This window comes from Desulfobacterales bacterium (assembly GCA_034003325.1).
Taxonomy (GTDB): domain Bacteria; phylum Desulfobacterota; class Desulfobacteria; order Desulfobacterales; family JAFDDL01; genus JAVEYW01.
Genome location: JAVEYW010000014.1, coordinates 57,672 through 115,342 on the forward strand (window position 1 = coordinate 57,672; position 57,671 = coordinate 115,342).

General features: G+C 52.6%; 52 protein-coding genes and 1 tRNA gene (2 of these 53 cut by a window edge). 30 read left to right on the forward strand and 23 right to left on the reverse strand.

Translation table 11 applies throughout. From position 1 onward, the window contains the following. A protein-coding gene (locus tag RBT11_14930; GenBank protein ID MDX9788073.1) for a hypothetical protein crosses the window boundary here: on the reverse strand, positions 1-164 show its 5' portion. It extends 43 nt beyond the left edge of the window; only the first 164 of its 207 coding nucleotides appear in the window; it begins with the start codon at positions 162-164; its stop codon lies beyond the left edge, outside the window. Continuing rightward, on the reverse strand, positions 151-1,269 hold the full coding sequence (locus RBT11_14935; protein ID MDX9788074.1) for a substrate-binding domain-containing protein: 1,119 nt from the start codon (positions 1,267-1,269) through the stop codon (positions 151-153). The genes RBT11_14930 and RBT11_14935 overlap by 14 nt, the downstream gene beginning before the upstream one ends. Positions 1,270-1,551: 282 nt before the next feature. Between RBT11_14935 and modA (RBT11_14940) the strand changes: the two genes are divergently transcribed. The 6 genes from modA (RBT11_14940) to modB (RBT11_14965) are packed head-to-tail and all read left to right on the forward strand — an operon-like array spanning position 1,552 to position 5,989. Continuing rightward, the gene (modA, locus tag RBT11_14940) at positions 1,552-2,343 is read left to right on the forward strand and encodes a molybdate ABC transporter substrate-binding protein (protein MDX9788075.1); all 792 of its coding nucleotides are present in this window, start codon (positions 1,552-1,554) and stop codon (positions 2,341-2,343) included. 14 nt (positions 2,344-2,357) lie between these two features. Next, entirely contained in the window at positions 2,358-3,041 is a 684-nt protein-coding gene (gene modB / locus RBT11_14945; protein ID MDX9788076.1) for a molybdate ABC transporter permease subunit, read from the forward strand. 3 nt (positions 3,042-3,044) lie between these two features. Then, positions 3,045-3,737 carry a molybdenum ABC transporter ATP-binding protein gene (modC, locus tag RBT11_14950; GenBank protein ID MDX9788077.1) on the forward strand — a complete coding sequence of 231 codons (693 nt, stop codon included), beginning with the start codon at positions 3,045-3,047 and terminating at the stop codon, positions 3,735-3,737. Positions 3,738-3,780: 43 nt separating this feature from the next. Next, entirely contained in the window at positions 3,781-4,503 is a 723-nt protein-coding gene (locus RBT11_14955; GenBank protein MDX9788078.1) for a DUF364 domain-containing protein, read from the forward strand. A gap of 47 nt (positions 4,504-4,550) precedes the next feature. Continuing rightward, positions 4,551-5,309, forward strand: a complete 759-nt coding sequence (gene modA, locus RBT11_14960) for a molybdate ABC transporter substrate-binding protein (GenBank protein MDX9788079.1) — start codon at positions 4,551-4,553, stop codon at positions 5,307-5,309. Beyond that, complete coding sequence (gene modB, locus RBT11_14965; GenBank protein MDX9788080.1) at positions 5,306-5,989, forward strand: molybdate ABC transporter permease subunit; 684 nt, start codon at positions 5,306-5,308, stop codon at positions 5,987-5,989. The genes modA (RBT11_14960) and modB (RBT11_14965) overlap by 4 nt, the downstream gene beginning before the upstream one ends. On the opposite strand, the gene RBT11_14970 is transcribed toward modB (RBT11_14965), so the two are convergent. The 12 genes from RBT11_14970 to iorA form a co-directional block, all read right to left on the reverse strand. Beyond that, positions 5,881-6,801 carry an ATP-binding cassette domain-containing protein gene (locus tag RBT11_14970; GenBank protein ID MDX9788081.1) on the reverse strand — a complete coding sequence of 307 codons (921 nt, stop codon included), beginning with the start codon at positions 6,799-6,801 and terminating at the stop codon, positions 5,881-5,883. The genes modB (RBT11_14965) and RBT11_14970 overlap by 109 nt on opposite strands. Positions 6,802-6,824: 23 nt before the next feature. Beyond that, positions 6,825-9,077, reverse strand: coding sequence for a TonB-dependent receptor (locus RBT11_14975; GenBank protein ID MDX9788082.1), 2,253 nt, complete (start codon positions 9,075-9,077; stop codon positions 6,825-6,827). Positions 9,078-9,803: 726 nt separating this feature from the next. After that, complete coding sequence (locus tag RBT11_14980; GenBank protein MDX9788083.1) at positions 9,804-10,337, reverse strand: gamma carbonic anhydrase family protein; 534 nt, start codon at positions 10,335-10,337, stop codon at positions 9,804-9,806. Next, positions 10,321-11,499 (reverse strand): acyl-CoA dehydrogenase family protein, encoded by a 1,179-nt coding sequence (locus RBT11_14985; protein MDX9788084.1) that lies wholly within the window; start codon positions 11,497-11,499, stop codon positions 10,321-10,323. The genes RBT11_14980 and RBT11_14985 overlap by 17 nt, the downstream gene beginning before the upstream one ends. Before the next feature lie 14 nt (positions 11,500-11,513). After that, positions 11,514-12,662, reverse strand: coding sequence for an acyl-CoA dehydrogenase family protein (locus tag RBT11_14990; protein MDX9788085.1), 1,149 nt, complete (start codon positions 12,660-12,662; stop codon positions 11,514-11,516). 452 nt (positions 12,663-13,114) lie between these two features. Continuing rightward, a complete protein-coding gene (locus RBT11_14995) occupies positions 13,115-14,413 on the reverse strand; it encodes a transposase family protein (protein ID MDX9788086.1) in 1,299 nt (432 codons plus the stop codon). 355 nt (positions 14,414-14,768) lie between these two features. Beyond that, positions 14,769-15,341, reverse strand: coding sequence for a hypothetical protein (locus RBT11_15000; protein MDX9788087.1), 573 nt, complete (start codon positions 15,339-15,341; stop codon positions 14,769-14,771). Positions 15,342-15,678: 337 nt separating this feature from the next. After that, the gene (locus RBT11_15005; protein ID MDX9788088.1) at positions 15,679-16,857 is read right to left on the reverse strand and encodes a YibE/F family protein; all 1,179 of its coding nucleotides are present in this window, start codon (positions 16,855-16,857) and stop codon (positions 15,679-15,681) included. 97 nt (positions 16,858-16,954) lie between these two features. Beyond that, positions 16,955-18,505, reverse strand: a complete 1,551-nt coding sequence (locus RBT11_15010) for an alkaline phosphatase (protein MDX9788089.1) — start codon at positions 18,503-18,505, stop codon at positions 16,955-16,957. A gap of 267 nt (positions 18,506-18,772) precedes the next feature. Then, entirely contained in the window at positions 18,773-21,205 is a 2,433-nt protein-coding gene (locus RBT11_15015) for an acetate--CoA ligase family protein (protein ID MDX9788090.1), read from the reverse strand. A 26-nt stretch (positions 21,206-21,231) separates the two neighbouring features. Then, positions 21,232-21,819, reverse strand: coding sequence for an indolepyruvate oxidoreductase subunit beta (locus RBT11_15020; GenBank protein MDX9788091.1), 588 nt, complete (start codon positions 21,817-21,819; stop codon positions 21,232-21,234). 42 nt (positions 21,820-21,861) lie between these two features. After that, complete coding sequence (gene iorA / locus RBT11_15025) at positions 21,862-23,670, reverse strand: indolepyruvate ferredoxin oxidoreductase subunit alpha (protein ID MDX9788092.1); 1,809 nt, start codon at positions 23,668-23,670, stop codon at positions 21,862-21,864. A gap of 659 nt (positions 23,671-24,329) precedes the next feature. Here iorA and RBT11_15030 point away from each other — a divergent pair. The 6 genes from RBT11_15030 (at position 24,330) to RBT11_15055 (ending at position 28,015) form a co-directional block, all read left to right on the forward strand. Further along, a complete protein-coding gene (locus RBT11_15030; protein MDX9788093.1) occupies positions 24,330-24,758 on the forward strand; it encodes a cyclic nucleotide-binding domain-containing protein in 429 nt (142 codons plus the stop codon). Positions 24,759-24,828: 70 nt separating this feature from the next. Then, positions 24,829-25,221, forward strand: a complete 393-nt coding sequence (locus RBT11_15035; GenBank protein ID MDX9788094.1) for a hypothetical protein — start codon at positions 24,829-24,831, stop codon at positions 25,219-25,221. 35 nt (positions 25,222-25,256) lie between these two features. Next, positions 25,257-26,384 (forward strand): sodium ion-translocating decarboxylase subunit beta, encoded by a 1,128-nt coding sequence (locus RBT11_15040; protein ID MDX9788095.1) that lies wholly within the window; start codon positions 25,257-25,259, stop codon positions 26,382-26,384. Positions 26,385-26,431: 47 nt separating this feature from the next. Further along, positions 26,432-26,728 carry a MoaD/ThiS family protein gene (locus tag RBT11_15045; protein MDX9788096.1) on the forward strand — a complete coding sequence of 99 codons (297 nt, stop codon included), beginning with the start codon at positions 26,432-26,434 and terminating at the stop codon, positions 26,726-26,728. After that, positions 26,691-27,275 (forward strand): hypothetical protein, encoded by a 585-nt coding sequence (locus RBT11_15050; GenBank protein MDX9788097.1) that lies wholly within the window; start codon positions 26,691-26,693, stop codon positions 27,273-27,275. Before RBT11_15045 ends, RBT11_15050 begins: the two co-directional genes overlap by 38 nt. Before the next feature lie 2 nt (positions 27,276-27,277). Continuing rightward, on the forward strand, positions 27,278-28,015 hold the full coding sequence (locus RBT11_15055; protein MDX9788098.1) for a HesA/MoeB/ThiF family protein: 738 nt from the start codon (positions 27,278-27,280) through the stop codon (positions 28,013-28,015). Between the two features lie 165 nt (positions 28,016-28,180). Here RBT11_15055 and RBT11_15060 read toward each other — a convergent pair whose 3' ends face one another. Then, complete coding sequence (locus RBT11_15060; GenBank protein ID MDX9788099.1) at positions 28,181-30,721, reverse strand: heavy metal translocating P-type ATPase; 2,541 nt, start codon at positions 30,719-30,721, stop codon at positions 28,181-28,183. Between the two features lie 290 nt (positions 30,722-31,011). On the opposite strand from RBT11_15060, the gene RBT11_15065 reads away from it, so the two are divergent. Then, positions 31,012-36,330 carry a RecQ family ATP-dependent DNA helicase gene (locus tag RBT11_15065; GenBank protein MDX9788100.1) on the forward strand — a complete coding sequence of 1,773 codons (5,319 nt, stop codon included), beginning with the start codon at positions 31,012-31,014 and terminating at the stop codon, positions 36,328-36,330. Here RBT11_15065 and RBT11_15070 read toward each other — a convergent pair. The 6 genes from RBT11_15070 to RBT11_15095 all read right to left on the reverse strand — a co-directional run bounded on the left by RBT11_15070 (position 36,305) and on the right by RBT11_15095 (position 43,571). After that, positions 36,305-37,111: a methyltransferase domain-containing protein gene (locus tag RBT11_15070; GenBank protein ID MDX9788101.1), complete on the reverse strand. Its 807-nt coding sequence runs from the start codon at positions 37,109-37,111 to the stop codon at positions 36,305-36,307. The genes RBT11_15065 and RBT11_15070 overlap by 26 nt on opposite strands. 38 nt (positions 37,112-37,149) lie before the next feature. Continuing rightward, positions 37,150-37,764, reverse strand: a complete 615-nt coding sequence (locus RBT11_15075) for an O-methyltransferase (protein ID MDX9788102.1) — start codon at positions 37,762-37,764, stop codon at positions 37,150-37,152. A 59-nt stretch (positions 37,765-37,823) separates the two neighbouring features. Beyond that, entirely contained in the window at positions 37,824-40,451 is a 2,628-nt protein-coding gene (gene alaS, locus RBT11_15080) for an alanine--tRNA ligase (GenBank protein MDX9788103.1), read from the reverse strand. Between the two features lie 164 nt (positions 40,452-40,615). After that, positions 40,616-41,650: a recombinase RecA gene (recA, locus tag RBT11_15085; GenBank protein MDX9788104.1), complete on the reverse strand. Its 1,035-nt coding sequence runs from the start codon at positions 41,648-41,650 to the stop codon at positions 40,616-40,618. Between the two features lie 163 nt (positions 41,651-41,813). Continuing rightward, the gene (gene thpR, locus RBT11_15090; protein MDX9788105.1) at positions 41,814-42,389 is read right to left on the reverse strand and encodes an RNA 2',3'-cyclic phosphodiesterase; all 576 of its coding nucleotides are present in this window, start codon (positions 42,387-42,389) and stop codon (positions 41,814-41,816) included. 15 nt (positions 42,390-42,404) lie between these two features. Then, positions 42,405-43,571: a homocysteine biosynthesis protein gene (locus RBT11_15095; GenBank protein MDX9788106.1), complete on the reverse strand. Its 1,167-nt coding sequence runs from the start codon at positions 43,569-43,571 to the stop codon at positions 42,405-42,407. Positions 43,572-44,071: 500 nt separating this feature from the next. Between RBT11_15095 and kdsA the strand changes: the two genes are divergently transcribed. The 17 genes from kdsA to RBT11_15180 all read left to right on the forward strand — a co-directional run bounded on the left by kdsA (position 44,072) and on the right by RBT11_15180 (position 55,777). After that, positions 44,072-44,878, forward strand: coding sequence for a 3-deoxy-8-phosphooctulonate synthase (gene kdsA, locus RBT11_15100; protein MDX9788107.1), 807 nt, complete (start codon positions 44,072-44,074; stop codon positions 44,876-44,878). Positions 44,879-44,929: 51 nt separating this feature from the next. Then, positions 44,930-45,469: an HAD hydrolase family protein gene (locus RBT11_15105; GenBank protein MDX9788108.1), complete on the forward strand. Its 540-nt coding sequence runs from the start codon at positions 44,930-44,932 to the stop codon at positions 45,467-45,469. Beyond that, positions 45,466-46,047, forward strand: coding sequence for an LPS export ABC transporter periplasmic protein LptC (gene lptC / locus RBT11_15110; GenBank protein MDX9788109.1), 582 nt, complete (start codon positions 45,466-45,468; stop codon positions 46,045-46,047). Before RBT11_15105 ends, lptC begins: the two co-directional genes overlap by 4 nt. Then, positions 46,028-46,690: an LptA/OstA family protein gene (locus RBT11_15115; GenBank protein ID MDX9788110.1), complete on the forward strand. Its 663-nt coding sequence runs from the start codon at positions 46,028-46,030 to the stop codon at positions 46,688-46,690. The genes lptC and RBT11_15115 overlap by 20 nt, the downstream gene beginning before the upstream one ends. A 50-nt stretch (positions 46,691-46,740) precedes the next feature. Beyond that, entirely contained in the window at positions 46,741-47,463 is a 723-nt protein-coding gene (gene lptB, locus RBT11_15120; protein ID MDX9788111.1) for an LPS export ABC transporter ATP-binding protein, read from the forward strand. Position 47,464: 1 nt separating this feature from the next. Then, positions 47,465-48,895 (forward strand): RNA polymerase factor sigma-54, encoded by a 1,431-nt coding sequence (gene rpoN / locus RBT11_15125; GenBank protein MDX9788112.1) that lies wholly within the window; start codon positions 47,465-47,467, stop codon positions 48,893-48,895. Positions 48,896-48,908: 13 nt separating this feature from the next. Beyond that, positions 48,909-49,442, forward strand: coding sequence for a ribosome-associated translation inhibitor RaiA (raiA, locus tag RBT11_15130; protein ID MDX9788113.1), 534 nt, complete (start codon positions 48,909-48,911; stop codon positions 49,440-49,442). A gap of 79 nt (positions 49,443-49,521) precedes the next feature. Then, complete coding sequence (locus RBT11_15135; GenBank protein ID MDX9788114.1) at positions 49,522-49,980, forward strand: PTS sugar transporter subunit IIA; 459 nt, start codon at positions 49,522-49,524, stop codon at positions 49,978-49,980. Between the two features lie 3 nt (positions 49,981-49,983). After that, a complete protein-coding gene (gene rapZ / locus RBT11_15140) occupies positions 49,984-50,847 on the forward strand; it encodes an RNase adapter RapZ (protein MDX9788115.1) in 864 nt (287 codons plus the stop codon). 28 nt (positions 50,848-50,875) lie between these two features. Then, on the forward strand, positions 50,876-51,289 hold the full coding sequence (locus tag RBT11_15145; GenBank protein ID MDX9788116.1) for a PTS fructose transporter subunit IIA: 414 nt from the start codon (positions 50,876-50,878) through the stop codon (positions 51,287-51,289). Positions 51,290-51,293: 4 nt separating this feature from the next. After that, positions 51,294-51,764 carry a ribosomal protein S18-alanine N-acetyltransferase gene (rimI, locus tag RBT11_15150; protein ID MDX9788117.1) on the forward strand — a complete coding sequence of 157 codons (471 nt, stop codon included), beginning with the start codon at positions 51,294-51,296 and terminating at the stop codon, positions 51,762-51,764. Continuing rightward, on the forward strand, positions 51,761-52,765 hold the full coding sequence (gene gap / locus RBT11_15155; GenBank protein MDX9788118.1) for a type I glyceraldehyde-3-phosphate dehydrogenase: 1,005 nt from the start codon (positions 51,761-51,763) through the stop codon (positions 52,763-52,765). Before rimI ends, gap begins: the two co-directional genes overlap by 4 nt. A 20-nt stretch (positions 52,766-52,785) precedes the next feature. Continuing rightward, positions 52,786-53,547: a triose-phosphate isomerase gene (gene tpiA / locus RBT11_15160; protein ID MDX9788119.1), complete on the forward strand. Its 762-nt coding sequence runs from the start codon at positions 52,786-52,788 to the stop codon at positions 53,545-53,547. A 27-nt stretch (positions 53,548-53,574) separates the two neighbouring features. Beyond that, positions 53,575-53,949 (forward strand): preprotein translocase subunit SecG, encoded by a 375-nt coding sequence (gene secG / locus RBT11_15165; GenBank protein ID MDX9788120.1) that lies wholly within the window; start codon positions 53,575-53,577, stop codon positions 53,947-53,949. 12 nt (positions 53,950-53,961) lie between these two features. After that, positions 53,962-54,046: transfer RNA gene (locus RBT11_15170), tRNA-Leu, on the forward strand. A 116-nt stretch (positions 54,047-54,162) separates the two neighbouring features. Continuing rightward, on the forward strand, positions 54,163-54,567 hold the full coding sequence (locus RBT11_15175) for a response regulator (GenBank protein ID MDX9788121.1): 405 nt from the start codon (positions 54,163-54,165) through the stop codon (positions 54,565-54,567). A gap of 157 nt (positions 54,568-54,724) precedes the next feature. Then, positions 54,725-55,777, forward strand: coding sequence for a sigma-54 dependent transcriptional regulator (locus RBT11_15180; protein ID MDX9788122.1), 1,053 nt, complete (start codon positions 54,725-54,727; stop codon positions 55,775-55,777). Positions 55,778-55,779: 2 nt separating this feature from the next. Here RBT11_15180 and RBT11_15185 read toward each other — a convergent pair whose 3' ends face one another. After that, a complete protein-coding gene (locus tag RBT11_15185; GenBank protein ID MDX9788123.1) occupies positions 55,780-57,243 on the reverse strand; it encodes a sigma 54-interacting transcriptional regulator in 1,464 nt (487 codons plus the stop codon). 57 nt (positions 57,244-57,300) lie between these two features. Further along, positions 57,301-57,671 carry the 3' portion of a citrate synthase gene (locus RBT11_15190; protein MDX9788124.1) on the reverse strand. 916 nt of this gene lie beyond the right edge of the window, so only the last 371 of its 1,287 coding nucleotides appear in the window; its start codon lies off the right edge, out of view — the gene reads right to left on this strand; the stop codon is at positions 57,301-57,303.

The following is a 57,671-nucleotide window of genomic DNA, read 5'->3' on the forward strand; positions in this document are numbered from 1 at the left end:
GCTTTGCCGTCCACGGTGTTACTGATGAGCATCGATTTATCTACAAAGCTTCTGAAAATGCTATTGAAATAGCACAGCTCCGATACCACTATTAACTCTTCCCATTCAGCTGCGGTTTTAACAGGCCGTGCTTCCGGCGGAGATTCGACTTTACATCTCGGCAATCAGCGTGCCGGTTTGAGCGGCATCATAACCGGGCAGAGAGGAGAGTTCCCGGTGAAAGCTTCGGGATTGCAGAATATCGAGAAGAACGCTCACCGCTGGGTGTGAGACGACGTCACTCGGAATAACCAGATCGCACCCGACCGATTCAATCGTTACAAAATCAAGCCCGCATGCGTCTGCCACGGCCCGAAGGCCGAGCGCTGCATCCGCTTTCCGGTAGAGGACCCGATAAGCCCCCTCTGCATGGCTTTTGACCTCATCGTCGTAGCCGGTAACAGCGCTTGTAGGAATGCCCGCCCGGGAAAGGTAATCATCCAGGAGAATTCGAAGGGCGGCGCCGGGATCGCGATTCACGAGCCGGACGCCTTTTCCGGATAAGTCGCTTACACTGCGAATGCCCAAGGGGTTTCCCGGCGCGACCATCAAGCCCTCTTCGACTCTGGAAAACCCGATCATCACGCCTTTGGCGCCCTTCAGCCATTTTTTCGCAAAACTCACATTGGACTGATGGGTATCCTTATTGTGCACATGGGATCCGGCCAGATGCGCGTTGCCGGCGGCAAGCCCCTCAAGGGCGCACTGACTGGAAGCAAACCGGCATTGAACTCTCGTCCCCGGCGCCTTCCGGGCAACGTGCGCGCTTAAAATGGTGAGCGCCGGATCGCAGCCGAGGAGGAGGGCTGTTGTCTCCAGCATTTTGCTGCCGGACAGGACTTGAACCCGGCGCGTTTCCGTTTTGAAAATGCCGTCGGCGGCCTGAAACCCGTCGATCATCGCGTTTTTCCCATCCAGCGGGTACCCCACCAGGCGATCCCGGACCCGCGCCAGCGCAACCCGGGAACTCCCGCCGGTCGGCGGATCAAGCATTGTCAGCGGCTGATCCTCTCCCGCCTCGTTCACCTCAAAGATGCCCTCGACCTTGCATCCCAACAGTCTTGCCAGTTCCAGGGCAATGGCCGTATTGGGCACATATCGGCCCGATTCGATGTCATAAATCGCCTGCCGTTTGATTCCCACCCGCTCAGCCAGGTAATGCTGCGTCCAGCCCCTGGCTTGGCGCATAGTTTTCAAGTGGCAGATGAGAGGGGGTTGCTCTGATGTCATTGGCGGTTCCTTTCGGCCGGCATCGGTGCGACAGGCAGTGCCCTAAAATGCGATGCGATGACGGTTATGAAAAAAATATTGACGTGTCATACCGGGTAATGTAGCTTTTAACGTGTTTTTGACGTTTTTAGGATTGAATATTACGGGTTATTTTAAAAAAACGCAACTGCTCATAGGTTATAGCTCATAGCTCATAGCTCATAGCTCATAGGTCATAGGTCATAGCATATAGCTTATAACTTACAGCTTACCGACCGGCCCGGTAACAATGGAGGCACTGAAATGAACCGGAAAGAACTGAAGCCCGTTTTGTATCTCATCATGCTGTCTCTGATGATATTTTTTCTTTTACCGGAGGCGATGGTTCATGCCGCGGCGTCCGAGTCCGTCATGGTATTTGCGGCAGCGTCTACCACCAACGCTGTTACGGAGATTGGCGAGCGGTTTAAAAGCGCAACGAAGATAGCGGTGGTCCCATCGTTTGCATCCTCTTCGGCGCTGGCAAAGCAGATCGAAAACGGGGCGCCCGCAGCGGTTTTCATTTCAGCCGACAACCAGTGGATGGATTATCTCCAAGAAAAAAAACTTATTGATCCCACGACCCGATCGGGATTGTTAAGCAATCGAATCGTGCTGGTGGCACCGGCCGATAGCCCCCTCAAGATGGATATGCTGCCGGGATTGAATCTGTCCGGAGCGCTCGGTGAGAATCGGTTGGCCATGGGAGATCCGGATCATGTGCCCGCCGGCATCTATGGAAAGAAAGCGCTGGAAACGCTGGGGGTTTGGGAAAGCGTCAAAGACCGGATTGCCCGGACAAACGATGTCCGTTCGGCGCTGGTGCTCGTTGAACGGGGGGAGTCGCCACTGGGGATCGTCTATGCCACGGATGCGGCGATTACCGCGAAGGTTCGAATTGCCGGAATATTTCCGGAAAACACGCATCCGCCCATCGTGTATCCGGTAGCCCTGGTGGCCGGAAATAAGACGGCTGCGGCCGAAGCCTTTCTCGCATTTCTAAAGGGCCGGGAAGCCAGGGCCATATTTGAAAAATACGGGTTTTCGATGCGCTGATGAGCCTCCTTTCCATGACGCCGCTTGAACTCAACGCCCTGAAACTCAGCCTGTGGATATCGGGGTGGGCGGTCCTCGCCAGCCTGCCGCCGGGGATTTTCATTGCCTGGATTCTCGCGCGCCGGGACTTTCCCGGAAAAACCCTTGTGGACGGTCTAGTTCACCTGCCCCTTGTACTGCCGCCGGTCGCGATCGGGTATTGGCTGCTGGTGTTAATGGGGCGGAAGGGAATGATCGGCGCCTTTCTGTACGACACCTTCGGCATCAGCATCGCCTTTAACTGGAAGGGGGCGGCGTTGGCGGCCGCCGTGATGGCCTTTCCCCTGATGGTGCGCGCCATCCAGCTTTCTATGGAAGGGGTGGATCGGGGCCTCGAACTTGCCGCCCGCACGCTCGGGGCAGGGCCGATCCGGGTCTTTTTCACCATCACGCTGCCGCTGATCACACCGGGAATCATCACCGGCGTGATTCTCGCCTTTGCCCGAAGCCTGGGGGAATTCGGCGCCACCATCACCTTCGTCTCCAATATTGAAGGCCAAACCCAGACGCTGCCCCTGGCCCTCTATACCCTCACCCAGGTTCCGGGGGGAGAGGCGGGCGCCTTTCGGTTATGCGTAATTGCCGTTGTCATTGCCCTGGCGGCGCTGGTCGCCTCCGAAACCCTGACCCGTCGGTTTAACGCCCGGATGAGGGGGTGAAGCATGCTGGATCTGAATGTGCAAAAACGCCAGGGTGACTTTCAAATCGATGCGGCATTTCGCTCCAAGGTCGCGGGAGTGACCGCGCTCTTCGGTCGTTCCGGTGCCGGAAAAACCTCGGTGATCCATATGGTGGCAGGACTGTCAAAACCGGATAAGGGACGCATTATTGTCAACGATGCGCCGCTCTTTGACTCGGAAAAGCGAATCAACGTCCCGCCGGAAAAGCGGCGTATCGGCTATGTCTTTCAGGAGGGTCGCCTGTTTCCGCATCTCACGGTGCGCGCCAATCTGACCTATGGTAGGGAGTTGACGCCGGCCAATCAGCGCTATGTGGACCTTGACCAGGTCGTATCGCTTCTCGGCATCGAAGCGGTTCTCTCTCGAAGGCCGGCAACACTTTCGGGAGGAGAAAAACAGCGGGTCGCTATTGGCCGGGCCCTGTTAACCAGCCCATCCCTGCTGCTGATGGATGAGCCCCTTGCCTCCCTGGATGCAGAGCGAAAGGCGGAAGTTCTTCCCTTTATTGCGCGGCTCTCCCGGGAGTTTTCCATTCCTATTCTTTACGTCAGCCATTCGCTGGAAGAAATTCTGAGTCTCACGGACACGCTGGTTCTGATGGAGAGGGGCCGAGTGGTTGCCGATGGGCCCATTGAAACGATAAAAACCCGACCGGATCTGACTCGAACGGCATGAAACGGGACAGAGACGATACGACCCACTCATTTCAGGAGGTTTTATGAACGCTTTAAATAAAATGAAAAACAAATTCCTCGACCTGATCGAGGAAAAGCAAATCGGGGCGCTTCCGATCCAAGTGAGCGTCCGCGACTTGACGCCAAAGGAGGCCATCGGAGTTCCGGAAGACCAGGATTACCCTCTGGTAAAGGGCCGGGAGCGGTTATTGGAAGCGGAAATCCTGGGGTGCCGGGGGCAAGCGTTTACGGATACCCCGGGCAACTTTTCCGGCACAGTGAAAGAGGTGGCGCTCCTGCAATTGACCGATAACCGAAGCCGGGCGGTTTTTATCGCCGCGCTGAACGCCTTAATGCGTCATTTGAACTTAATCGAAAAAACCATCCACTGTAAGGATGCCTCGCCGCCTCTTTGCGCCTCGGATCTGGTGAAGCATGTCCAGAAAAATTTTGGAAGTCCGCGGATCGCCATGCTCGGCTTTCAACCTCGAATGGTGGAGGCATTGGCCAAAACGTTTGCTCTGCGGGTTACAGACCTTGACCAGGACAACATCGGGCAGAGGAAATTCGGTGTTCTGATCCAGGGACCGGACCAGACGCAAGAGAACATCTCGTGGTGTGACCTGGTGGTGGCCACCGGGAGCACGGTAGTCAATGGAACCATGGACACGCTGTTGGACGGCAAACCCACCATTTTCTTCGGGGTCACCATATCCGGTCCGGCCGTCTTGCTGGGCCAGAACAGATATTGCCCTTACGGCTCTTAAAAGGATGGTTTGAGGTCAAGGGTGAAGTTGAAATCATAAAAATGTCTATGATAACCAAAAGATTAACGGCGCTCAGCATCATAACCTGCTTCACCGGTTTTTTCTTTTTTGCTTCGCTCGCCGCCACCGAGACCCTGACGCTGGGAGCGGGCGCGGGTTACCGGCGGATGCTGGTAGAAATCCTGAAGGGGTATGAACAAAAGACCGGCCGAAAAATCGATCAGGTCTATGGCCATATGGGCCAGATCGTCATGCAAGCCAAGGCCGCCGAAAGTATCGGCATCACCGTCGGGGAGCTTTCATTTTTGAACTCCTCCGGCCTGGAATTTGCCGATTTTATGGCTCTCGGGCAGGGTGTTCTGGTGCTGGCATATAGCAAGAATGTGACGCTGAGATCTCCGGAGGACCTGAATAAACCTGAAATCGAAAAAATCGCCATTCCCAATGGCAAGCAGGCCATCTACGGCAGGGCCGCATTCGAGTTTCTCCAAAAGACCGGCCTTCTCGGAAAAATTCAGAACAAAATCATAACGGTTGCTACCCTGCCGCAGGTCTCATCCTACCTCATCAGCAAGGATGCCGAGGCGGGGTTCATCAACATCACCGATGCCATCTACATCAAGAACAAGATCGGCGGATGGGTGGTGGTGGACAAAACCCGATACAACCCCATTTACTTGGTAATCGGTGTACTGAAAGGATGTGAAGGCAAGCCCGAGATTCGGCAGTTTCTTGATTTCATGACCACGGATCATGAAACCGGGGAAATTCTGAAAAGGGCGGGTGTTCATCGGGAGTTGGAATGATCGAATTCATCTGGGAATATTTCAGGGATGAGCGGTTTCTTTTTCCGCTGATCTTTACCGCCAAGGTCACCGCCGTCACCACGCTGCTGCAACTCGTGCTCGGCGTATGGCTCGGCAGATACCTGAGCCAAAAGTCCTCGCCCTTGCGCTCGGCGGTAGATCTGGCCATTACGCTTCCCCTGGTCTTTCCGCCAATTGCGCTGGGTTTTCTTTTACTGTTGATTCTGGGAAAAGGAGGACCTGTCGGATCTTTTCTATCCCAGTACCTGGGCATACGGATCATTTTTACGGTATGGGGCGTAATCCTCGCATCCCTGATCGCCGGACTGCCGTTGATTGTAAAGCCCGTCCAATCCGCCATTCAGGAAACGGCTTTCAGTCTGATGGAGGCATCCTACACCCTGGGAAAATCCGAATGGCAGACCTTTTTTCACGTCGTCCTGCCGAGTATCAGGAAAAGCATCATCAGCGGTCTTTCCCTGGCCTTCGGCCGGTCTTTGGGAGAGGTGGGTCTGACCCTGATGTTGGGCGGCAATATCGTGGGGAAAACCAACACGCTTTCGCTTGAAATCTACAATGCGGCCTTTTCAGGGGAGTTCGACAGGGCCATCGCACTGTCGACGGTGCTGGGATTGATTTCGGCTGTTGTGTTTATTTCGTTTAAGAAATCTTCCACCTGAGCCTTCCCCTTTTTCAACTCCTCGTCCCGGAGGGTGGTTTCCACCAGCGCGGATCCGGCTTCAATGAGCACGGACCAAGCCCCGGAAATCCGGCGCATATGGACAATTTTTCCTGAAAGCACAGAATCTGGGGAAACCTTTTTGGTTTTCGAATACCTCGGCACTGGCTCCAGGGTGTTGACGGTTCCCCCATCGACTATCAACACTGTGGTGGCCAATCGCGCGATCTCGCATGGATCATGGGAAACCAGCAGAATGGTCAGATCCAGGTTCTTGTGAAGGAGAAGAATTTCATCCTGAAGCTTTTCTCTCATGGCCGGATCCAGGGCCGACAGCGGCTCGTCCAAGAGAAGAATTTTGGGTCGCCTGACCAGAGCTCTAGCCAGTGCCACCCGCTGCTGCTGGCCCCCCGAGAGCCTGTCGGGGTATCGATCCTGAAGTTCTTCAAGTCCGATCATTTTCAGCAGCTTTTCGATTCCGGGATCATCGCGGTGTGGCGCGGCATATTCCAGATTTTTTCGCACGGTCATGGTCGGGAACAAGGCATAGTTCTGAAAAACAAATCCGATACTACGCTTCTGAGGAGATAACCGAATGCGGCTGTTTTTATGGTACCAGGTGGCGCCATTCACCTTTATGAAACCCTCATCCGGCTGGTCCAGCCCCGCCAGCAAACGCAATATCGTAGTTTTTCCCGCGCCGGAGGCGCCATATAACACCGCTATTTCGTTTTTTTCAATTGTGATGCGTGCACTCAGCTCAAAAGGGCCCTCTGCGCCTATCAACTCTTTTCGAAAATCCAGCTCGATCATGACCCATTTTCCTTCATCGGGTTCTAAAACTTGAACTGTACATTGGCATACAGCCCAAAAGGAGCGCCGGTCTGGTAGGTTGCCGCCGTATTGGTAGCGGCCAGGGCGTCATCCGCCGTGTTGATGGCGGAGATGTCTTTTTGATTGAACAGGTTGGTGGCGGTAAGGCGAAGTTCAACCGATTGTGCGCCAAGCACCTTTTTGAGCGCGTATGACATATCAAAATCCACAATTGTGGAGGCATCTACCCTTTCATTGTTCAGCACATCGCCGTATCTTTCGGACAGGTATCTAACCGATGGCGTCAGCGTAATACCGGCGATCTTGTAGGATAAAGCCGCTTTTGCCATGAATTTCGGTGCGTCCGGAACCTGGTTGCCGTCCGACGATGTGGTGGTATTGGATGCGGTTCTCAAATCTTCCGTAAAGTAGTATTTGTTGTAGGACAACGCCGCCAAAAAGTCCCACGTTTTTGAAAGGGCGCCGCTGACCGCTATCTCGGAACCATAGGCCATCGCATCCGCTGCATTGAATGGGTAGGTAACGTTGTAGGGGGCGTCATAAATCCTTGCCTGCTTGTTTTTGACAAGGGAGACGAAGGCGTTCGGGTTCAGGCAAAGATCGCCGATTTTGTATTTGACGCCGAGATCGAAATTGTCCGCCACCTCCAGATCCAGCTCGTCCCAAAGGTTCTGCAGACTAACGCCTTTTGAAACAAAGTTTGCCCGCTGCTGAACATAGGTGGGAAAGAGATTCACATCCAACCCGTAGGTTCTCGTATAATCCACATAGAACGTCGCGTCTTTGTTCACGTTGTAGCCCAGATATGCGCTCGGCAACCACTCTCTGAAATATTTCGCATCGACACAGGCCCACGGATCCGGCGTGCCGGTTGCAATCGCCGTATCATAGTCCGGGCTTGTCTCGGCGTTGGTGCCATTGGTGTAGCTCCGAAGCGCCCCCAGCTTGAAGGTCAGATGTCTGACTCCCACGGAATAGATGAAATTGCCCATCTGCCCATTCACTTCAGTAAACGGAGAGAAAAAATCATGACAGTCGTTATCGGCAAGAACCGCCCATCCTGCGTACGTCAGACCATTTGCACCCACCGTGAATTTCTTTTGCTCCGACGGGGGGCCGGGGGGCTGCTGCCGATGTGTCCAATATCCCAGCTTGGCGGTCAGCTGTTTGAAAAAGCTTCTTTCGTATTTCAAGACCCCGCCTAACACTTCATGATCGATATTCCACTGGATGACATTGGTTCCCGATGCATACGAATACTCGCCGTTGTCATTGAGATAATACGGTTTGATGGAGATTTTCGAGTCCGCGGACAGCGCCGCTTCGATATTGGCGACTATCGTCGTATCCTCAAAGTGTTGCTTGTTGTAATCGTAGTAATTGGCGCTTGCTTTGTTGGTGTTGAAATCCTTATCGAAATTTTGCCCCAAATTCCGGGTTTCGGCATATGTCAGGTTATAGTAGTTGTGGTGATCTTCTCTATTGTGGGAGACAAAAAACTCTGCTTTGATTCTGTCGTTTGGCTCACACACACCCCCTAAGGCACAGTTGGTCCGTTCAAGATCCCCTTCGCCTTTATATTTGTCACTCGTCGTCTGGGAAAAAGAACCAAAGCCGGATATGGGCCCCATGTCACCGGTATCGAGACGCAAAAAGCTTCTGTATAAGTTGTCGCTTCCCACGGTCTGGGACAAATCGGCGCCAAATTCGTGGTCCGGCCTTTTGATATTCATATCGACCTTGCCGACCAGATTTGAAAAGCCAAGGCCCTTATCCACCGGGATATAACCCTTGTATAAATCCACGCTTTCGATATTTTCCATGTCGAATATCGTTTTGCCGCCGCCGGGATTCCCGCTGATCGGCATGCCGTCATACAACTTGACACCCCCCGGTCCCGTCTGTTTTTTGCCTCTTATCCGGATAGAGTCGTGAAACCCGTTTTCGTTTGTACCAAGCGCATCCGCGGCGGTGTAATTAATCGACGGTGACATCTCGACGATCTTAAACACATTGATATTGCCCTGCTTGCCAAAAATCTCCACGCCTTTTTTCGTATAGCTTTCCTTGTTGGACGGCCCCAGCAGATCAAAGGGTGCTGCAAGCGCCTCGTTTTCCCCAGCATTGGTTTTGATGGCTGTATCAATTACGATGATCGGTTCTAATTGCCACGGGGAAGTTTGCTCGTTTTCAGATTCTCCGGCCATTGCTGCCACATACGGGCACAGAAACAAAGTTGCCACCGTCAAAACCATATGTATCCATCCGAGCGTGCCGTGTTCCAAAGGCCGTTTACTTTTATCGTGTTGAGATGACAATAAATAGCGATTTATTGGAATATGTGTCACCAATTCTAAAATTTAAAAACATAATTATGACCGGTAAAAACGTCAATTTGAGGGTATTAATGTATGTTTGGCGGGAAAGTCAACTCAAATCTCCAAAAAAGGGGGAGGGTTCTCCGTGAAGGGATTTGCAATGGCAACGAATTCGGGAGATCAGAGCGGACCGCCGCCATGCTCTGAAACAAAGCCACTATTTTGCGCAAAAGGGGGTTAAACAGGATGACGATTGAAGAGGCAATCCATGGCCAATGATCGGAGACTGAATGTTCCCTGCTGCACAACTTCCCTATCAGCCTACATGCGGCCGCAGCCGGCTGACCCATTGGTGAACTGCTCAAGGCTAAAGAATCGTCTGTCGCCGATTCAGGATTTCAACCCGGGACAAGTGGCAAACCTTGCTGACAGCATGGACAATATTGCATTCCTATCGAGCGGCTTTTCCGTGAAAAAATCGAAGTCAACCGACGCCCTGTGGCAAAGCAGCAACGCAACAGCGGTGCCGCCGTATTACACAAAGCCCAATTGGGGGGCGGATCGCAGTCCACGCCACAGCCGTTGTTGCTCCGGGGGAGGTATTTCCATGTGTGGTTTGAGAAAACGGTTCATGCGATCTTTGAAACGCGTAGCCCGTTCGGTTTATTCCCTTGCCTTAACAGGCTCCAGGCCGTACCTTAAATATTTTTTAGCCGTGTCCATATACAGTTGGTTATGCTTGATTGAGACTTCCTTATCTCTTTGGGCTAATTCGCGAATGATTCTCGCCGGATTTCCGGCAGCAACCATTCCGGAAGCAATGATTTGCCCCCGTTTGACAACGGTTCCCTCCCCGATAGCCACCCACTCGCCGAGTTCAGACCATACGCTGATGACTGCCCCCATGCCGATCAGGGCATGATCACCGATAGACTTTCCGTGTGCCATAACCCCGTGGCCGATCGTGACATGGTTTCCGATTCTGTTTACTTCGTTGGGAGGCGCGTGAATAACGGCGCCTTCTTCAACCGACGTGCCGTCTCCTATTTCAATTCTGCTGTAATCTCCCCTTAATATGGCGCCGTGCCCGATATAGCAATGTTCCCCGATGATCACCTCTCCAATGACGCTGGCAAGCTCGCTGACATAGGAGGTTTCTCCAACTATCGGTTGCTTGCCGTCAAAACGATAAAGCATGTTGATCTCCCTTCCGCTTCATGGTTGCGTGGACTTGCGTTTGCTGCAATGCGTCGGCAACCCTCATCTTCTGTGAAAAGCCGTCCTCAACGGCATAGGTCGTCATTCGCGCGTCTCTGGCATATCGTTCCATGTGGCTTTCTTCCATATACCCGAACCCGCCCATTACCTGCATTCCCGTATTAACGGCGTTCACGTATGCTTCCGTGACATACGCATTGGCCATGTTGATTTCCGCGGTAATGGGCAGGGAGTCGTTATCGTTTTCTGTTAACAGCCACGCAAGCCATCTCCCGTAAAGCGAGGCGCAGTCGAGCCCGATTTTGGCATCGACAAGGAGATGCTGAATCGCCTGAAATGTCCCGATGGGCTTGCCGAATTGTTCCCGTTCTTTGGCATATTGAATCGCCTTTTCAACCACGGTTCTCATGTTCCCCACACAACATACCGTATTGAAAAATTTCAACCAGTTCATTAGATCGGTCACCATCGCATGCCCCTGGCCGAAGAGATGCGCCGCACCGCAGCGAATTTCCTGGGGACCATATTTTATCTGCCCGAGAATTTTCCTTCCCAACAGGTCGACGGGTTCACCGGCTTTCATGCAGGTTAACGGTATCAGGGCAAAAACGATTTCCCCGCCTTGTTTTGCAGGTATCAGCAAGATGCCTTTGGACAACTCTCTTTGCTCACAATAGATGGCATCCGTGTTAATCATCAGATGCTCGTTCTCTTCTACAATGCGGTGATTGATGTTGTCGACATCGCCGAGAGAAAACGGTTCCGTGTAAGCGATGCAGGCGGTCATTTCTCCTGAGATCAATCCGGGCAGGTAATGGTTTTTTTGGCTTTCATTGCCGTATCTCAACACCATCATGCCGGCCGCCAGGTTCAGGCCCAGGGCCATGCCCAGATCGATGGCGTAACGGGATAGCTCCTCAACGACAATGGCGGTTTCAACCGGGCCGAGGTTTACCCCGCCGTATTTCTCGGGAAAGCAGATTCCCGTTATGTCCAAGTTGGATAATTGATGATTGAATTCAGAAAGGCTCTCTCTATGAAGGACCAGTTGCCCGATCATTCCCTCTGAATAGTCTCTCTGAATAAAGTTTTTTACGGCATCTTTCAGGATCTGCCGGTCCTGATATACTTCCAGTTCCATGTCCCCTCCTCCCTTTATTTAAGCCCCAACTGCGCACCAGCGACATTTCTCATCACCTGGGACGATCCGCCGCCAATCGTTACAATTCGACTTTCCCTGAAGTACCACTGAACCAGTGAGGACATCAGATACCCTTTTCCGCCGGCAACCTCGGCGCAAAAATCACCGAGTTTTTTGACCAGTTCGCTCCCGACGATTTTGCACTGGCAGACCGTTTCGATGGAGAGGTCGTGTTTATCTGCCGATCGCAATGCCTGATCGGTGAGCAGCTTCGCCGCCTGAATTTGGGACGCAAATTCCGCCACTCGGCACATCACGGCGCCGCGGCGTTCAGGATTCACGGAAGGGCCGTACCGATCGTTTACATTTTTGAGAAGGTCGTTAAACATACGCCGTGCAAATCCAATAAGTCCCGCGGATATGATAGCCCTTTCCACGTTGAAGCCGCCGGTCAGAACCGCCCACCCTTTGTTGACTTCGCCGAGAACGGACTCCCTTGGAACCCGGACATCATCGAAAAACACCTCATAGAGCCCTCCGATCTTTCGGCCCATGGAGTGTAACCGGCGAAAGGTCAACCCGGGGCTGTTCGCGGGCACCAGAAACATGGTCAGCCCCTTGTGAACCGGCACCGTGGCATCCGTCCTGGCCGCCACCATGATGGTATTTTTGTCTCCGGCCGAACAGGAGTTGTACAATTTCTGACCGCTCAGAAGGTATCCCCCCTTATTTTCCACCGCTTTGGTTTTCAGCGAGGCGATATCCGACCCGGAATCGGGTTCCGTCACCGAGATGGACAGGGTCGACTCCCCCCTGGAAACCTTTGGCAGAATATTCAGCTTTTGAGACCGCGTACCGTTTTTCAGAATATTGAGTCCGATCATGGTGGTCAGTTGCAGTCTTCCCGGATAGGGATATCCCCCCCGAGCTAGTTCTTCAATCAGAAGCCCGATATCAAAATATCCCTTCCCCATGCCGCCGTATTCCTTTGGATATGGCAGGCCGTACCATCCCTTGGCGGCGATTTTGGCCTCCAGCGCCTCCGGATCAACCCCCTTTTCTTCCAGTTCTTCGATAGGAACAGCCCCACATTCCGCCTCGCAAAATTGCGCGACCTCTTTTAAAAATTTTTGTTGCTCTCCTGTTAACCCGAATTCCATCATGCGCCCCGCTTTACCCAATGAAGTGTTATGAGGTTATGTGTTATGCGCCGGTTTCAAAACATCTTATTTGTGTCGGTCTCCGTCTCGGGCGCAATTTGCAATCCTCGCCATACGCTTAGGTATTTTCCCGGTTGGGCTCATCTCACCCCGGATCACCAACAGCCTTTGTTTTTACCATATGTTTTGCTGTTAGTAAAAATCTTATCAATTCACCCGGGCGATTCTCGGTGAAGAGGTGGCAAGGTCATTTTGGGGTCGGTTTCGGCATGGGCACTGCTATTTTATCACGGCGAGCTTGAAATTGAACCGTCCGATAACCCCATACGGATGTGTGAGATGGGAAAAATGCAAACAGGGAGGGTGTCTCCAAGAAATTTCAGAATGCTCCGCCCTCTACGACGCGATTCATCGCATCGGAAAAGGTAAGGAAGGGGGGTGGCGAGGACATAATCTTACGGAGCCCTTACCATTGGCGGATCAAATATATAATCCAGCATATGGTTAAAGTCCCGGAACAAGATGATTCGGAAAGTGCATCGCAATTGATTCCAGTATTCCTTTCGGGATGAAAACTTAGTGCGGCACTGCTGATATGGCAGATCGCACAGTTCAAGGATCTGATGGACAAAAAACGCGAGCAGGTTCAGGACAAAAAAGTTCATCGAAAGATACTGCTGACCGTGTCCGTAATTGTGCTCAATATGATAGCCTTGGTTCTTCAAGGTATTGAAGGTTTCGTTTTCAATTTTCCACCGGGCGCGGCCGCCTTTCACCATGTCCCGGATGTTTTTGCTGGAGACGGGTAAATCAGTTACCCAACTGTTGTGGTAAGTGGTTTTTCCCTTTTTATCGATGAGCCAGTACTGGAAAAAGTTGACCTGATCGGCATTCCGGGATCCATTGAGCGGTACGTCGTTTATCCACTGGTACCTGTGGCGCCGGCCCTTAAGATCTTTGAATTCAAGATGTTCATCTTCGCCCAGAGCGGTGATCTCGGCGACCCACTCGAACAGAATCTTGTGATCGGTGGGCTTAGCTACGAGGATATAGGACATGCCGTTTTCCTTGACGGCATCGATAAACGGCTGTTTGGAGTAAAGGTCATCACCTGTGATGATGATGGAGAGTTTGGGGTGCGTTTTTCTGATTTTTTCAACGATTCTTTTGCCCGCGTTCGTCTCGCAGTCTTGCTTGGTGTATCCGTCTGAGTTCTGGACAGGTTCCGGAAAAAGGGGAATTGCCTGGCGCATGTCGGGATGGACAATGACGGCCTGAAGGATTTGGTGATGATAGCGCGGTTTCCCCTTGGAAGGCTCGGTCTTCAAACAGTAGGGGCAGCTTATTTTTTCGGAGGAAAAATATTCGGAGCCGTCCAGTGGGACCAGGTATTTTTCTTCCAGGAACTGATATTGGTCCAGTTGCCGGCTGTGTTGGAGGCGGCTTAAAAAATCCGGGAAGATATCGCCGAACGTTTCGGTCGGGATGCCGTCGAGGATCTCCCGCATTTGGGAATCCTTGGGAATGGAATCGACGCCGAAGATCTTGGAAAGATTGTTTTGCTGGATGCCGTCTTGCAATCTTTTTTGAAAGGCGAGGAGGGACGGATCCTGGAAAAACATCATGGCAAAGCCGCTCATGAGCACATCGTGCATGCAATGATCCACTTTCCCCGGCTGGCGGGGATCTTGGATTTGCCGGAAGTGCTCGGCCATGGAGGCCTTTAATGCGGCAAAGCTCAGATGTTTTTTCACATGCACTAGACGCTTCCCTGGGTATACGTTTATAACCTGCTAAAATGTATACAGCATTTAACAGGAAAAGTCTATCGAAATATTTACAATTATATCAAATGGTTATGATTTTTTTTGAAATTGACTTTGCGAAAAATAATTTTCAGTCTTGCTCTGAACCACGCATATCTGCGGTAAAAAAATTTCACCGAGAATTGCTGTGCTGTCATCAATGGCGTACCGGGATTGGAAAAAGTCGCGCCAAAAACACTTTTCGGCTTGCTGAATTGGTTGTAATCGGAAGGCCGTCATTCCGCTGAATGCACTCCCGCGAGTCTCGAAACCATTCGCGACTCGCGAAAGAACCGGGTTACCTTTACTTTACGGAATAGATGAATTTATCCATCAGCTTCACGTCACCGGCAACGGCCTTGCAGGTTAACGTATACTCTCCGGTGACCCCGTAACTGATGTCCGCGCCGAAACCATCGTTCATGCGCATGCACATTGTTTTTTGGGTGGTTTCGCCCGGCCCTTCAATCAAATATCCGACCTTGGCGTCGGTGACGGGCGTCCCCTCCGGTGAGACGATATACACCATGAGATGATGGGTTGCGTTCATTTCATGGCCATGGCCCGCTGCATTCATTTCCTTCATTTTCTCGCGCATATCGATCAGATGGTAGGTAAATTGAAATCCTTCGACAGTGGCATTCCGAATCATCTCCCCCATACGAGGGTCATGATCCATTTTACTATCCACCACCCCTGCCCCCGAAGCTTCCTGTTGATCGTGCGTCATGGCACCGGCGGCATCCTGTTCAGGGGGCGGTTGAATCATGTCCTTCCCGTGTCCCTCATGCGAGGGCATATCCGCAGCCATCGCGATCGCAACAATCGAAAAAAACATCGCGGCCAACATGACGGCCATTATGTTGAGCTGTTTCATGTTTAATTCCTTCCTAATCCGGCAAAACCGGATGCTGAGATGCATAAAAGCCATCTTTCACCTTCGGCGAATATACACGCAAAAGCGTGCATGTTTCTGGTAAAGGGTCTATTAGCGGCTTATTCATTCCTTGCACCGAACACTTCTTTTTTAATCTTTTTTTGTTTCTCATTGTTTTGTTGTGCATTGGCGTTGCCTGTAGAAACATAACCATTAAACAAAGCCGGTCAAATCGATCACGGCCCGCGACAGCCGCAAGGCCACTAAGGACATTCAATGTCTTGTTAATCCGTCGCCTCAGGGTGTACCCCAGTCATGGCAGTGATGGGTGCAATGCCTATTCAGAGCCTGACTTATTCCCTGCCAACTCACCTTGAATAGTTTGGATAGCAGCCCCATTCACGGACCGCCCTGTCCGATAAATCAGGCCGGAAACAACCGCGGTAAAAGGCGCCACTGCGATGAGTCCGAAACTACCCACCAGAATATTCAGCACTTCGGCGGCCACAAACGGTGCATTGAGTATATTGGCCGCGGGCAGCCCCTTGGCCATGAAAAGCATGAACAGGGTGATGTGACTGCTCGAATAGGCCAGCAACAGGGTAGTGGTCATGGTGCCGACAACCGCCCGCCCGACGCGCAACCCCGATTGAATGTGTTCCACCAGGCCGATACCGGGGTGCTTGCGTTTGATCTCGTCCATACTGGCGGCGATATCCATGGCAAGGTCCATGACAGCGCCCGAGGAGGCAATAAACACGCTGGCAATAAAGATATCGGTCAGTCGCAGATCAAGGTACCCAGAATAGAGAAGGGCCTCGGCAAAAGGCCGGATGGCCCCATGAAGGCGAAAGGCGTGAGCGAACCAGACCGCAAGCCCGCAGGTAAGCAAGACTCCCAGCATCGAACCGGCAAAGGTGGCCATTCCCCGCCGGTTCAAGCCACCCACCGAGAAGGTGATCACCCCAATCAGCAGGGTGACGATGGAGAGACCGGTGATAAGCGGCGGATATCCGGCCAGGAGCAAGGGGAAAAAAAGTTTCCAGAGCACCATGGCGGCAAAGATAAAGGAAAGAGCGGCCTTGAGTCCCGTTACGCCGGCAACCGCTATCAGGAGTAGTCCGAAAAGACCGATCAATACCATCTGCATTCGTAACCGGTAGTGACCACGGGCCAGACCGTTTCCGGGTTTTCCTTCGACAACGTCATATTCTACGAGCACGATCCCCCCAATCTCATAGAACTCATCAAACTCCATTTTACCGGTGAGCATGTTGGTGACAGGCAAATCCCGGCCCTTGTAAGGACCGTCCAGAAGCCGCACGGTCAGAAATTGGCTTTCGGTTCTGACGATTAGATTCGTGCGCACATGGCTGTTGTCAACCGCGGTAATCCGGCCGCGCGCGTGAAGCCCGGCCTGACCACTCGGAATATGCGTTATGTCGATAAAGAAAAGTCCAATACAAACGGCCGCAATAACGATTGAAAATAGCAAGTCCCGCTGCGAATGGGTCATTCGGCCTCCCGTTAACCGTTCGACAAAAAAACGGCGCCCATGTTCAAAACGGCGCCGTTTTGTCAGTCAATTAAATAAGCTAAAAAAAATTAATCGGTTATTTTGCCACCGGAAGAGATTCACGAATGTCCATCACCCTGGCGAGTTTCTTGGCGATATCCGTGTTGTCATAAAAACCGGCGAACCGCGCGGCTTCACGGCCCTGAGCAAAAACCGGAACCGGCACGCCAGTGTGGGAGTATGAGGTCCAGCCGATACTGGCCTGCTCGTTAAGAATATGCGTAATCGTTACGATGATCGGGTTATATCCGCCATAGAGCAGTTTGTTTTCGTCCGTGCTGTTGTCGTTGGTTCCGCACATGGATTTGTCATAGGCGTCCTCAAGTTTTTCTTTCTGATAAGCATTCAGGGCATCATAGTCCAAGCCAAAGACGTCCAGCATCAAATCGACCATATCCCCATTGCTCGCGAGGTTGTTGGCCGGCGTATAGTCGTAACTGGGGCCGTAGGCGGCTTTATGCTCGGCCCACTCGGCTGCCTCAAAGTTCTCGAAGCTCTTGACCTGACCGAGCAATCGGTCATAGTACGCCTTGTATCCCGTGGTGGCATGCCCGACGGTCATGCCGCCGGTCTCATGGTCGCCGGTGACGATGATCAGGGTTTCCGCCGGGTGTTTTTTATAAAAATTTTGTGCTACGCCAATCGCGTTATCAAAGTCAATCATATCACCGATAGTGGCCATGGCGTCGTTGGCATGGCAGGCCCAGTCAATCTTGCCCCCCTCGACCATGATGAAAAACCCTTTCTTTCCGCCCCTTCCCCACCGGTTGTCCGAGAGGTTCTCAATCGCCACTTCCGTCATCTCCGCAAGGGAAAGGTTTTCGACAGGCTGGTCGATCGCATACGGCATAGCGGCGGCACCCGGCAGGATGGGATTGATGCATACCACTTTATCCCTGCTCGCGTCCTTCAGGGATAGAATCGACTCGCGCGTGTTGCGCACCTCGTAACCGTTCGCAGCGAGCAGATCCCAAATATTATTGGGCGATTCGGGTTGAGCCAACCCGCCGCCGCCAAAAAATTCATAGTCGGACTCGGCCATCTGGGTAGCAATACCGTTCATATCGCCGCGGCTGGGAACACTGGCGTAATACGCCGCGGGAGTGGCGTGATCCAGGGACACACTGCTGAGGATCCCCACTTTTTTACCCTCCTCGTGGGCCAGTTGAGCCACACTTTTGTAGCTCTCGGTTTTGACGTCATTCATGCCAATCACGCCGCTTCGGGTCTTGAGGCCGCAGGCAAAGGCCGTAGCCGAAGAAGCCGAGTCGGTTTGAAGGGCAAAGGCGTCGTAGGTCGTCTGCATCCCTTGCACGGGCATCTTGCTCATGTTCAACCGATTTTCGGCCTTCAACAGGTGCTCGGCACTCAATTCCCCCGAATTCGGGCCTACCGGCAAGCCATTATCGATCGCGTACTTGGTCGCCAAATAGGCTTCCGTCGCCTGAATCTGAGCACTCGACATGCCGTCGCCAAGAAAAAAGAAAATGTATTTCGGCGAATCGGCCATCGCCACTGTTGCCGCGAGGGTCATCGCGACAACCCACGTTGCCATGCGAACCATCATTCCAGATTTCATTACCTTCATTTTTCCCTCCTGTCATCGCTTAACGGTTGATTCAGTTCATCTTTCTCGTCACTCGTGAAGTCCCCCGGCCAATGCGGAAAATAGGGTTGCGCGCCGGAAAGAATCCGATCCGGTTTTCGCATTCAGCCAAACTGGTCGCAGATTACCGATGGGATATTAAACGGCTGTCAGGAAGGTGTGAAAAATCGATTAGCGACCGGGTCATCCGGTTCCTCATCAGGTTCTCGAACCACGATGAGCCTAATAAGGCAACCCGGCTGTCTTTTTTCAGAAAGATATGGCATCGGAAGATCGAATGCGTACCGACGCCAGCCGCCCCGAAATGTAGAGGGCAATGGCGGCCACCGCGCGATCAGAGGAACGAAACACCGGCAATCCCGACGATTCAATGCGGGCTACAAGCGGATCATAAAGGCTTCCGCCGTCCACAACGCCGATGACCGGCTTTTCGCTTCGCGCCGCGATTTCGGGCAGCAGCCGGGCGATGCTGTTTTCCGCATTCAGGGCATATTTCATATCCCCGGCCAGCGTATAGGTGGCCGGTGAAAGCGGGTCGAGCCCCGCTACGACGGCGTCGATACCGGGGTCTTGAAGAAGAATATTCACAATCGCGGCATGAGCGGCATCGTCGGCCGCCGGGTTGATGTCCAACGGATTTTTGATATCCACCAGTTCATTGAGTTTTTTTTCTCGCAGCACCTGTTTGATTGCTTGCGCCGTATCCGGTCCGAACACGGCCAGTTGCATGGCATAGTCATCCGATTGAATGCTGTCCGCCATGCCCACGGCCTCGAATCCGGCGCCGCTGACCGCAGCCAGACGGTTTCCGCGGATGGTTTTGCCATGGAGCCGGTGGGAGAGCATGAAAAGATCTTCAAATTGCGTGAAAGTCTGAGCCACCATGCCGCCCGCCTGGCATATGCACGATTCACAGACCGTGTAATCACCCGCAAGCGAAGCGGTATGCCCCGATGTGGCCATCTGCCCTTCAGGCGTGCGACCGGCCTTGTAAAAAACGACCTCCTTGCCCATCCGCACCGCATCGCGGACCGCTCGCGCAAAATCAAGGCCGTCCTGGTCCTTGAATCCTTCCGCATACACGGCAATGGTGTGAAGCAGGGGACTATCTTTTAAGTAGGTCATTATATCCCCCAGCGTCAGATCGGTCTGATTACCGAGGGAGATCATGTACGCGGGATCCAGGCAGGGGTTACGGCTGATGCGGGTGATCATAAACGCCCCGCTCTGACTGATAAAGGCCGCGGTTCTACGGTGGCTTCCCCGCCGCTTGGGGAGTTTTTCCTCCGGAATAAAGAGCGTGTCATACCGGCCCGGATGCGACACGACCCCCAGGCAATTACTCCCCAGAAACACGGGGCCGCCCTCCGGCTGAAGATGGGCCTCGCGAATGCGCTCGTCCAATTGTTTCGCCAGCGTTTCGCTTCCTTTTTTTTCACCGATCCCACTGGGTATCAACATCACTGCGCGGGCCGAATTTCGCGCAATGACCTCGGCGGCAATCGCCGGCACTTGAGAAGCCGCCACCGCAACCACCAATAAATCCAGCGGCGCGTTTAAAGACGATAGATCCGGAACGCACCGGACGCCGTCCACATGCGTCAGCCCCGGCCGAATGATCGCAACATCTTTGGAATGAAATCCGGCGGCAAGAATATTTTTTAAAATGATGCGGCCGAAATTCATTCGGGATGCGGACACCCCGATGATACCGATCCGTTCGGGATGCAATAGATTTTCGATTTTTTTCACCGGCCGGGCAATGCGTCGGGCAGGAGGCATGGAAAACCGGCACAGGCCGTCCAAGGGCACCATGAGAAAATCCGTAAAGGCAAAGGGATTGATTTCAAGCTCTTCAATCACAAACGGCGCTTCGGGATTGGCCGGTGAAAAATAATTCGCCATGGCGATAAACGAAGAAAAGCATTCCAGAAGCTGCTCGTCCGTGACGATTCGGCGCTGGGCGCGCGTCAAACCGGCCAGCTTTCGGTAAGCAAGGGTGTTTTGAAACAATTTGAAAAACGCCGGTCCGTCCGTCATCACCGTGGAGGCGGACACCACCGCCTGCCTTTTTTTGAATTTTCGGGCATAAAGCTCCGTGTCCGTCCCGCCCAGACCGGCATTGAGAATCATGCCGAATTCGCGGGACCAGCGAATACCGACAATAAGTTCATTGCCGAATGCCGCCGAATCCGGCGGCATATACTGCACCATCAAAACGCCCCGAATATCCCGGGAAACGGCGGCAAGTAAGGCGTTGCCGGTCAATCCGCGGTATTCAATCGGGGACAGGTTCGAATGCCGGCTGATCCAGTCGGCATATGTTTCGGCCACCTCATGGGTCATTCGGCGCCATGCCGAACGGATTTTGTTCGGTGTATTGTCCACGACCCGCACGCCGCCCACCTCGGACTTATGAACAAGAGTCGTCGAGACAATTTTCAGAACCACTCTTTCTCCGGGCATGCCCGTCAACGCGCTATCGGCGTAATGCGTTCCGTTTCGCAGAAATTGGCACCGGGGCGGCGTTTCAGCGCCGGATTTGCTTAATAGATCATAGACCTCCTGCTCAAAGAGAAAAAACCGGCCTTCTTCGGCCGCCTGCCGAAACCGGCACGTGATGGCGGCAAAATCAATACCGGGCTTTTTGGCTGCCGGGCTAATGGGGTGGGGGGTTTTCACGATTCGCAACATCCCGATAGGATCGTCTATTGAATCTGTCGGCCCTTACCGAATGCCAGCAGATTCAACGCCTTGAATTTAGGCGGCACCCGCTCGGCGATCACCGCCTGCCACTGGTCCACCGGCAGATTCAGCAAATTGGAAGCAATTCCCAGCAAAATCGTATTGACCAGCCGGGGGTTGCCGAGCGCATCCGCCATCGGCAAGGCATCCACGAGAATGGGATTTGGCGTCCGCTCCCTTAACATATCCACGGCATTTTCCGGATACCGGCCCATGCCGGCATAAACGGCCGGCGGAATGATTTTCTGAAGGCTGGTGATCACCCGGCCCTCGGGCCTTAGAAAGTGAAGCCACCGGACCGCTTCAGCCAATTCAAAGGACAGCAAAATGTCTGCCTCTCCCTCCATAATCAGGGGGGAAGCCACCTTCTTGCTGAAGCGCACATGACTGGTGACAATCCCGCCCCGCTGGCTCATGCCGTGAATTTCACTTTTTTTGGCATCAAAACCGCATCGCATCGCCACATCGGAAAGAATCTCACTGGCCAGAACCACTCCCTGGCCGCCGGTGCCGACGACGATCACATTGGTTGTTTTATTTTTTTCCCGCATTATCATTCCTCTCCCTTTTGAAGGTATGGTCTTCGAATACGCTCAGTTCGCCGCCCGGAAAATGGCATCGGATCGACAGATCTGCTCGCACAGCGAGCATCCGCGACACGAAACGGCATCGATCACCGCGCGCCTGCGCTCTTTTTTGCCTTCCGCGGCGGGAATCACGGCTCCCTGAGAGATGGCCGGGCACCCCAGTTTTAAGCACAGCCCGCACCCGGTACACGCATCTTCCTTCACGGCTCTAATTTCAGTGGGATCCTGGTGCAACAACTGAATACAGGGGCGTTTGGTCACAAGAACAGAGGGGCCTTCATAAGCGATTTCTTCCTTTAGCGCCTGTTGCGTGCCGGCCAAATCAAAGGGATCGATCTCCCGGACACGCACGCACCCCAGGGCCTTAACCAGTTGGACGATGTCCACCGCATGGGTTTTTTGATTCTGAAGCGTCAGACCGGTGCCCGGATTCTGCTGACCGCCGGTCATGGCGGTAATCCGGTTATCCAGAATGATCACATTGACGTTGGCGTTGTTGTAAATCACATTCAGCAGGCTGGTGATGCCGGAGTGAAAAAACGTGGAATCCCCGATGGTCGCAAAGACCGGCCGTTTGTCTTCGATGGCGGCCTGCGCCATGGCCTTGGCGGTTCCATGCGCCATGCTGATGCCGGCGCCCATGCAAAGCGTGGAGTCGATACTTTGAAGCGGCGGCAAAACGCTTAGCGTATAGCAACCGATATCGCTATGAACGATGGCCTTCATTTTGTTTAAGGCGTAAAAAAGCCCGCGATGCGTGCAGCCCGCGCAAAGCAACGGAGGTCTTGGCATATTATCATCCTGACCTTTAGGCCGCGCGGGTTCAGGTTCATACGGCAGCACGCCGGCCCGATAAAATCCTGCTGCTACGGCATCTGGAGAAAGCTCATCGAGCTTGGGGAAAAGGGTTTTTCCTTCCACGGCGAGCCCCATGATGCGTAGTTCTTCTTCCAGATAGGGTTCCAGCTCTTCCACGACAAAAAGCCGCCCCACCTTGGCGGCAAAGTCCTTGATCATTTTTTCCGGCAGGGGAAAGGTCATTCCCAGCTTCAGAATGGATGCCTCCGGAAGAACTTCTTTGACGTACTGATAGGAAATGCCGCTGGTCACGACACCGATGGCCGTGTCGCCCCATTCAATCCGGTTAAAGGACGTTTTTTCCACCTGCGCCTTTAATTTCGACTCCCGCTCGAGCACCAGGGGATGCCGCAACTTAGCAAAGGCGGGAATCATGACGTATTTTTTAACATCCCGTTTTATCCCTTGCGCAACCGGCATTTCAGGAGCGGTGCCCCCCTCAACGTCGACAATGCTTTTGGAATGGCACACCCGCGTGGTCATTCGCAGCATTACGGGCGTATCATAGGTTTCGGAGAGATGCAGGCATTCGGCCACCATGTCTTTTGCCTCCTGACTGTCGCCGGGCTCAAGCATGGGAATCTTCGCGAACTTGGCGTAAAACCGGTTATCCTGTTCGTTCTGGGAACTGTGCATCCCCGGATCATCCGCGCAGACGATGAGCAAACCACCCTGTACGCCGGTATAGGCTAAGGTCATCAGCGGGTCTGCCGCTACATTGAGCCCCACATGCTTGGTGGTAAAAAGCGATCGAACCCCCGTCATGGCGGAACCGGTCGCCACCTCAAGCGCGACCTTTTCGTTCGGCGCCCATTCCGCGTATACCCCTTCGTATCGGGCGAAATTCTGAATGATCTCCGTGCTGGGTGTTCCCGGATACGCACTGGCCACCTTTACACCGGCTTGAAACGCCCCCAGGGCAACCGCCTCGTTCCCTGAAAGGATTTGTTTTTTCATATTTTTTACCCCCCTTTATGATGCCACCCGAATACATATTGCCGACAACGAAAAAAACAACCCAGCAGTACCAAAATCAACCGATTTGTAAACAGTTAAAATAAGACCTCGGCATAAAATTCGACTTTTCGCGCGTAGCCGCTGAGAACGCCAAAAAAAACCATATTTTTAAGTTGGTAACGTTGCGATCTATGCTTCTTTGCCTGAGATCCTGGTTATTGCAAGTTCATCAATATCAGTGCGCTCAAATTTGGGGGTCATTCAGGGCAATCGCATGTAGAAATGAACAGCTGGGAGCAAAAGCCTTGAGGGGGATCGGATGGAAGCTGCGGCACTGTTTGAAGGCATTCCGCGTGAGTTTGTCGCAGCTGGAATCCGATTTTTCTTAAGGCTGAAGCGGGCTATGGGTTGCATGCGATTGCCCTGTTGGGTCATTTTTTGGGGTCGACAGAAACGAATTTTTATGATTTAAACATTAAATTTCATTTTTAGCGTATTTAAATAGGGGGGTTGTGCTTTTCTTTGGCCGAATTTGCCGTTATTGTCATGCCGAACGACTGGCAAACCGTATTTCAAATTTAGTGCCCCATAGTTTCGCGGAATCCTACTACGAAAAGACTTGTTTTCCGCGCCGATACAAGCCACGGGAGATTGTATAAATGCTTCAAGAAATAGCGATACTTAAATCCATGGCGCTTTTCAGCACCCTGAATGCGACAGAGATCGAGAAGGTCGCCGAACTCCTCCACTCCGTTAACGTGAAAAAAGGGCAGGTTCTTACGGAAGAAGGGGCCTTGGCAAGAAATTTTTTTATTATTTTATCAGGAAGGTATAAGATTTTCTCCCGAAGCGGCCATGAAATTATTTTGAGCCAAACAGGTGACTTTATCGGCTGGGCCACGATCATCGCCGCACCCAAATACCTGGGAACCTGCGTGGCGCTTTCTTCGGGTGAAGTTTTAAAATTATCCAAACAAGACTTTATGGGACTGATTCAAAGCGATGCCGGCATCGGTAATAAAATTATGAAAAAAGGGAGTGAACTGGCTTTTACCGGGGAACCTTTTCGAAAGAAGTCAACATTATAATGGATAAAAAATTATGGTTGCCGGTGAATAACCTGAATATTTCAAGATACTGGTGTTAAGGAGGTCAAAATTGTACGGTTTTCAAGCAATCAGCGCCCACAATGGATGGGCCATGGCGATTACCGGCGCATCGATCGTTTTGTTTTGCCTGGTTTTTCTTTCAGTCCTGATCTCTCAGTTGCACAAGATGTTGGCCTTTTGGGACAACCGAACAAAAAGCAATACGATAAGCGAAATAAGCAAAATAAACATCCCCAACCTTTTCCCGGCGGATATAAAGGAGACGGCCAAATTATACGAGCCGTTGATTGAACAACTCGGCGGCACCTTTCAACTTGTCGATCTTTATAACGCCGCACGGGAACATGATTATCCGCATCCCCACCTGACTATCTCCTCGTTCAGACAAACAGGGATTTTGTCCGAAGTCGAAAATGGGCTGTTTCGGTGGAATAATAAATAATATTTGTAACTTAATAGATAAATCGGAGCTGATTCATGTTACATATGTTAACTCAATTTTTAACCAACACGGGTTTTTACCTGGTGGATTATCGACAAATCATCATGATGATTGCCGGATGCGTTTTTATTTATTTGGGCATCGCGAAACAATATGAGCCCTTGCTTCTCATCCCCATCGGGTTTGGCATATTGGTGGGCAATGTTCCGTTCTTCAAAGGGTTCGGGCTGGGCATCTATGAAAAAAACAGCGTGCTGAATTATTTGTATTTTGGCGTCACAACAGGCATTTATCCATCTCTTGTCTTTCTGGGACTGGGGGCCATGACCGATTTTTCCTCCCTTCTGGCCAGGCCCAAATTGATGCTTCTGGGTGCAGCCGCTCAAGGGGGCGTTTTTTTTACTTTGTTGGGAGCGCTTGCGCTTGGATTCGATCCAAAGGAGGCCGCCTCGATTGCCATCATCGGCGGCGCGGATGGGCCCACCTCGATCTTTCTTACCGCGAAACTGGCGCCGCATCTGATCGGCCCCATTGCCATCGCCGCCTATTCCTATATGGCCCTGATTCCGGTGATTCAGCCCCCTATCATGAGGCTTCTGACGACCAAAAAGGAAAGGTTGATTAGAATGTCAAGCCCCAGGGATGTCTCTAAAAGAGAACGGGTTATTTTCCCGATCGTGGGGTTGCTCCTTTGCTGCTTTGTCGCCCCCACGGCCCTTCCTCTGTTGGGGATGCTTTTCCTGGGCAACCTTCTGAAAGAATGCGGTGAAGCCGACCGGCTAGCGGATACGGCCAGAAATGCCATCTGCAATACCGCAACGATTCTGCTGGGGCTGACCGTTGGCGCCAGCACGCAAGGAGATGTGTTTCTGACCCCTAGCTCGGTGGGGATTTTCTTGTTGGGCGCATTGGCTTTCAGCATCGCCACAGCGTCCGGGGTCCTCTTTGCAAAGATCATGAATCTTTTTTTAAAGGAAAAAATCAATCCGCTGCTGGGGGCGGCAGGCGTGTCCGCCGTACCGGGGTCTGCGCGTGAGGTCCATCTGATGGGACGCGAGGCGGATCCGACCAACTTTCTGCTGATGCATGCCATGGCTTGCAATTCTTCAGGGGTGATCGGATCGGCAATTGCCGCGGGCGTCTTGTGGAGTTTCATGACCTGATACCCGGTATCAAGCGACCTGGCGATTATTTTTTACGGAGGCGACCCATGACGGATGAAATCAGTATTACGGTAAAGCTTGCGACGGCCCTTGCCCGCCATACCGGCAATCAAAAGGTAGTTGATTGCCGATTGACCGGCAACCAAAATCTATCGTCGGTGATACAGCATCTGGATAGTCGATTTCCCGGTATTCGGGCCATGATCCTGGCAGACGGCAGCGACATTCTCGACAGTATCAACGTGTATGCGAACGGAGATAATGTCCGCTACCTTCAGGGCCTGGAAACCCTGATGAAACAGGGAGATGTCATCAATATCATTCCCGCGGCCGCCGCGGGATGAGGATTTCGCCGAGGAGGAAAAGGTGATCATCGATAAACCCGAGTCTCATTTTGTCTTTATCCTGCCCTTTGCGCATGTTTCCAATGGCTATAATTATATTCGATACGACGGCAAAGCCCTATCGAATAAGCAATATCTTGAAAACTGGGGGAAATGGGTTTTTTTCGGAAACGCGGAAGAACTGGACTGCCTGGCCAAAAAGATGGACCCTTTTGTGGAAGAAAAACGTATCCCCGCAGCTAAATACGACCGGGTCGTGTTGGAAGAGTTTGAACTCGGAGAGTGCGTGATGTGCGTCTATTGCGATGTTAGACAGCGGGAAGAGGTTTGGACGATCCTTGAATCCCTCGGCGTGCAGGACAAAATGTGGGTGTTTGAAAAGGAGACCATGGAAAGGTGGCTGCCGGGGGGGCATCTGCTGGAAAAATGGATCATCGGCCGGAAACTGAGCCCCGAAGCGGCGGATCAGGCTCGGGAGAATGCCCAAAAAACCTTTGAAAAGATGTTTGAAAATGAGAATGCCGAATTCAAGGGCGTGATGCAGTAAGCATGGACCCTTTGAACGCGGAAAACCGATTTCAGCGACAAACGCTACTGCCTGAAGTGGGCCGCAAGGGCCAGAAAAAACTTCAACAGGCAGGCGTGTTCATTCTCGGTTCCGGCGGATTGGCCTCTTCGGCCGCTTATTATTTAGTCGCTGCGGGCATCGGCCGCATCGGTATCGCGGACGATGACCGGGTGGATATCAGCAATCTCAACCGTCAAATTCTGCACAATACTTCCTGTATCGGAATGCTCAAAGTTGATTCCGCCCGAAAGACCCTTGAGGAGCTGAATCCGGCCGTGAATATTCATACCTACCCCCGCAGATTCACCTCCCCCGGCGAATTGATTGCGGTGCTAACCCCATATGACATCGTTGTTGACTGCACGGACAATTACGCAACCCGATTTCACCTCAATGACGCCTGCATTCAAACCGGAAAACCATGGATTTACGGCGCGGTTTCCGGTTTCGAGGGGCAGGTAATGACGATTATGCCCGGCAAGGGTCCTTGTTATCGATGTCTATACCCCTCCGTGCCTGCGGAAGCTGATTCCGTGGTGCCGGTAATTGGGGTAACACCCGGGATGATAGGGATTATCGAAGCGACTGAAGCAATCAAACATATTCTCGGCATCGGAACCCCCCTGATCGGCAGAATGCTTGTTATCGATCTTCTGGAAATGAACATGTCGGAATTTAACATCAATCGAAATCAGAGCTGTTCCGCATGCGGGGAATGATAACGCGCTGCTACCCCCCCCAATCTTTCGTGGATATTTTCTCAGCAAGATGGCCCTTGGGTCTGGCAAAAAGCCGACCACACCGTGCACGGTATGGTCGGTATTGTCCAGGAGCGGCCGTCCGGTTCATCCTCTAACCTCATAGAATGTGGGGTTACATAAATTCTAATCCCGCTCTTTGGGAATAAGCCGGGCCGCCGCATGAACCAGCAACAAGGTGTTTCCAATGACACTCAAGCTGCTAATGAGCATGGCGCTTACCGCCACCAGTGGGGAAAGCCATCCGGCCATGGCGACCGGAATGGCGATCATATTATACATAGATGTGAACAAAAGGTTCTGGGCTATTTTTCTCCTTACCTGTTTCGCCAGGTCAAAAAAATAAACCATGCGCTGCAAATCGCCGCCCATGAGGGTGATATCGGCATTTTCCTCGCTTAACTGGTTTCCGGAGTGAACCGCGACGGAAAAATCGGCTCGCGCCAGGGCCGGCGCATCATTGATGCCGTCGCCCACCATGGCCACACAATGATTCCGGTTCTGGCGGCTTTGAATGAATGCGACTTTATCGGCCGGCAACCGCTCCCCCCAATAATCGGTAATCCCCAGTTGATTCGCCACGGCCGCGGTCGCGGTTTCATCATCCCCTGATATCAGCGCTACCTCGAGCCCGGATTGCTTCAGCGCCTTCACCAGAGAAAACGCGCTTTCCCGAATCGAATCGCGAAAGACAAATACGGCGGTTCCGCCTCCCTCACAGCCCAAATACACGCTGGAAGCCGCCGTGCTTGAGGTGTTGGCACCCGGCACAGGAAATGCGCTCAGGGCATCGGCTTGCCCTTGCGCCCTTAAAAATGCGATAGAACCAATAAAATACATTTTTCCCGCATAGCCGCCACTCATGCCGTTTTCAAATGCGGTGAGGTTATCGACGGGCAGCGGCGTTATCCCCCTTTGAGCGGCAGCGCGCCGAATTGCCACGCCGATGGGATGATTCGATTTTTCTTCCAAGCCCGCCGCGAGTCCCAGCAGAAAAGATTCTTCCAACAGGGGATGTGAAACTATCTCTTTCAGAGTCCACTGTCCCTCCGTGACAGTGCCGGTTTTATCCAACACCACCGTATGAATGGATTTCGCTTTCTCAAAGGCTGAAAAAGAACGAACCAGAATGCCGTTGGCGCCGGCCGCGGAAATACCGGCCACTCTTGCCAGCGGCACGGCAACCCCCAACGCGCAAGGGCAGGATACCACCAGCACCGTCACCGCGCGAATCAACGCCGCATCCGCCGACAAACCGGCATACCAGCAAAAGCAGCCCGTGGCCGCTGCAAGCCCGATGATCAGCGGCACGAACCACCGCAACAGCCGTTCCGCCAGATCCTCAAACCGGGTCTTTTGCATCAAAGTGCGCTCGATGAGAGAGACCATCTGCCCCAGTGTGCCCTCCGTCCCTACCCGCGTCGCAACCGCGCGCAGATCTCCGTCCGTCACCCGGGTGCCGCTCAGCAGAACGTCCCCTGCCCGCTTTTCTTTCGGTCTTGCTTCGCCGGTAAGGGTGGATTCGTCCACAAATCCCCGGCCCTCCGTTATTATTCCGTCCGCCGCGACGACTTCTTCAGCCTCGACGCGAAAGGTATCCCCGGGTTTTAACATTTTCGCCGACACATAGCGTCCGTCCGGCGTGGCCGGTAGACAAATTCTGGCCTTGGCGGGTTGCAGCGAAAAGAGCGCCGAAAGACGCTCAGCAATCCGGTTTCTGGCGGAGCGCTCTAGCCATTTTCCGACCAGGGTCAAGGAAATCAGCATGGCGGCCGTATCAAAATAAAGATGAAGGCTGCCGGAGAGAAAATTGAACAGGCTGTAGCCATAAGCGCTCAGCGCCCCGGCAAAGATCAGCATTTCCATGCCGAAGATGCCGGTCCTAATGCTTTGAACCGCATGCCGGAAAATGGGCGCGCCCCCGTAAACAAAGACGATGGTGGCCATGACAAAGACGGGCCAGGATAAATAGTCAATTTCACCGGCAGAAAAAGAGTGAAAAAACCCGAAGTAAAGCGCAAAGGAGAGCATCATGAGGTTCATGGTCAAAAACGCGGAAACGCCAAGCCGTATGAATTCCGCTCGGGTCTCTTTTTTTTGCACGGAATCTTCCGGCAGGCGGGCCTGGTACCCGAGCCGGGAGATAACGTCGATGATTGTTTCAGGGCCGGTCTCAACCGGGTTATAATCGCAGCAAAACCGGTCAGCGGAAAACATGCAGACGGGATTTTTCACCCCTTTGGTTTTCTTCAGCGTCTCTTCAATGGCCCATGCGCATACCGGGCACCACATGCCGGTGATGGTAAGATGCAACCGCAGGGTGTTTTCATCCGGTGCGGGGGTAATTTGCTCGTCAGGCGCACCCCCTTGCCGCCAGACACCGGCAAGATCCGCTTCATTTCTCGGAATCAGCCCCATTTCCCGGCATTTTTTGAACAATTCGGTTTCCCGAAAATCTTCAGTGCGATCCACCTCGGCCGACTGGACCAGCATTTGGAAGACCTGCCGGCAGCCCGTACAGCAAAACCGGTAGCTTTTCTCCGGACGGTTTTGTTCAACAATTCCATAGCGCAGGGGCAGGCCGCACAGGTCGCACCGCCCCGAGGTCTCACGCCTTGCCGGGTGCAAGAGATGATTCAAACTTGATGGATCGATCGATGCATCCAATCCCGAACACTCCACACATATCATGTTAATTGATGAAGATCTAAACCGGATATTTCGATTATGCAATGCTTTTGATACCGGTATGGCATGTCCATCGGGAATACAGCGGCATCTGCGGTGCCGTGGAAGAGTGAGCGCGACTTGCGAAAGAGATCGGCGATCCCCCAGAATCCGCCCGGTTATCAAGCACATTATCCTTGAAAATAAAATAGTTGTATTATAGGGTGAATTCGCTCAAGGAACGCGGGATTCCGGTAACCCTATATAAAACCTTGGCGGAAAGACGCGCTTTGCATTCAGCAGGAAAAAGCCCCCCTCCATTCCATGACGAATCCGCCCATTCCACAGAGAAGACGGCCATTGATCGATTGCTCTCGCGATTGCTGGCGTTCGATATTGAAGTCACCAAAACAGGCGCACTCCGGCATCTCGGCGCCGCTTTTCAGGACAAAACCTTCGAGTGGACCGGCGAAAAGGCGGTACGGTCGGCGCTGTTGAATCTCGACGACTTCGGCGCCGATGCGCGATATGTATTGGGCCATAATATCTTCAGCCACGATCTCCCCTTTCTTGCGGGCATGGCCCCTGAGCTTAAGATGTTAAGCCTTCCGATCATCGACACACTGTATCTTTCCCCCCTCGCCTTTCCCCAAAATCCCTATCACCGGCTAATCAAGGACTATAAGCTCGTTCGATCGTCCCTCAGTGATCCGCTGGAAGATGTCCGGTTGGCCTTGTCGGTCTTTCGGGAACAGTGGGAAAGCTTTGCGCAGCAATCTGAAAATTGCCCGGAGCTTCTCTCCTTTTACCGGTTTTGTTTCCAGGAAAGCCGATTCGGCGGGTTTTCCGGGCAAGGCCTGTCCGAAGTCTTTCGATTGCTAGGAGCAAAACCGCTTTCCGATGCTCGTGAATTTGAAGAAATCTTCAAGCGCCTGGCGGGAAAAATCGTCTGCCACCAGGCGATCGGGGCCGTCCTGGCCGGCATCCTTACGACGCCTGCGCTCGCTCCAGTGGCGGCCTTCAGCCTCGCATGGCTTCGCGTGGCCGGCGCCAACTCGGTGCTGCCGCCCTGGGTGAGGCACCAGTTTCCGGCCGTGGTACCGTTTCTGAAAAAATTGCGCGATATTCCCTGTGGCGATCCAACCTGCCCCTATTGCAACGAGACGCATGATCCGGATGCGCAATTAAACCGCTTTTTCGGCTTTGATCAATTCCGTCCGGAGCCCGAAACCGGAGATGGCCAAAGTCTTCAACGGGCCGTGGTGCTGACCGGATTGCAGGATACACCGCTGTTGGCGATTTTGCCGACCGGCGGGGGAAAGTCCTTGTGCTATCAGTTGCCGGCACTTGTTCGGCATCTTCGACGGGGCCTTCTGACCGTTGTTATCTCTCCCTTGCAGGCCCTCATGAAGGATCAGATCGATAACCTCGTCCGAATGACGGGCACCCCCTTTGCCGCCGCGATTTACGGGCTGCTGACGCCGCCCGAGCGGGGAGAGGTCATGGAGCGCGTCCGCATGGGAGACGTCGCGATTTTGTATCTCTCCCCGGAGCAATTGCGGGGATCTTCGATTCGAAAGATGCTCGAACAGCGCGAAATCGGATGCTGGGTCTTTGACGAGGCCCATTGCCTCTCCAAGTGGGGACACGATTTCAGGCCCGATTATCTCTATGCGGCCCGGTTTATCCGGGAATTTGCCGAAGCGCAACAGCTGCCGCTGCCGCCGATCGCCTGCTATACCGCAACCGCCAAACCCGATGTGATTGAAGAGATCACCGCTTATTTCCAATCCGAGCTGCATCAGCGTCTGCTCCTTTTTGCAGGAGGTGTCGAACGGCCGAACCTGAGCTTTGATATCCTGCCGGTGAGCGCACCGCAAAAACCCGAGCACGCCTTTGATCTGCTTTGCCGCCACATCGGCGGGCACCCCCCGGGATGCGCCATTGTCTATGCGGCAAAACGAAGAACTACGGAAGAGATAAGGGACTATTTGATTCATCGGGGGTTGAGCGCCGAAGCCTTTCATGCGGGACTCGATGCCAATGAAAAACGGCGGATCATGGATGAATTTGCGGCCGGCCGAATTCCGGTGATCTGCGCCACCAACGCCTTTGGCATGGGCATCGACAAAAACGATATTCGGCTTGTCCTGCATTACGACATCCCAGGGTCCCTTGAAAATTACCTCCAGGAGGCGGGCCGCGCCGGCCGGGATTTAAAGCCCGCCCATTGTATTCTTCTCTATGATCCCGAGGACGCGGAAGCGCAGTTTAAGCTCGGGGCCGTTTCGGAGATCAGCAAGGAAGAGATTCAGCGGATTCTTCGCTGTCTCAAACGCGGCAAACGAAACCGGGAAAACGACATTGTCATCACGACCCAGGAGTTGTTGCGCGACGAAGAACTCTCCGAAGTATTTGAAAAATCGGACCCCGTCACCGACACGAAAATCAAAACGGCCGTATCTTGGCTTGAGCGCGCCGGCTTCCTTCAACGAAACCAGAATCTCACGCAGGTGTTTCAGGGAAAACCGATCGTCAAAACCCTTGCAGAGGCCGAGACGATCATCAACCGGCTGAAGATATCCCCGCTCGTTCGGAAATTATGGCGCGGCATCCTCGGGCAGCTCTTTAACGCACCGGGCGACCGGGGACTCAGCGCCGATGATATCGCCGAATCTCTTTTTTCATCGGTGGACGAAATGAAGCTTCTGGAACGACAATTCGGGCTTACCCCCTCGCAGATCGTCATCCAGGCGATGCACGAGATGGCAGAGGCCCGCCTTCTCGATAAGGGAATGATGCTGACCGCTTTTTTGCGATACCGGGGAAAAAATAACGCCCTCAAGCTCTTCGACTACGTTGTGAATCTGGAAGAGCGGTTTTTAAAGCTCCTCGGCGAGGAAGCGCCGGACGCGGACACGGGCACCTGGGTGGATCTCGATATCAACGCCGCAAACCAGCGCCTGCAGGCAGACGGGGATACCAGCAACCCCGTCACCTTGCGAGCGCTTATAAAGGGTCTGGTCTTCGACGGCAAGGGGCTGGCCGGCTCCCACGGATCGATCGAGTTGAAACATGTGGACCGGAACCGCTATCGCGTATCGCTTCAACGGAACTGGATTGCCCTTCGGGAAACCGCAGCCTTACGCCGGAACGTCGCCCGCGTCCTGCTGCTGCATCTCTTGGCCAAGGCCAAAAAGGCTTCACCGGAGGGGACGGCGGAATCACCCACCGAGGCCTTGGTGGAATTCGGCACCAACGAGCTTAGCGATGCCATCCGCCACGATCTTTTGCTGCACGCCAAGGTGCAAAAGCCGCTCGCGGCCATCGACCGGGCCCTCATGTTCCTGCACGAGCATAAGATCATCGCACTTCAAAGCGGTTTGGCCGTCTTCCGGCAGGCCTTGACCATCCGGTTAAATCCGAAAGATGCCAAACGGCAATACACCGTTGGGGATTATAAACCCCTTGCTGTGCATTATCGGGAGCGCCGCTTCCAGGTGCACGTGATCATGGAATACGCGACCCTTGCGATGGATAAGATCGCCCGGGCCCTAACGCTCGTGCTCGATTATTTCGCGCTGCCCCGCGAGCACTTTGTTAAAAAATACTTTTCCGATCGGGAAGAGATTCTTCAGCGTGCCACCGGTATCGAGTCCTATCGCCGGATCGTCGAAAGCCTTCGCAATCCGATCCAGATCGAAATCGTCGGCAGCCCGGTTCATGCCAACCGGCTGATTCTCGCCGGACCGGGCGCCGGTAAAACCCGCGTGGTGGTCCACCGGTGCGCGTATCTGTTGCGGGTGGAACGCATCCCCGCCAACCGGATTCTTGTGATATGCTTTAACCACAGCGCCGCCGTATCGCTTCGAAAACGCTTGAAAGATCTGGTCGGTCCGGATGCCCTCGGCGTCACCGTTGCCACCTATCACGGCGCCGCCATGCGGCTTGCGGGCATTTCTCCCCGGGAACTCATGGAGGCGCGGGGAACCGAGGGGATCGATTTCGACGGCCTCATCGCCGATGCCGTCTCCCTCCTCAAGGGTGAAAAGGAGATTCCGGGGATGTCGGCCGATGAGTTGCGCGATCAGCTCCTTCAAGGCTTCAGCCACATCCTCGTCGATGAGTACCAGGATATCGACACGGATCAGTACGAGCTGGTCTCGGCCATTGCCGGGCGGACCCTTTCAGAGGGCGAAGGAAAACTTTCGATCCTTGCGGTCGGGGACGACGATCAGAGCATCTACGGCTTCAGGGGGGCCAATGTCGAATTTTTAAAGCGCTTTCAGGAAGATTACAAGGCCCGGCCCGTGTACATGGTCGAAAACTATCGCGCCACCGATCATATCATTCAAGCCGCAAATAACCTGATACGGCATAACCGGGACCGCTTGAAGGGGGACCACCCCATTCGGGTCAACCGTGAAAGAAGCGCCGATCCGGCCGGCGGCCCCTGGGAACAATTGGATCCGCTAGGCCAAGGCCGCGTCCAGGTCCTCACCGTAAAAGACCGCGCCCATCAGGCAGCCGCCGTTTTTAACGAGATAAGCCGCCTCAAATCCCTTGATCCCGGTCCGGACTGGAGCGCCGTTGCCGTTCTCGCCCGCACCCACGATGCGCTCCATCCGCTGCGATCCGTTTTCGAGGAAAGGGGAATACCCGTTCAACGCAGTCTCACGACAGGTCTTCCCCTGCACCGCATTCGCGAGGTGCATCGCTTTTTGACCGATCTAAAGGCAATTGAAACCGAAATTCGAAGCGCTTCTCAGCTTGAGAACCTCCTTCCCCCCTCCCCTTCCGAAGGCGGCGAAACGCCCTGGTATCAATTGCTGAGCGATCTTTGGACCGCTTACCGGGAAGAAACCGCCGATACCCGGTTGCCGGTCGGCTTTTTGATCGATCGGCTCTACGAGGGCCTGGCGGATCAGCGTCGCGAAAAAACGCTCGGGCGGGGCGTTTTTTTAAACACCGTGCATGGCGCAAAAGGCCTTGAGTTCGACCACGTCTTCATCCTTGACGGCGACTGGCATTTACCAAAGGCTATCGACAAACAGGAGGAAGAGCGAAGACTCTTATACGTCGGTATGACACGGGCCAGGTCCTCCCTGTGCCTCCTGGAGATGGAAGAGCGAAGAAACCCCTTTATCCGCGAACTGACCGGAAACGCCATTCTAAGACGCCGCGGCGCAACCGACGGGCAGCTTCCCGCCGACATATTAAATCGCCGCTATGCGATGATAGGCTTAAAAGATATCTACCTCGGCTACGCCGGCGGCTTTGACCCGGACCATCCGATTCACCCGAAATTAACCGCGCTTTCCTGCGGGGACCCGGTAACTTTGGTGGCCAACGGGACTTATATTGATGTCTGCGCTTCCGACGGGGTGCGGATCGCGCGGCTGTCAAAGGAGGGAAAGCGCCTCTGGGCGGATCGGCTCGGGGACATCGAAGCAGGAAGAATTCTTGGGATGCTGTACTGGGCCGCTAAAGACAGTGATCCGCTTTATAAAGACCGCTTTAAGGCCGACTCCTGGGAAGTGCCGCTGATCGAGGTGGTTTTGAAGGGGGCGTCCTGTTCGGCAATCAACCGCTTATGGCAACTGCTTTGAAAAAGGTATAGCAGAAGACACCGTCCGGTGCGGTGGTTCGGTAAAGGTCCTGAATGCCGCTATCGAAAGTTAGCGGGTCGGTTATTCCGGCGTTGAGCGCAGCGTCACGGACGCCCTCAATCATGGCGGTAAATGTCTTTTTCGTAAACCCTTCGACCAGTTCAGGCCGGCTGGCATCCACATAGACCATTCGAGGGGAAACTCGTATGTTTTCATACCCGGCCTGACTCAGAAGCGGGTACAATTCTCTGCCGATTTGGGCATTGCCTCCTGAACGCCGTTGCAACTCGACCTGGCAATGAATAGCCTTATGCGCCAGCGCGCTATCCGGATAAAAATAGGTTGATCCGTGATCGCCTTCTATCACGGTGATTGTTCCACCCGCTTTTAGATATTTTTTCAGTATGCTTAATGCGTCAACAGGCCGAGGTAAATGTTCCAGCACGAAACAGACGAAAATATGGTCGAAGGATTCCGGCTCAAAGGATAAATGAAAAATGTCGCCCTGATGGAATGTTACATGGGTGATTCCGGCTGCCTCGGCCTTGCCTCTGGCAACGGTTACGGAATTTTCTGAAATATCGATGGCGGTGATGATTGCTTCCGGGCTATTGCCGGCAAGGGTCACCGTCTGAGCCCCGACGCCGCAGCCTGCTTCCAACACCTTGCTTCCGGCAGGATAAACGGTGTCTGAATGCAGCAATTCGACAAGCGTAGACGCTTGATCCTGAAGCCGGATGGTTTCTCTGATATCGTAGCCGTGAACATAGGAGGGTTTCAAATTCATCCTTCTATCGGGAAGTGTGATGTGTATTTCCGTCACACCCGGGTCGCCAAACACAGCCCGTCCAGCTCCGGAGAGTGCAGGGGCAAAAAGGAAAACAGATTGACCGCTCGCCATTCGGGATGGTTAAAAATGCCGCGGTTGAAGGAATCCGCATCCTTAAACCCCACATTATCGGCCACCAGCAATCCGCCGGGCTTGAGCAGCCGATGGCAGTCCGAAAGGACACGGACATAATCTTCTTTTTCGATATCCATGAAAATCATATCGACATACGGGTCCAGGACGCTCAGTTCCGTTACCGCGTCGGTCAAACGGACCGTTATGATGCCGTCATAGCCGGCCGCCGCGATGTTTTCCCGCGCCCGTTCGGCAAAAACCGGATCATTTTCCATCGTCACGATGCGCCCTTTGGACCCGTTCAGGGCTTCGGCCATGTAAATCGCCGAATACCCCGTTGCACATCCCAACTCGAGAATCCGTTCGGCACCCGTCACGCGGGCAAGAATATTCAACAGCGCACCCACCACCGGCCCGATGATGGGAATGTCTTCCGAAACAGCTTCTTTCTCCAGCCGTTTTAGCAACGCGGATCTCTCAGGAACAAATTGTCTGAAATAGTCATAAGGGTTGGGGACGATTTCGGACATGGCTGCGACCTTTCAGAAGTTGCGGGTGAAAAAATAAAACCGGCCGTCTCGAAAATGGGTTACCGGTTTTTCACCAGCTCACCGACGATTGCCAGGGCGTCATCGAGCTTCTCGGGCTTTGTGCCGCCGGCCTGGGCCATGTCGGGCCGTCCGCCGCCGCCACCGCCGACCACAGCGGCCACTTCCTTGATGATCTTTCCGGCATGGAGTTTTCCGGCCATGTCCTTGGTCACGACCGCCACCAGCAGAACCTTGTCTTCCGCAACGCTGCCCAGCACCACCAGGCCGGACTGAATCTTGTCCTTGAACTTATCGGCCAGATCACGAAGGGCGGCCGGGTTGTCCACAGCCACCTTTTTGGCCACCACCTTGATGTCTTCGACCGTGATGAAGTCTTCGGATACGTCTTCCACGTCCCGGCCGGCGATGTCGGCTTTAAGCTGAGTAATTTCTTTTTCCAGCTCCTTTTGCCGGCTCAATAGTTTTTCAATCCGTGATGTGAGGTTCTCGGGCTTGTCCTTGAGAGACCGGCTCGCGGCGCGCAAGATGTTTTCTGAAGCCTGCACATAGGCCACGGCCGCGGCCCCGGTGACCGCTTCCATGCGCCGGACGCCGGAGGCCACACTGGATTCTCCCAGAATTTTAAACAACCCGATATCACCCGTGTGCTCGGTGTGCGTGCCGCCGCATAGTTCCCGGCTGAACTCGCTCAAGGAGACCACCCGCACCCGGTCTCCGTATTTTTCCTCGAAAAGAGCGGTTGCGCCGGATTTCATGGCCTCCTCGGCCCCCATCTCCACGGTGTGGACCGGTGCGTTCTGTCGAATGCGCTCATTGACCAACGATTCAATGGCATCGAGGGTCTCCGGCTCGATTGGGGAAAAATGAGTAAAATCAAACCGAAGCCGGTCCGGCGCCACCAGGGAACCCGCCTGCTTGACGTGATCGCCGAGCACCTCCCGCAGCACGGCATGCAGAATGTGCGTGGCCGTGTGGTTTCGGGCCGTATCGCCCCGGACGCTGTTATCCACTTTCAGGCGGATCGAATCCCCCTTTTTGATGCGCCCGGAGGTCACCGTGGCCTTGTGAAGGATGAGCCCGGTCGGATCCTTGACCGTATCGGTGACGGATAACACGGCACCGGGTGCCGAAATGATACCGGTATCTCCCACCTGGCCGCCGGAGGCGCCGTAAAAGGGCGTTATGCGGCTGACGACTTCCAGGTCATTTCCTTCCACCGCCTCGGTAATTTCTTCTCCGTTTTGAACCAACAGCACGATCTCGGAAACGGCCTCCTGTTGCCGATACCCGACAAATTCCGGGCTGAACCCTTCAGCACTCAATCGTTTATAGGCTTCCCCGGTTTTTGAAAAGGTGGTAACCGATCGGGACTGGGCGCGCTGGCCCGCCATGGCCGCGTCAAAGCCGGCCTGATCGATTTGAAAGTCTTCATTTCGAATCACGTCCCTGACGATATCCACGGGAAAGCCAAAGGTGTCATAGAGCTTGAAGATGACCTGGCCCGGAATGGTTTTCTCCCCCCTGGCTTTAAGGTCTTCGATCGTATCGTTCAAGAGCCGCAACCCATTGTCCAGCGTTTCGGAAAAGCGAATCTCTTCGTTGCGAAGCACGTTGCTGATAAAGGCCGCGGCATCGGCAAGCTCAGGATAGGCCGCTTTCATGATATGAATCACTTCGCCCGCGGTTTCATGTAAAAAGGGCTTGGTGAGGCCAATGTGGCGGCCATACCGAATCGCGCGGCGCAAAATCCGCCGCAACACATAGCCCCTTCCGTCATTGGAGGGCAGCACGCCGTCTCCGATGAGAAAGGCGGCGGCCCGGCTGTGATCGGCAATGACTTTCATGGCCACATCCGAAGATGCGGATTCACCGTATGATCGTTCCGAGAGCGCTTCTGTTTTTCGAATGATCGGCAAAATCAGATCGGTTTCATAATTCGTGGCGGTGTGTTGCGTCACCGAAGCAATGCGCTCCAGGCCCATGCCGGTATCGATGCTGGGCTTCGGCAAGGGGGTCAGGGTACCGTTCGCATCCCGGTTAAACTGCATGAAGACCAAGTTCCAGATTTCCAGAAACCGGTCGCAGTCGCATCCCACCCGGCAATCGGGCCGGCCGCAGCCGTATTGCTCGCCGCGATCGATATGAATCTCGGAGCACGGGCCACAAGGCCCTGTATCACCCATGGACCAGAAATTGTCCTTTTCTCCCAGCCGGGTGATTCTATCCGCGGAAACACCGGCCTGCCGGTGCCAAAGATCATAGGCTTCATCATCGTCCAAATAGACGGATACCCAGAGCTTTTCCTTTGGCAGTTGATAGCCGTTCACCAAAAGATCCCATGCAAAATCGATAGCATTTTGTTTGAAGTAGTCCCCAAAGGAAAAATTGCCCAGCATCTCAAAAAAGGTGTGATGCCGGGCCGTATAGCCGACGTTCTCCAGATCGTTGTGCTTGCCGCCTGCCCGAACGCATTTTTGAGAGGTGGCGGCGCGAACATAATCCCGCTTTTCCTCGCCCAGAAAAATCCGTTTAAATTGAACCATACCGGCATTGGTGAAAAGAAGGGTCGGATCATCCGCCGGAACCAGCGAGGAGCTGCGGACTATCTGATGTTGGTGCTTTTGAAAATAATCTAAAAATAGCTTACGAAGCTCGTTTCCCGTCATGAACCTGCTCCTTATTCAACTCATGCGCTTGCCGCCCTGCCCTTCCGCTTACTCAATTCGGGGGCACAACTCTGTAGGGGCGAACCTATGTGTTCGCCCTCTCGTGATCAGGGCGAACACATAGGTTCGCCCCTACGGGTTGCGAGCATAGCCATCGTTGGATGTTAATCTTCCTCACCCACCACGGTACGATCTTCCTTCAGGGGTATCCCCATAGCGGCTTTGACCTTCAGGGAAATCGCATCGAACAAATCGGTGTTATCCTTTAAAAACTTCTTCGCGTTTTCGCGCCCCTGCCCGATTCGCTCCCCGTCATAGGAATACCAAGCGCCGCTCTTATCGATAATGCCCGTGAGCACCCCCATATCGATCAGATCCCCCGTCTGAGAAATGCCTTCCCCGTACATAATGTCGAATTCCGCCTCACGGAATGGCGGCGCCATCTTATTTTTCACGACCCGCACCTTGGTTTTATTGCCAAGCACTTCCTGGCCTTCCTTGATGCTGGCCGAGCGCCGAATATCAAGGCGTACCGAAGCGTAAAATTTCAAGGCGTTTCCACCGGTGGTGGTCTCCGGATTCCCGAAAACCACGCCGATTTTCATGCGAATCTGGTTGATGAAAATCAGGGTGGTATTGGTTTTGCCGATGGAACCGGTCAGTTTTCGCAACGCCTGAGACATCAGGCGCGCTTGAAGCCCCATGTGCGAGTCCCCCATTTCGCCCTCGATTTCGGCCCGCGGCACCAAGGCCGCCACGGAATCGATGACAATGATATCGATCGCACCGCTTCGAACCAGCATATCGGCAATTTCAAGGGCCTGCTCACCCGTATCGGGCTGAGACACCAGCAGTTCATCGCAGTTGACACCAAGCTTTCTGGCATAAACCGTATCCAGTGCATGCTCCGCATCGATAAAGGCGGCTATTCCGCCGCGCCGTTGTGCTTCCGCAACCGCATGAAGCGCCAGAGTCGTCTTTCCTGAGGACTCCGGGCCGAAGATCTCGGTCACCCGTCCGCGCGGAAGTCCGCCGATACCTAGGGCGCGATCCAGGGCCAGCGACCCGGTGGAAATGACCGGCACATCCGCAACCGGCCGACTTCCCAGTTTCATAATGGCGCCCTTGCCAAATTGCCGTTCAATCTGCCCGATGGCGGACTCAACCGCCCGATCCTTTTCAGCCGGTGTGCTGCTCATGAAACCTCCTGGTGAATTTACAATTGATAACACCATGACCACTGGTACCCCTTCCCCCGGGGCATCGGCCTGGTTAAACGTGCTCGTGAACGTACGCGGGCACGTGTACGTTTAGGTGCACGAAACCGCATGATAGAGAATTCAGACACTGCGCAAATTCGGGTTACAAAATCGTCAGCCTTGCCTCGGCCAACCGGGTATATATCGCACCCGCAGGTTTCAAATCACTTTTAAACAAGGTTAGGCTTTCAACCATGAATTCAACCGATTCAGCCTGCTCCGCCTTAATAAGCGCTCGTTGCAAGGCATCCGGGTCGATCCTGTTTTTCACCCGGCCCAGGGTCAGGTGCCCCTTAAAGGGTCTTTTTTCAGGCGTAATCCCCACCTGCGATAACGCAGACTCAACTTGACCCTGCAAATTAAGCAATTGATCCACCTGCCCTTCTATTCCCAGCCAAACCACCCGCGGCTGCCGCAAGCCCGGAAACACGCCGACCCGGCACGCGCTTAGTGAAAAAGGCACCGTATCTTGCGCCGCCGAAGCAAGCGCCGTTTTGATCTCCGCAATTCGATCCGCTTCAATATCCCCCAGAAATTTTAGCGTCAAATGCAGATTTTCGGGCCGAACCCAACCGAGGCGAATGCCTTCGGCCCGCATAATCTCCTGAACTCGACCGGCAAAACAAACCACCGGCGGCGGCAATTCGACGGCAATAAATGTTCGCAACAATGGGGGCATCGAGCGAAATCCGCTTTAAGACGGCAAGGTGAAAACCGGTTCACCGAGCAAAAAGTCTCCCTTGGCAATCCATTGTTTTAAAGTGGTTGCGATTTCCCTGGCCTTGCTCATACTGCTCAAGGGCGCGGTGGGAATCGGTTTTCCCCTGAACTCGATGGTGCCGCTTCGAAGCTCGGCGTAGTTGACCTGCCCCAGGCTTTTGGCGACGCCGTTGGGATAATCGTTCCCGTAATCGATGATCTGAGTGAAGATTTCCTCATCCGATATGGCGGTGCAGGCTGCCATCTCCTCATTTAACATCGGTATCGGAATACCGAGACCAACGGCCAAAGAGCAGCCATACCCCTGGTAACTGACACCCACAAGCCATTCGGGTTTCATCTGCTTCATATCCCCCATCACCCAGAGCGTGCCGGCCGGGGACAGGGGAACCCCCTTATCGGATCGTTTCACCCCGTAATTATGCTGCGTTCCATGCCAGGTAACATACCCGACTCCCCCGCCAAGAAAAATGCGCGTTCCGAGCCCAATGGTCTTATAATAAGGGTCATTGAGCAACGGGCTCAATTGCCCGGCGGAACAATAATTGGCGTTGCCGGCATTGGGCTTTAACGTGCCCATATAGGTATAAATGGTTTTTTTCAACAAGTTGACCGCGCAATTATAGTTCTGATACCCATTTCTCGGGCTGCACAGCGTGACCTGGGGCAGCGTTTTAAGGGTGACCTCTTTTTCCAGTGTCTTGCCGGGATAGCAACAGGTGCCGTAAGCCGTGGCGCGAAGATAGACTTTTTTGCCGGACAGCAACTCGTTGAGCACATGCCCCCCGCCGTAAAGAAACTCTCCGGGATATACCTTATTGAGCGGATCTTCCTCGCAGGGTTCCGTCGCGCCGAGATAACAATCCACCGCGGCCAGGCCCGCGTACGCCGGGACATTGTTCAACCATACCTTTGAGGCCTTGAGGGTTGGCACGGAATGGCCGAAATTAATAAACGCACCGGAAGAACACATGGGCGCAAATGTACCGGTAGTAACCACATCAACTTCCCGTGCGGCTTCAGCCGGCCCTGCATCCCTGACAATGCCGATCATCTCTTCTGCGGTGACGATCACTGCTTCGCCGGACTTAATTTTCTCGTTAATTTCCTGATAGGTTTTAGTCACTTTCTTTTTGCCCATGCGCAGATTCTCCTTATCCGGCAAAGCCGGAAGCTGAAAGCGGGAAGGCGGTGAACCACAATACCTTCTCGACCTTCGACAAACATGCACGCCGGAAGGAGCATGTTTTTGATACGGGACAACATTCTTTTTAAAAAAAGGCGGGTTTTCCCGCCGGATTTTAACCGGGCAATCCACACCCGCCGCAATGACCGATAGCGGCACCAGCAGCAGAAGATATTCCCGTATTATTTTTTATCTTTTTGTTTCAATATATTAGAGCCATCCTTGTTTCTTTGTTCGGTCGATAACATTATCAGCTTCAGTAGCGGGAATCAAGGGTAAGTTTACCCCCTTCACCCCGCTAACCCAGTGCAAGCGCTGTCGTTTTTTTCGTTTCTTGACTTTTACCCCTAGGACGGCTACATGTTGAGCCGACAAGAGAAAGTTTTTCCCCGGTCGAGGTGCTGCAGAAAATTTACGCACCCGGGCCGTTTTCATTTAAGCGGGCAAGGGAGGTTATGGTTACCGTAAAAAACATATTCATCGGCCAAGGCGCACCCCTTGCCGTCATCGCCGGCCCGTGCGTCATTGAAACCCCGGAAATCACGTTTTCAATAGCGAAAACACTTAAAGCGTTGACGGAACGAATCGACATTCCCTTTATTTTTAAAGCGTCTTTTGACAAAGCCAACCGAACCTCCATCAATTCCTTTCGCGGACCCGGCATTGATGACGGACTGGCGACCTTACGGCACATAAAAGAAGCGCTGGACATACCGATTCTGTCCGATATTCATCGAATCAGCGATATTGAAAAAGCATCACAAGTATTAGATATTATACAGATTCCAGCTTTTTTATGCCGTCAGACGGACCTGATTCTGGCAGTCGCGACCACCGGAAAACCGATCAATATCAAAAAGGGACAGTTTCTCGCCCCATGGGATGTGGAAAATATCGTGGAAAAAGCGGCTTCGACCGGCAACAAACAGATACTGATTACCGAACGCGGCAACATGTTCGGATACAATAACCTGGTGGTCGATTTCCGCGGCATTAAAATCATGCAGCGCACCGGCTATCCGGTGATTTTCGACGCCACGCATAGTGTTCAGCTGCCCGGCGGCAGCGGAACCGCATCGGGGGGTCAGCGTGAATTTGCGTCCATACTCGCCGCCGCCGCCGTGGCGGCCGGCGCTGATGCCGTTTTTCTCGAGGTTCATCCAAACCCGGATGCCGCCCTGTGCGACGGCCCGAATTCCCTGAGTCTGGACGAACTCCCCCCATTGCTTTCCCGGCTCAAAGCGATTCGCAACGCACTTTGATGAGGCCACCCTTACTGATAACCGGACCGTTGAAGCCTAAAAGGACCTATTTTGCCGAAGATTACCGCCGATATACAAGCGCGACTCGAACAGGTTCAACTGCTGCTTCTCGATGTGGACGGCGTGCTTACCGACGGCGGTATTATTTATAATGCAGCAGGGGAGGAAATAAAACGCTTTCATGTAAAGGACGGCCTAGGTATCAGGCTGCTGATGGAAACCGGCATTCGCGTTGGCATTATCACCGGCAGGCGTTCCCCGGCCCTGACGCATCGGCTCAACAACCTCGGTATTGAGCTCGTGCTGGACGGTATTCACGATAAAGCAGCCGCACTGACAGATATAACCGCCCGAGTCGGTGTGGATAACCGGCACATTTCATTTCTCGGAGACGATCTGCCGGATCTTCCCGTCATGAAGCGGGTCGGATTGGCAGTGGCGGTTGCGGATGCCTGCTACGAGGTAAAAGAATCCGCCCATATGATTACGGCCGCCGGCGGGGGTAAAGGTGCCGTCAGAGAGCTTTGTGAAGCCGTCCTGAAAGCCAAGGGATTGTGGGAAGGGATTTTGGAGCGGTTTTTAACATCATGATACTGAAAAAGCGTCATCATAAAAAAGTGCAACCCATCCTTATTTTGGTGATATTCATCACCATGGGGATTTTAATCGCAGTTTTTTGGTCGGCCCGCCAATCCCAAGGGCCGCCGGCCACCGCAGCTTCCACCCCAGACGAGGAAGCAACCCTCTCCATAGAGGGGATACAGATGACCACTACGCGGGACGGCAAAACCGCCTGGAATTTAACCGCCCGAACCGGTCATTATATCGATCAACACCAAAAGGCGAATTTTGATGAGATTGCGACCATATTTTATACGGACGAAGGACAACGGGTTGATCTTACGGCGGATAAAGGCAGTTACAACAGCGGATCAAATGACCTTGAAGTTTCCGGCAATGTTGTGGTAAAAAATAGCCAGTATGAGATGAAAACCCGGCATTTAATTTATGATCACCGCCAGCGAAGCCTTAAATCAAATCAGCCGGTATCGGTTTGGAGCGACGCAACCAGCATGACGGCAGCGGCCATGATCTATAACTTACAAACCGGGAAAATAACATTTTACGGCAAGATATCAGGAATCATCAGTGATAACATCGTACTATAATATCAAGGGGTGTTTTTGGCGCCGGTTTTCGATCATCGCGCCGATATGTTTGTTTCTTTTAATGGCTGTTTCCGCGTATGCTCAAGACGCGGTAAGTGCAAGCGACAAGATAATGCCGCCGCCGGGGAAAAGCGATCAGCAACCCGAATTGAAAACGCCAACATCCGCCGATACGCTAAAGAAGGGAGTTGGTGACGCTGCCAAAAAGTCCGCGTCCGACAAAATTTCCATGGAATCGGACAAAGCCGTCATTAATCGCGCGGATAGAGTCATAGAGCTTGACGGCAACGTAAAGATCAGCCAGGGAGATACCGTTGTCACGAGCAACACGTTAAAGATTTTCCTCAAAGAAGGGGCTTCGGTCGATACACCGGCCAAATCCGGGGAAAACTCCATAGAGAAATTGATTGCCGACGGAAATGTTGAATTCAAACTGGATACCGGAACGGCCTATGCGGATCACGCCGAGTACAAAGCGGACACCCGGCTGTTGATACTGACCGGAAAGGCGCCCAGATTCGTCAGCGGAGAAAATACCATCACCGGCTCCAAGATCACGGTAAACCGGGATACGGGCATGGTTTCTTTCGAGGGGGGTGATTCGAGAGTCGAAGCGGTGATCTATTCCAAGGAAAAACTATAACCGCAAAAGCGGGGCCACTATAACCGATAGGCGTGTTGATTATACCCATTATGCCGACTTTATCCGTAGCCAATCTGAAAAAAACGTATCACGGCAGGCGCGTGGTCAATGATGTCAGCCTTCAGGTGAAAAGTGGCGCCGTGGTGGGCCTTCTCGGGCCGAACGGCGCGGGAAAGACAACCACTTTTTACATGACGGTCGGCATGGTAAAGCCGGATTCGGGATGCGTTTACCTGGACAATGAAAACATTACGCATGATCCCATGCACTTGCGAGCGCGCAAAGGCGTCGGGTATCTTCCGCAGGAGGCATCCGTTTTTAAAAAGCTGACGGTTCGTAACAATATCCTTGCCATTCTGGAAATTCTTCCCATAAAACAAAGAAAAAGGGAGGATCAGACCGACTCACTCCTGGAGGAGCTGGGAATAGCGCACCTGGCAAACCAAAAGGCCGGCCTCCTCTCGGGGGGAGAACGGCGTCGGCTGGAAATCGCACGGGCGCTGGCGACAAATCCGTCTTTCATCTTACTGGATGAACCATTTGCCGGCATTGATCCCCTTGCGGTCATTGACATTAGGAACATCATTCACCATCTTCAACAAAAGGGAATCGGCATTTTGATTTCCGATCACAATGTTCGGGAAACGCTCAGTGTTTGCGAAAAAGCATTTATTTTATATGATGGCCGGGTAATAGAATCGGGAACACCCGAAAATATTGCCGCCAGCGAAACCGCTTGCAGAATTTATCTGGGAAACGAGTTCAGGTTGTAAAATGGCGATTGAACTACGGCAACAACTAAAATTATCCCAGCAGCTCATCATGACGCCTCAGTTGCAAATGGCGATCAAGTTGTTGCAGCTCTCCAGGCTGGAACTGATGGAATCCATTCAGCAGGAACTGGAACAAAACCCGACGCTGGAAGAAGGCCCTGAACTCCTATCGGAAGAACCCCTTGCGGAAGCGAATCAAGTTCCCAAGGAAGCCACGATTACCAAAGAAATCACCATTGAAGAAAAAATTCGGGAAGATATCGACTGGAGCAATTACATGGACGAGTATAACTCGCCCGGGCGCTCCACCTTCGAGTCTGAAGCAAAAGATTCTCCGCAATTTGAAGCCTTCATCGCGCTAAAGGAGACCTTGAGCGATCATCTGTTGTGGCAGTTGATGATGACCAAACCTTCTGCACTCGAGGAACAAATCGGCAGCTTTATAATCGGCAGCATCAATTCGGACGGCTATCTGGAAGTGGACATTGAAGAAATCGCCCAAGCCAATGCATGCGAGCCCTACCTCGTGGAAACCGTTCTGCATTTGATGCAAACCTTTGATCCGATCGGTGTGTGCGCCAAAGACCTCAAGGAATGCCTGTTATTGCAGGCGCGCCACTTGAACCTGGACAACACGGTCGTCACCGAGATCATCAGTCATCACCTTCATCACCTGGAAAACAAAAATTACAAGGCCATCAGCAAGGCATTAAAAGTCAGTCTCAATGACGTCATATCCGCCGTTCATATCATTCAGGGTCTGGAGCCCAGACCCGGCTTGCAGTTCTCTGCGGAAGAACCTCAGTATATTATTCCCGATATCTATGTATATAAATTGGATAATGAATTCGTCATCGTTTTAAATGATGATGGCATGCCAAAACTGCGGGTTAATAATTTCTACAAAAAAGCCGTCAACCGAGAGGAGGCTATCACAGGCAAAACCAGGGATTATATTCAGGAAAAGCTGCGTTCTGCAGCGTGGCTGATTCGAAGCATTCACCAGCGGCAAAAAACAATTTATCGCGTCATGGAAAGCATTCTTAAATTTCAATCCGATTTTTTCGAGAAAGGAATTGCCTATCTGAAACCGATGGTACTCAGAGATGTCGCGCTTGACATCAGCATGCATGAATCAACCATCAGCCGTGTCACGACCAACAAGTATGCATACACACCTCAAGGTATTTTTGAATTAAAGTACTTTTTTAACAGTTCCATCAACCGGTTTCACGGAGAAGCCATCGCATCCGCCAGCGTTCAGGACAAAATAAAACAAATCATCGACAGCGAAAATCCCAAAAGACCCTATAGCGACAGCAAAATTGCCGACATGCTGGAAGCGGCCAACATCAATATCGCACGAAGGACGGTGGCCAAGTATCGAGAAATGATGCGCGTTCTGCCATCGAATAAACGGAAGCAATACTGAAGGGAGGTCAAATATGCAAACATCGGTTACTTTTAAGAATATTGACCCATCAGACCCCTTGAAATCATACGTTCAAGATAAACTGGAGCGTTTGGACAAATTACTGGATAATCCCGCCGAAGCCAATGTCGTGCTTCGGGTCGAAAAATTTCGTCATATAGCCGAAGTGAACATCAATGGGGACCGGCTCAACATCATCGGTAAAGAGGAGACGGAGGATATGTACTCCGCCATTGATATGGTTCTGGATAAACTGGAAAAACAGATCAAGAAAAACAAACAAAAAATTCGGGACCACCGGGCCGGCGGCAAGGGCAGGAACAGAGGCGGCGCCGTTATAACGGACTTGCTTCAGGAGGAAGAACCGTCGGGCCAGATCAGCGTAAAACATATCGATTATAAACCAATGGATGTGGAAGAGGCTGTTATGCAGTTGGGCCTTGTGGATGATAGCTTTTTGGTATTTACCAATGCCAAAACGGATAAAGTCAATGTGGTGTACCGCCGAAATAAAGGCAACTTCGGATTGATTCAACCAAGTAACTAATATACGTCCATGATCGAATCGGGCATGGCGGATACCGCTGGGTCCACCGCCATGCCCTCGGACGTTTCGGTGATAAGCAATGAATATTTTGGATGTGCTTCAAAAAGAAGCGATTATTGTTGACCTGAAAGCAACCGATAAAAAAGGCGCCATAGAAGAACTCGTTGTCCCCGTAGCGCGGATTGCCGGCGTTGAAAAAGAAGATATGGTCCGCGTGTTGATGGATCGGGAACGGCTCGGTTCGACCGGCATCGGAGACGGTATTGGTATCCCCCACGGCAAACTGAAAAAACTGGATTCCCTCGTTCTCGGATTCGGCATCAGCCGCAAAGGCATCGATTTTGAATCCATGGATAACCGCCCCACTCATATTTTTTTCCTTCTCATTACCCCTGAAAATTCCGCCGGCCTGCATCTAAAACTGTTGGCTCGTATTTCAAGAATATTAAAAAGCGAATCCTTTAAAGAGCAATTGCTCAGTGCCGCAGATGCTGATGAAATCCGTTCGGTTATCAGGGAGGCGGAGAAAGACATCTAATTAGTGAACCCTTCCAACATCATCATTATCACCGGATATTCGGGGTCCGGCAAGAGCACGGCTCTGGCTGCGCTAGAGGATGTCGGGTTTTATTGTGTCGATAATATGCCGGTGGCCCTGCTCCCCAAATTTTTGGAGTTGGTCTCGGAAAGTGATCCGGAATTCGCCGGATTTGGTTTTGTCATGGACTTGCGGGAAAAGGGATTCATTGATAAATATCAGGACATCTTTCAATTATTGCGGGAAAAATGCCATGAGCCGAAAATCCTCTTTCTGGAGGCCGATGAGCCATCACTAATACGGCGATACAGCCAAACCCGGCGTCAACACCCGTTGGCTCAGGGCCTGAGTGTAGCAGAGGGCATTCGTGCCGAAAGCGCTCAGCTTTCAGCGCTCAGAAAAGAAGCCCATCAGGTCATCGACACCTCCCACTTCAACGTTCACGACTTAAAAAAACTGATATCCGATATTGCCCAAAAAAGCAGAAAAATATCCTTTATCACGATCAACCTGCTTTCCTTTGGATATAAATTCGGCGTCCCCAAAGATGCCGATCTGATGATGGATGTGCGTTTTCTGAACAATCCTTATTTTATCCATGATCTCAAACCCTTAACCGGTGAATCCGAAGAAATTCAACAGTTCGTTCTGAATGATCCCAACGCCGTCAGTTTTCTCGATAAATATCTGAGTTTGCTCGACTGGCTCATTCCGCTCTACGAACAAGAAGGCAAGGCGTATCTGACCATCGCGATCGGCTGCACCGGCGGCAGACATCGTTCCGTGACCATCGCAAAAGCCATTTATGAGCACATTCTCGGTTCCGGAAAACGGGTTTTAATTTTCCACCGCGATATCAATCAATAACCCTCTGTTAAATTAAGCGGAATCAGCCATGTTTGGAATCATTGTTGTCACTCACGGCACCCTGGGTGCAGCCCTGCTTGAAACAGCCGCCTATATTACTTCGGATCGAATGGAAGGGACCCTCGCGGTTTCCATCGGCCCCAAGGATGACTCGGAAAAGATCCGGCGTGAAATCGTCAACGGCATTAAAAAGATACCACAGGGTTCGGGCGTGCTGATATTCACGGATATGTTCGGCGGCACGCCCTCCACCCTGAGCTATTCCTTTTTAGAAAACGCCAATGTGGAGGTAATTTCAGGGGGCAATCTTCCCATGCTTATCAAAGCGCTATCCATTCGCAACACGACCCCCGTTGCCGAAGCGGCCTCGACGATCGAAACCTATGGGAAAAAAAGCATCACCCTGGCCAGTCGTCTGCTCAAAGCCGGAAAAAAGGGATGATGGGTTGAATTGGCAGATTTTTCCCATGCGCGAAGCCGATATCGATCAGGTGCTTGACATTGAACGGATCTGCTTTAAGAAACCATGGAATCGCATTTCATTTTTAGCGGGGCTTTCTTCCGCATGGTCCATTTGTTACGTGGCAAAAGCCGCAAATAATCTTGAACGCGGGGGCATTATCGCTTATATTTGCGCTCAGCTGGTTATCGATGAACTCAGCATTCTTAAAATCGCCGTAACACCCGGCTGGAGACGACAAGGTGTCGGCAACGCCCTTTTGGAAAGGAGTATCACAACCGCTTTCACAAATGGCGCCGCAACGGCGTTTTTGGAGGTTCGCCCCTCCAACCTGGAGGCGATGGCCTTTTATCAGAAAATAGACTTTCAAATAGTCGGCAAACGGCCCAATTATTACCCTGAAACCGGGGAAGACGCCCTGGTGATGGCAAAACAGCTAAAGGAGAAGGGACGATGAGTATCAAGATCGGCATTAACGGGTTTGGTAGAATCGGTCGCATGGTGTTTCGCGCAGCGCTGCAGAACGCAGATGTCGAAGTGGTTGCAATCAATGATTTGACGGATCCGGCGACCATCGCTCATTTGCTTAAATATGATTCCGTTCACGGCCGACTGGCGACTGATGTGGTTGCTAAAGAGGAAGCCATTGAAGTCGCGGGGAAAAAAATTGTCATTACCTCGGTGAAAGATCCCGCTCAATGCCGCTGGAAAGAATTCGGTGTCGACATTGTCGCGGAATGTACCGGGTTATTTACCAATCGGGAAAATGCAGCCAAACACCTGACGGCCGGCGCCAAAAAAGTCATCATTTCCGCTCCCGCCAAAGAACCGGACATTACCATTGTCATGGGGGTTAACTCCAACCGGTATGATCCCAGGCAGCACCATATTGTTTCTAACGCTTCCTGCACGACCAATTGTCTGGCACCGGTAGCCAAAGTCGTGCTGGAAAATTTCGGTTTGAGCGCGGGTCTGATGACCACTATTCACTCTTATACGGGTGATCAGCGAATCCTGGACTTTCCGCACAAGGATCTTCGCAGGGCCAGGGCTGCGGCCCTTTCTATGATTCCCACGACTACCGGCGCCGCTAAAGCCGTCGCACTGGTGCTGCCGGAATTATCCGGGAAATTGAACGGGCTGGCCATTCGCGTTCCCACCCCGAATGTTTCCCTGGTGGATCTGGTCGCGACCATCGATAAACCCGGTGTCACCACAACCGATGTGAATGACGCGTTCAAGCATGCGGCTGAAGGTGAATTGGCGGGCATTCTCGGATACAGTGACCTGCCTTTGGTATCAACGGATTATAACGGTTGCCAGGATTCATCGACGGTTGATGGTCTGACTACCTATGCGATCGGCAACATGATCAAAATTTTGTCCTGGTACGACAATGAAACCGGCTATTCGCATCGAATGGTTGATCTGGCGGCAATGATCGGCGCCGAACTCTAACGAATAAAGGAATAACAAAAATGAATCGCAGACCGTTAATCGCCGGAAACTGGAAGATGTATAAAACCTGCGAAGAAGCTGCGGAAACCGCTAAGAAATTAACGGAATTTCTCAGCCCACCCCCGGAAAACATCGATATCATGATCGCCCCTGCCTTCACTGCGCTCAGCACGGTGGCATCCGTGATTCAAGGAAGCTGCATTGCCCTCGGCGCCCAAAATATGTCTTGGGAAAAGGAAGGGGCTTTTACCGGGGAAATCTCGGCGCCCATGTTGATCTCGTGCGGATGCCACTATGTGATCATCGGCCATTCCGAACGGCGCCACCTGTTCGGAGAAACCGATGAAGTCGTTAATCGCAAAATAAAGGCTGCCATTCGGCACAACTTGATTCCGGTTCTCTGCGTTGGCGAAACCGAGGAAGAAAGAGAACAAAAAAAGACCTTTTCCGTGCTTGACAAACAGACCGAAAAAGGGGTAGAAGAGCTGTCTTCGACTGAACTTGCAACCCTGGTGGTGGCCTATGAGCCGGTATGGGCCATCGGCACGGGTAAAACGGCCACGGTGGACCAGGCACAGGAAGCTCATGCCTATCTGCGAGGGGTCATTGAGAAAAAGTTGGGCAATCATCTTGCCAAATCCATTCGAATACTGTATGGAGGGAGCGTAAAGCCCAATAATATTGAAAGCCTGCTGAAAATGCCCGATGTGGACGGGGCATTGGTCGGAGGAGCCAGCTTGCAAGCAGAGTCGTTCAGGGATCTGGTTCTATACAACCAATAACGCTTTGGAAACGGAACACCAATCATCATGGCAACCTTGTTAGTTGTTATACACATCACCATTTGTATTGCCCTGATCATGATCGTCTTGCTGCAAACAGGCAAAGGGGCGGACATGGGCGCGGCCTTTGGCGGCGGCGGCAGCCAAACGCTTTTCGGCAGTGGTGGCGCATCCACCTTTCTGAGTAAGTTGACAACCGCTGCGGCCATCGCTTTCATGTTGACATCTTTTGCGCTTGCATTTATTTCCAGCAACCGCGTGGGGACATCCCTTGTCATTGACAGCAAGCCCGCAGTAGAAAAAAAGGCGGAAACAAGCGCACCCGAAAATGTGAAAGCGACGGATTCAGCAACGGAACCCCCCGTGGGCACCCAGTCTTCCGAAGCCGAATCAAAAAAATGAGTTGTATCCCGTGCCGAAGTGGTGGAATTGGTAGACACGCTATCTTGAGGGGGTAGTGGGGAGACCCGTGCCGGTTCAAGTCCGGCCTTCGGCACCAGATCCAAGCAATAATACCCGAAACGTAACACCAGTTTTAAGCCGGCACCATGCTCGGCGTTAATCTAACCGACGATAATGCCTCAAAACAGGAATCCTCAACCACTAGGTGCAGCGGTGGGCAAGCAGGATAAAATTCTGATTATCGATGATAACGAGGATGTGCTCTCGACGCTTTATCAATTCCTGAGCCATAAGCATTATCAGGTCGTTTCGGCAACCAACGGCTTGGATGCGCTCAAGCTTTTCGATGCGGAAGCGGAAGGCTTCGATCTGATTATAACGGATCTGGTGATGCCCAGCATCAGCGGTGTGGCCGTTATCGCTATTGTTAAGGATAAACAACCGGACATACCGATCATTGCCATCACCGGTTGGGGAGAACATCCGGAAGCCCTGGCAACCGAAGCCAAGGCGGATGTTGTGTTGGAAAAGCCCTTTGAATTGAACGCACTCGAAAAACTGATTAAAAAGTTGCTTGCCAAGCGGGAAAAAACACTTAAAACGGATCAACAAGTGTGATACCATACCTGAAAACTTGAATTCTTGATTTCGGGTTCTGAACAACGGTCAGCGCACTGCCAGCCAACCTCTTGAGTTTAGTGTTCAATCGATTTTGTCCGAATATCAGCAAAATCGAAATTTTTAAAAACGGACTCAAACTATATTGAATCAGTCTATGGTACCCCTACTCATCGGCGTCAGCGCCAGCATAGAACGCATCAGAGAACTGATCAAACATGTGGCGGATACGGGCCTCAACATCGTTATATCCGGCGAAAGCGGTGTCGGCAAAGAGGTGGTTGCGCAAAATCTTTACCAGCTCTCCCCCAGAAGGCACAAACCCTTTATCAAGGTAAACTGCGCCGCTTTGCCCGACGGACTGCTTGAAAGTGAGCTGTTCGGGTTTGAGCGAGGCGCCTTTACCGGTGCCGAGCGAAAAAAACGCGGAAAATTCGAGCTGGCCCATGAAGGCGTCTTGTTCCTTGATGAAATCGGGGATATGTCTTTTTCACTTCAAGCCAAGCTCCTGCATGTGCTTCAGAGCGGCGAGTTTGCACCGCTAGGCTCCGAGAGGGAGTTCAAAACGGACACCTGGGTGATCGCCGCCACAAACTGTGAGCTTGAAAAAAGCATCAGGGAAGGTAAATTCAGAGAGGATCTTTATTATCGCCTTAACATTATCAAGATTCAAATCCCGCCATTGAGAGAAAGGCCGGAGGATATTCCACCACTTGTCGATTATTATATTGATCGCTACATTTCCCAGTTTGACAATAAGCAACTGTTAAAGCCGGGCATTCATATTGTTCAACGGCTCATGGAGTACCCCTGGCCCGGCAATGTGCGGGAGTTGCAGAATGTGCTGAAGCGTTTTCTGGTGGTTTGCGACTGGGACGAAATTGTCGATGAGCTGTCAATCAACAAACCATATTCGGACCCTCAAAGTGGCAATGCCTCTTTACCGGGCGCTCCATCCGCCGGACTCAGCGCCGCTTCGATCGTATCGGACTATCTGAATCTTAATGGATCAGAACAATCTGATTTCAAAGGGTTTTCATTAAAGGACATCAAGCGTCAGGCCCTCGACCATGTTGAAAAAGAAGTCATCGCCTTTGTGCTTGATAAAACCGGGTGGAATCGCAGCAAGGCCTCAAAGATTCTGAAAGTCAGTTATAAAACCCTGCTTTATAAAATCGCGGATTTAAATATCGCTCCCCCGATGGCCTGATTTTAAAGGTTGTACTTGGATACCAGCCTTGAAAGATAAGTGCGCTGAATTCCCATTATTCCGGCAGCCCGACTTCGGTTTCCGCCGGTTTGCGCCAATGTCATTTCAATAAACGCCTTTTTAAACCTGCTCACGGCTTCCTGTAGGCTCAACCCAGATTGCAGCCCTGAATGATAAATCGAACGCGGCCCCTCAATAGGCAAATCTTCAGGCATAATCTGCACACCGTTTCCCATGACCACGGAACGCTCCAGCGCATTGCTCAACTCCCGAACATTGCCCGGCCAATCGTAAGATGTCATTCTTTCCAGGGCGTCACGGGAAATGCGCAGGCGGGAAATGCCGCGCTGCGAACGGAATAGATTTAAAAAGTGGTGACACAACAACGGAATATCCTCTTTTCTGTCCCGCAACGGCGGCATTTCAAGATGAACCACATTGAGGCGATAATAAAGATCTTCCCGAAACCGTCCCTCGGCAACTTCCTTTTCAATATTCCGGTTCGTTGCGGATAGCACCCGGACATCCACATGAATGGGCGAAACCCCGCCCACACGATAAAAAATACCTTCCTGAACGACCCGAAGCAATTTTGCCTGCATGCCCGGAATCATTTCACCGATTTCATCCAGAAAGATGGTGCCGCCGTCGGCCGATTCGAATCTGCCGGTTTTCCGACTCACCGCCCCCGTGAAGGCTCCCTTTTCATGCCCGAAAAGTTCATCTTCCAACAGGCCCTCCGGAACAGCAGCGCAGTTGAGCACCACCAACGGCTTGTCACTTCGCGGGCTGGCATCGTGAATCAGCCGCGCCAGCAATTCCTTGCCGGTGCCGCTCTCACCGGTTATCAGCACGCTGGTTTTGGATTCCGCCACCTTCAACGCATTGGCGATCACCTGTTTTATCTGTTTGCTTTCACCGATAATCCGGGAGTTAATACCGAGGGCCGTCCGTAATTCCTTGTTCTCCTGATTCATTCTGGCGATTCGTTGGGCGTTTCCGATGGCAACAGCCGCTAAATCAGCATAAATTTGTAGCAAATCCATGTTGTTCTCTGTTAGGTTTGTGCCATCCAGTTTATCAATGATTTGCACGACACCAATAACCGTTGTGCCCATTCGCATGGGAACGCAAACGATCGAATGGGTCTTATACCCAATGGCGAGGCTGATTTCCTTACACCATCTGGCATCTTTTTCCACATCCGGGATTAAAAGGGAGGTTCCGGTCTTGGCGACCGTTCCGGCGATCCCCTGTCCCAAATCAACTTCGTAGGCCTTTATCTGCTCCCGCTTTTCTCCAGTGGCCACCTGAAAATGAAGCCTGCTTGTTTTCCGATCGAGCAACAACAATGATCCGGCCCTTGCATCCATGGCGCGGACGGCCGTCTCCACCACCAAATGCAGCAAACGATCCAGATCATTTGCTGAGGATATCCATGAGGATATCTCCTTTAAGTGATCCATCGGCCCGCAAGTTGAATGGCAACTGTCATTCATAGGTATGATTACCCGGCAAAAAAATCAGGGCGTTCTTTCCGTTATCGGAATGTATGGTTTCTCGGTCGGCCCCATATAAATCTGACGGGGCCGGCATAGCTTCCAGGTCGGATCATCCATGCTCTCTTTCCATTGGGCAATCCAGCCGGGCAATCTGCCGATCGCGAACATCACGGTGAACATATTGGTGGGAATGCCGATAGCCCTTAAGACGATCCCGCTGTAAAAATCGACATTCGGGTACAGGTGATGACTGATGAAATAATCATCCTTTAGTGCGATTTCTTCAAGCTCCTTGGCGATATCAAGCAGGGGATCCGAGATATTGAGCTTTGCCAACAGGGTATCACACGTTTTTTTAATTATTTTTGCCCGAGGATCATGTGTCTTATACA

What these genes read in the sequence shown, in the direction of transcription:
- RBT11_14935 (MDX9788074.1), bottom strand. Translation starts at nt 1,269, where the DNA reads ATGACATCAGAGCAACCCCCTCTCATCTGCCACTTGAAAACTATGCGC.
- modA (MDX9788075.1), top strand. Translation starts at nt 1,552, where the DNA reads ATGAACCGGAAAGAACTGAAGCCCGTTTTGTATCTCATCATGCTGTCT.
- modB (MDX9788076.1), top strand. Translation starts at nt 2,358, where the DNA reads ATGACGCCGCTTGAACTCAACGCCCTGAAACTCAGCCTGTGGATATCG.
- modC (MDX9788077.1), top strand. Translation starts at nt 3,045, where the DNA reads ATGCTGGATCTGAATGTGCAAAAACGCCAGGGTGACTTTCAAATCGAT.
- RBT11_14955 (MDX9788078.1), top strand. Translation starts at nt 3,781, where the DNA reads ATGAACGCTTTAAATAAAATGAAAAACAAATTCCTCGACCTGATCGAG.
- modA (MDX9788079.1), top strand. Translation starts at nt 4,551, where the DNA reads ATGATAACCAAAAGATTAACGGCGCTCAGCATCATAACCTGCTTCACC.
- modB (MDX9788080.1), top strand. Translation starts at nt 5,306, where the DNA reads ATGATCGAATTCATCTGGGAATATTTCAGGGATGAGCGGTTTCTTTTT.
- RBT11_14970 (MDX9788081.1), bottom strand. Translation starts at nt 6,801, where the DNA reads ATGATCGAGCTGGATTTTCGAAAAGAGTTGATAGGCGCAGAGGGCCCT.
- RBT11_14975 (MDX9788082.1), bottom strand. Translation starts at nt 9,077, where the DNA reads ATGGTTTTGACGGTGGCAACTTTGTTTCTGTGCCCGTATGTGGCAGCA.
- RBT11_14980 (MDX9788083.1), bottom strand. Translation starts at nt 10,337, where the DNA reads ATGCTTTATCGTTTTGACGGCAAGCAACCGATAGTTGGAGAAACCTCC.
- RBT11_14985 (MDX9788084.1), bottom strand. Translation starts at nt 11,499, where the DNA reads ATGGAACTGGAAGTATATCAGGACCGGCAGATCCTGAAAGATGCCGTA.
- RBT11_14990 (MDX9788085.1), bottom strand. Translation starts at nt 12,662, where the DNA reads ATGATGGAATTCGGGTTAACAGGAGAGCAACAAAAATTTTTAAAAGAG.
- RBT11_15000 (MDX9788087.1), bottom strand. Translation starts at nt 15,341, where the DNA reads ATGAAACAGCTCAACATAATGGCCGTCATGTTGGCCGCGATGTTTTTT.
- RBT11_15005 (MDX9788088.1), bottom strand. Translation starts at nt 16,857, where the DNA reads ATGACCCATTCGCAGCGGGACTTGCTATTTTCAATCGTTATTGCGGCC.
- RBT11_15010 (MDX9788089.1), bottom strand. Translation starts at nt 18,505, where the DNA reads ATGAAGGTAATGAAATCTGGAATGATGGTTCGCATGGCAACGTGGGTT.
- RBT11_15020 (MDX9788091.1), bottom strand. Translation starts at nt 21,819, where the DNA reads ATGCGGGAAAAAAATAAAACAACCAATGTGATCGTCGTCGGCACCGGC.
- iorA (MDX9788092.1), bottom strand. Translation starts at nt 23,670, where the DNA reads ATGAAAAAACAAATCCTTTCAGGGAACGAGGCGGTTGCCCTGGGGGCG.
- RBT11_15030 (MDX9788093.1), top strand. Translation starts at nt 24,330, where the DNA reads ATGCTTCAAGAAATAGCGATACTTAAATCCATGGCGCTTTTCAGCACC.
- RBT11_15040 (MDX9788095.1), top strand. Translation starts at nt 25,257, where the DNA reads ATGTTACATATGTTAACTCAATTTTTAACCAACACGGGTTTTTACCTG.
- RBT11_15045 (MDX9788096.1), top strand. Translation starts at nt 26,432, where the DNA reads ATGACGGATGAAATCAGTATTACGGTAAAGCTTGCGACGGCCCTTGCC.
- RBT11_15050 (MDX9788097.1), top strand. Translation starts at nt 26,691, where the DNA reads ATGTCATCAATATCATTCCCGCGGCCGCCGCGGGATGAGGATTTCGCC.
- RBT11_15055 (MDX9788098.1), top strand. Translation starts at nt 27,278, where the DNA reads ATGGACCCTTTGAACGCGGAAAACCGATTTCAGCGACAAACGCTACTG.
- RBT11_15075 (MDX9788102.1), bottom strand. Translation starts at nt 37,764, where the DNA reads ATGTCCGAAATCGTCCCCAACCCTTATGACTATTTCAGACAATTTGTT.
- alaS (MDX9788103.1), bottom strand. Translation starts at nt 40,451, where the DNA reads ATGACGGGAAACGAGCTTCGTAAGCTATTTTTAGATTATTTTCAAAAG.
- recA (MDX9788104.1), bottom strand. Translation starts at nt 41,650, where the DNA reads ATGAGCAGCACACCGGCTGAAAAGGATCGGGCGGTTGAGTCCGCCATC.
- thpR (MDX9788105.1), bottom strand. Translation starts at nt 42,389, where the DNA reads ATGCCCCCATTGTTGCGAACATTTATTGCCGTCGAATTGCCGCCGCCG.
- RBT11_15095 (MDX9788106.1), bottom strand. Translation starts at nt 43,571, where the DNA reads ATGGGCAAAAAGAAAGTGACTAAAACCTATCAGGAAATTAACGAGAAA.
- kdsA (MDX9788107.1), top strand. Translation starts at nt 44,072, where the DNA reads ATGGTTACCGTAAAAAACATATTCATCGGCCAAGGCGCACCCCTTGCC.
- lptC (MDX9788109.1), top strand. Translation starts at nt 45,466, where the DNA reads ATGATACTGAAAAAGCGTCATCATAAAAAAGTGCAACCCATCCTTATT.
- lptB (MDX9788111.1), top strand. Translation starts at nt 46,741, where the DNA reads ATGCCGACTTTATCCGTAGCCAATCTGAAAAAAACGTATCACGGCAGG.
- rpoN (MDX9788112.1), top strand. Translation starts at nt 47,465, where the DNA reads ATGGCGATTGAACTACGGCAACAACTAAAATTATCCCAGCAGCTCATC.
- raiA (MDX9788113.1), top strand. Translation starts at nt 48,909, where the DNA reads ATGCAAACATCGGTTACTTTTAAGAATATTGACCCATCAGACCCCTTG.
- RBT11_15135 (MDX9788114.1), top strand. Translation starts at nt 49,522, where the DNA reads ATGAATATTTTGGATGTGCTTCAAAAAGAAGCGATTATTGTTGACCTG.
- RBT11_15145 (MDX9788116.1), top strand. Translation starts at nt 50,876, where the DNA reads ATGTTTGGAATCATTGTTGTCACTCACGGCACCCTGGGTGCAGCCCTG.
- gap (MDX9788118.1), top strand. Translation starts at nt 51,761, where the DNA reads ATGAGTATCAAGATCGGCATTAACGGGTTTGGTAGAATCGGTCGCATG.
- tpiA (MDX9788119.1), top strand. Translation starts at nt 52,786, where the DNA reads ATGAATCGCAGACCGTTAATCGCCGGAAACTGGAAGATGTATAAAACC.
- secG (MDX9788120.1), top strand. Translation starts at nt 53,575, where the DNA reads ATGGCAACCTTGTTAGTTGTTATACACATCACCATTTGTATTGCCCTG.
- RBT11_15180 (MDX9788122.1), top strand. Translation starts at nt 54,725, where the DNA reads ATGGTACCCCTACTCATCGGCGTCAGCGCCAGCATAGAACGCATCAGA.
- RBT11_15185 (MDX9788123.1), bottom strand. Translation starts at nt 57,243, where the DNA reads ATGGATCACTTAAAGGAGATATCCTCATGGATATCCTCAGCAAATGAT.